We start from the raw sequence: 55,903 nt of genomic DNA on the forward strand, positions 1-55,903 counted from the left end.
GCCATATATCCTTGAGATGGACGTCATTTCCATTCTTATCTTTGCATATTGAATCTTTTGTCAGATCAATTTGCACAGTACCAGCAAGTGCATATGCAACAACAAGTGGCGGAGATGCCAAGTAATTAGCTTTGACTAACGGATGAATTCTTCCTTCAAAGTTACGATTGCCAGATAAAACTGCAGCAACGGTTAAGTTTTTGTTTTTAATGCCATCTTCTATATCTTTATTAAGTGGACCAGAATTCCCAATGCAAGTTGTGCAACCATATCCAACTAGATTAAAACCCAAAGCATTTAGATCTACCTGCAATCCAGACTTTTCTAAATATTCTGTTACAACTTGTGACCCTGGAGCAAGAGAAGTTTTAACCCAAGGCTTTGATTTTAATCCAAGTTTAATTGCATTACGAGCTACAAGACCTGCAGCAATCATCACACTTGGATTAGAAGTATTAGTGCAGCTTGTTATTGCTGCAATAACTACACTTCCATCTTGGAGTTTATCGCTTTCCTTTGACTCATTAACTAAAAATGATTTAGAAAAAGACTCTGCCACTTGTGAAAGAAAAACCTTATCTTGTGGTCTTTTGGGACCAGCCATTACTGGCTCCACGCTTGATAAATCAAGCTCTAGTGTGTCAAAAAATGCTAACTCGTCACTACTACGCCACAGTCCTTGCTCTTTCGCATAAGCCTCAACTAGCTTAATCAGCTTTTCTGGCCTTCCGGTTAAGCTTAAATAATCTAGCGTTTTTTGATCAATTGGAAAAAATCCACAAGTTGCGCCATACTCCGGGGCCATGTTTGCTATAGTGGCTCTATCTGCCAAAGATAAATAATCTAAACCATCACCATAAAATTCTACAAACTTACCAACAACGCCTTTTGTTCTTAGGATATTGGTAACCATCAGCACTAAATCGGTCGCAGTTACTCCTTCCGACAATCTGCCAATTAATTTAAATCCAACTACTTCTGGAATCACCATACTAATTGGTTGACCAAGCATCACAGACTCAGCTTCTATGCCTCCAACACCCCAACCAAGAACTGATAATCCGTTAACCATTGTAGTATGGCTGTCAGTACCAACTAAAGTATCAGGATATATGACTCCATCATTATTACACACAACTTGCGCTAAATATTCAAGATTCACTTGGTGGCAAATCCCTGTGCCAGGCGGAACTACTCTAAAATTTGTGAAGGACGATTCTCCCCACTTTAAAAATTGATATCTCTCCAAATTTCTTTTTACTTCTAACTCAACATTCTTACTGAATGCGGAAACACTTCCATAACTATCTACTTGAACAGAATGGTCAATCACAAGATCAACCGGTACAGACGGATTTATATTGCTTGGGTTTCCTCCATTTTTCTTAACATAGTCCCGCATTGAAGCTAGATCAACAACAGCAGGAACCCCTGTAAAATCTTGCATCAACACCCTTGCTGGTTTATAGCTAATTTCGTGATTAGTGTGTTTATTAACGCAGTCTGCTAGTACTCTTATGTCATCTAGCTTTACGTTTACTCCATCTTCATTGCGCAATAAACTTTCAAGCAGAACCTTAAGTGAGCAAGGCAATTTAGTCACATCTATTCCTAAAAATTCACTAGCACTACTTAGGCTAAAATAGTTGTATGACTTCCCGTCAATGTTTAAAGTCGTTTTTGCATTTAAAGAATTGTTCATCCTATCACACTATATTAGTTAAAATTGGAATTACTACCGTTACTTTTTTGTTGTTGACCTTGCTGCTCATACATAGTTTCAAAATCTATAGGATCTAGCATCAGTGGAGGAAATCCACCACTACTTGTAACTCTTGCAATTATTTCTCTTGCAAAAGGGAAAAGAAAAGTAGGTCCGCCAATAAACAAAGCTTGTCTTACCTCTTCCTCACTCAACTCTTTTAAATTTTCTATTGAAAAAATGCCACAATATTTCGTCTCACAAATGAAAGCTACACCATCTTTTATGCCTTCATCTTTTACCGTTGCTTTGACTTCTATATGCAAAGTAATTTCATGAAAAGATTTTTCTTCATTCACTTCTTCTTTGTTTTTCGTCCCTTCTAATTTTGCTGAATTGATATTAACCATTACATTAATATCTGGAGCTTTACTAGAAGAAAGGAATGGCGAATTCGGATTCTCAAATGATAGATCTTTAACATATTGACCGTGAATTCTCATTTTTTGTTGTGGCATTTCTTACGTCTCCTTTAATTAAGTTGAGATATTTAATACTTTCTTATATAATATATTCATTTACAAACGAATAGCAAACCTGATTATAAGTTGATATGAAAAACATATTTTCATTAATAATTAATAATGTTCGGATACTTTATATGCCAAGGAGTTGAGTTACTATGATAGAGCTTGTAATATACGCTTTATTAGCGGCGTTCATTTTTTCACGTTTGTATAATTCTTTAGGAAGGTCAGCCAACCTCAACCTAAAAAAGCTAACTAATGTATTGGATGTAAGCCGAAGTAGAGAAGATGTAGTAGAAAACATTGAGGGTTACATTGATAGCAATGATGAAAATTCAATAAAAGTTACTTATAAACAAATATTAAAAAAAAACAAAGATTTTTCTATTTCCCACTTTATAGAAGGTTCAAGCATAGCTTTTGAATTAATAATAAAATGTTTCAATCAAGGAAATTTGTCTCAGTTAAAACCACTTCTCGATAAAGACTTATATGATAATTTTGCAGAGAAGATTAAACATCGTAAAGAGGTGCACGAGTCTATAATTGTTTCTATCGTTTCACAAAAGATTTTAGAAATAAAGCTAGTAAAAAACGCAGTGTTTATTGCAGTATATTTCCTTTCAGAGCAAATTAACTTCGTTAAGAACAATGAAGGAGATATAATATCAGGTAGTACATCCACTATTAATAAAGTTGAGGATGTATGGCAATTCAAAAAAAATGTTAATTCATCAGACCCAAGCTGGTTGCTTGTTTCTATTCACTATAAAAAGACAAGTAACGATAAGACAAATGATAAGTAAGATGAGTTTTATTTGAAATGGAAAGCAAGCTACGCAAAATAGTACTTGACACTGAAACGACAGGTCTTGACACTGAATCTGGTCATCGAATTATTGAAATAGGGTGTGTGGAATTAATTAACCGCATTCCAACAGGTAAAGTATTCCATCGGTACCTTAACCCAGAAAGAGATATACCTTATCACTCGTTTAAGATTCACGGTATTAGTGAAGAATTTTTAGAAGATAAACCATTATTTTCAGATGTTGCACTTGAATTTCTTGACTTTATATCTAATGATATTTTGGTAATTCACAACGCTGAATTCGATGTTAAGTTCCTTAACATGGAGTTAAGCAAGCTGAATGCTAGGTTAATTTCCTCAGACAGAGTGCTAGATACATTACCTCTTGCGAGGAAAAAATTCGCAGGATCACCTGCTTCTTTGAATGCATTATGTAAGCGTTTTGATATATCGCTAGAGAATAGAGAATTGCACGGAGCACTAGTTGATGCTCAATTGCTTGCAAAGGTATATGTTGAACTTACAGGAGGGTTACAAACCTTTCTGTTTGATAATGAATGCAATCAGGACAGTAACTCCACATTCGTTCAGCATAAAGTACGTAATCTAACTCCCAGAGAACATTTACCAAATAGTGAAGAAATTGATGAACATAAGAAACTGTTAGACAAAATTAACAATACACTTTGGAATAAATATATTGAATAGGTTAACCAATAAAGATACAATTCAATTTTACTGAGAGCATTCTAATGGTAAGGTTTATAAGATTACTATCTAATGTGCTAGCAGCATTAGCAGTTGTTTTTTTAGGTTATTGTTATTTCACTAAAAAAGGCATATTTGCCCCAGCAGCGATTCACAACGCAGAAGTTAAGATAGGCGGAGATTTTTCTTTAATTAATCAGGACGGACAGATCTTGCGCAGTAGTGATTTTAAAGATAAATACATGATGATTTTCTTTGGGTTTTCCTCATGCAAAAGAATTTGCCCTATGAACCTTGGAATAATTTCAGAAACACTTGCAAAGTTAGATGAGAAAACTAACAACAAGCTACAAACATTCTTCATCACAGTCGATCCTGAGCGCGATAGCACGGAAAGACTTAAAGAATTTCAGCAGCAATTTGACCACAGAATACAAATGTTAACTGGTGAAAGAGAAAAAATAGACGAAGTAATTGCAAAGTATAAAGTATATGCTAGCAAAGTTGGTGGAGAAGAAGAAATCAACCATTCTTCAATAATGTACCTTATTGGCCCTGGAGGAAAATATGTTACACACTTTGCAGCTGATTTAAATTCAGACGAAAGTCAATCTGATAAGATTTTGGCTGAGATAAGAAAATACGTAAACTGAATTATAGATTTTTCTGTTAATTAGTCGAGCATGCAACTGCATGAGCATTATGATTTGAGAGCAATCTCCATGGGAAGACACACACAACTGTACGAACGTTGTAGTTTGGGAGCAATTCCCACCAGTGGGGTGTCATCCCAGTGCCCAGACACTGGGATCCAGCTTCTATGCAACTTAATTAAAAACGTTTGTTTTAGCGTAAGACAACTACCTTTAGCTCATCAGCTCAGTTATAAGCAAAATTTCTGGATTCCAGTGGGCTTTGTTGCATCGCTACTTATGAAAGGCTAACTATAGTTAGGATTATAAGTAACCTATTGAAAATCTTGTTTTTTTGCAATCAATCTGATCAAATTTAAGAATAGTAATTTATTATTTACATTAATAAATTTAATTCTATTGAAAATAGCTAAAGCATTGAAATTCTTGAATTTTAGCCGGATTAGTGAGTGGTAGTGAAATTTCTTTTACTCAAATTTAGGTATTCACTGACCGTTCTTGTTATAAATACCAGAATAATAAGCTACTGATATTCTCCATCTTTTTTATCTTTAATCCATCATAGCTAGCGATGCAACAAAGCCATTTCAGTGTCAAGCACTGGAATGACATCATCTGTTGTGCAATTTACCTTCAAAAATGAATGTTCGTACAGTTATGGAAGACACATTGGAATGACACTATTTGCTGTCTTCAAAAATAAACATTCGTAAAGTTGTGCTTTTAATATGGGTTATCAGTTTAAAAATGTTGCTAATCAGCATATATGAATGTAATATTAATTAACATTCATAAACGAAGCAATACCATGGAAAATAGTTATAATGCCGATGCAATAAAAATCTTAAGGGGTCTTGATGCTGTAAGGAAACGTCCAGGTATGTACATTGGTGACACTGACGATGGATCTGGCTTGCACCACATGGTATATGAGGTTGTTGATAACGCAATAGATGAATCTTTAGCTGGATATTGTGATAAAATTGAAGTTAGCATAAATAAAGATGGTTCAGTATCAGTAACCGACAATGGTCGTGGCATTCCAACTGACATTCATGAAGAAGAAGGAATATCAGCAGCAGAGGTAATAATGACTCAACTCCATGCTGGTGGTAAATTTGACAGCAATACCTATAAAGTTTCTGGGGGATTACATGGTGTTGGAATCTCAGTTGTGAATGCATTATCAAGCTGGTTGGAATTAATTATTTGGCGCAATAAGAAAGAACACTTTATGCGTTTTGAAGATGGTGAGTCTATTGAACCTTTAAAGGTAGTCAACGAAAATACAAACAAAAGAGGAACTAAAGTCACGTTCATGCCATCAACAGAGACTTTTAATGGCATTAATTTCAGTTACTCAACGCTTGAAAGTCGTATAAGAGAATTAGCATTTTTAAATTCAAATATCGACATTACTTTACGTGATCTGCGCAATGAACCATATACAGAATCTCATTTCAATCAGAGCAATCAATCTAAAGACAATTTTGGTACAGCAAATTTTGTGCAGTATTTAGATAAGAATAAGACACATGTAACTAAAATTGCCAGTATGAAAGGAGATGCAGAAGATCTTGGCATCAGCTTGGAAATATCGATGGAATGGAATGATTCCTACTATGAGAATATGTTGTGTTTCACTAATAATATACGGCAACGAGATGGTGGTACGCATTTGGCAGGATTTAGATCTGCACTAACTAGATGTATCAATACCTATGCAACTAATGAAGGGTTTTTAAAGAAAGCAAAAGTAAATTTAACTGGAGAGGACGTTAGAGAAGGTTTAACTTGTGTTTTCTCTCTTAAGATGCCTGATCCTAAGTTTTCTTCACAAACAAAAGATAAACTAGTTAGTTCTGAAGCACGTGCAGTTGTAGAAAGTATAGTTTCTGATAAATTGAGCACAATCCTTGAAACTGATCCCAAATTGGCAGCAAGCATAGTAGAAAGAGCAATCAGGTCAGCAAAAGGAAGAGAAGCTGCAAGAAAAGCGCGCGAGCTAGTTAAAAGCAAAAACAATATTGATATTGCAACTCTGCCAGGAAAGCTTGCTGATTGTCAGGAAAAAGCTCCTGAGTTATCGGAATTATTTATAGTAGAGGGTAATTCAGCAGGTGGTACTGCAAAGCAGGGGCGTAATCGTAAAACACAAGCAGTGCTTGCCTTAAGAGGAAAAATTCTAAACGTAGAACGTGTAAGTTTAGATCGTATTTTTTCATCTGCAGAAATAGGCTCTTTAATTACTGCAATTGGTGCTGGAATAGGGAGTGAACACTTCGATATTGAAAAAGCTAGATATCATAAAATTATCATCATGACAGATGCAGATGTTGATGGTTCACATATAAGAACTTTGATTCTAACTTTCTTTTTTAGACATATGCGTGAAGTTATTGAAAAAGGTTACTTATACATAGCACAGCCACCCCTCTATAAAGTTACAAAGAATGCCAAAGACACTTATATTAAAGATGACGAAACTTTTGAAGAGTATATAATAAACTCAGCAGTTAAAAGATTAACACTAAGTGGTACAGCTACAGAATTTAACAACTTGCGCCTTATTTTGAATAAATGCGTTAGCACTTCTAATATTAGCAAAAATTATGATAGAGAAATACCACAAAATCTCTTAGAGTCATTGCTAATTTTAAGTAAAAAGAATGCTCTATCATCGGCTGATGAGATATTAAAGTATTTGAAGTTAATGTACAGCGAATACACTTGGGAAGTGGAAATAAAAGATGAAGAAAAAGAAATTCATATCTCTAAATTGTTTCAAGGATTGGCAGACAAATATATATTTGCACTTAGTATGCTTGAAGGCAAAGATATGCAAAACATATTAAGTTTGCTTGATGGTATAAGTAATTTATTTAATGGTGATTCATTTTTAAAGTCACAAGAAACTGAAATAAGAATCACTTCTCCAAGTACGCTTGCAAAAATAATAATGGACTATGGTAAAAAAGGTTTAACTCTGCAGAGATTTAAAGGTCTTGGTGAAATGAATGCTGATCAGCTATGGGATACTACGTTAAATCCTGAGGCTAGAACTTTATTAAAGGTTGAAATAAAAGATTGTGAAGAAGCTGATTCCATATTTTCAATATTAATGGGTGATATAGTTGAACCACGCCGTGATTTTATTAATAGCAATGCACTTAATGTGCATGATGTTGATATTTGAACTTTTAGCAAAATGTACGAACGTTACGGGTTTAAGCAAAGACTGTGTCATTCAAGTAGCTGACACTGGTTCCTTTATAACGGTGTCATTCCAGTGCTTGACACTGGAATCCAGGTTGCTCACAAGCAAACTAGCATAGAAAGTTGTAAGTTAAAAATGTGATATAAAAGAGATAAGAGGGAAAGATAACCCTACTCACTATAGGAATAGGGCTATCACGGGCGTGTGCGACCGAATGAAAGTTGGTATTACAACCGTAGCCATCAAGGTAAACTAGCCCCATCTCTCGATACGTTTGAATAGTTGCATGGGACATATGTATGCACCCGTTTACAATCTTAAATTAATTAAACTATCGAGGTTATTTATTATGATTACATCTTATCAAAATTTCATTGGCATTGATATCGGAAAATTTAAAAATGTTGCTGCAGCTTATAACCAAAGGAGCGCTATCAAGTTTGACAATGATGCTACTGGTTGGCAACAGTTGTTTCAAAAATTTTCAGATATCCTACCTAATTCTCTAGTAACTTTAGAAAACACTGGAAAATATGAGCTTGGCTTAGCACATTTTCTTGTTGATAAGAATGTTGCTGTACATCGAGCTAATACTCGTAAAGTAAAAAGTTTTATCATATCACATGGAACTTTAGCAAAGACAGATCAATCAGATGCAAGAGCCCTTGCTCAATATGGTTTTGAACGCTATAGTGCTCTATCTCTATTTGTGCCTATGTCAAAAGAACAAACCGCCTTAGTTGCACTCTGTCAACGTCGTGATGACATTACGCAAATGAGAACTCAAGAGAAATGTAGGCTTGCAGCACCTGAAAACGACTATATAAAGGAAAGTTGCCAAAAAACAATAGACTTTTTTACCAGTCAGATAAATGAGTTCAACGATGCCATACAAAGAATTATTGATAAAAATCCAGAGTTACAAAAGCGTCAAAAAATCTTGAGAACAGTGCCAGGAATAGGTCTCAAGTTATCACAAGTTTTTGTGTGTCTAATGCCAGAACTTGGCCACCTAAACAAAAAAGAAGTTGCAAGTCTTGCTGGAGTTGCTCCACATCCAAAAGAAAGCGGTAAAACTATTGGTTACCGAAGGATAACAGGTGGTAGAAGCAATGTTCGTGCAAAGCTTTTCACAGCTGCTATGGCTGCTGCAAGATCTAAATCTGCACTTGGTGCTTTTTATTCTGATCTTATTGGTAGAGGTAAAAAGAAGATGGTAGCTATAACAGCTCTAATGCGAAAAATCATAGTAATTGCCAATGCAAGACTTAAAGAAGCAATTAATATGAAATAAAAAAAAATCTGCATAGAAAATAGGTTAACGGATATGTGCGTCTACACACATTTAAAGCACATATTCGTTAACCATAAAATCTAAGCAGTGGTTGCTGTTTGATATAAATTTCTTTCTGTATAAACTAGGATCTTTGTTACCAAAATACATTTTTCAATTGAATAAAAATACAAAATTATCAACAAATGAGACTAAATTCAAAAAATTTTAAAAAACATAGTTGATGGTTACAACGTTTTCGATGAGATTGCAGAAAGGCTGGATTCCAGTGTCAAGCACTGGAATGAAAGCAGTCCTACGTCATGCCGCGATTCATTCGCGGTATCTCTAGATCCCGCTAACAAGCAGCGGGATGACGGTTGTCAGGGTGTCATCCCACTACCTTCTCCTGTCATCCCAGTGCCTCCCTCCCCTGTCATCCAAGTAGCTTGACACTTGTATCTTTATGATGTGAGGCATTAGAGCTAAAATACCTCACAGGGAGGGTGAAGCTGATGCAACGCTAATGCCATTAAGGCCGAATCCCAGATTTTGCTTCCCTCCCATAGAGTTATAGCTCTTCTCATAATAATCCCAATAAGGTAAGAATGGATTTATGGTAGAGGGGTTTGTATGCCAGCAGCGTATAGTTACGACTTAAGGAAAAAAGCAATGGAAGCATTGGATGAAGGAGAAAGTAGAGCAACTGTTGCCAAGTGACCTTACCCAGAAAAAGTGGAGAGAAAGAAAGGAGTTTTTTCGGGTAAAATAAAATTTTGGAGGATTAGAAATGGCAAGAGAATATACGGCAGAATTCAAATTGGAAGCTGTTAAACTGGCAAATGAACAAAGAAAGGCAGGTCAAACAATTACAAAAATAGCAAAGGATTTAGGAATAAAGGGTGGTTTATTAGGAAAATGGATAAAGAAACACAACGAAAAAAAGTCGGCAGCAGATGCATTTCCAGGTAGAGGTAACATGGCTCCTTACGACAAAGAGAGGTTTGATTTACAAAGAGAGTTAGCAAGAGTAACAAGGGAAAGAGACATTTAAAAAAAAGCCCTGGCCAGTCAAAAAGAGTAAAATATTTTTTTATAAAAGAGCATAGTATAGCCTTTCTTATAATAGTCCGAATGCGATAAGATATGTGTTTATGGCTATAGCAGGCCAGTAGCATATTACGGTCTGTTCGGATTATTGTAAAAAGAGCTATAACTGCTATAAAGTACAGGAATTATGTAGGATTTTCTGCTAGTGGCTACTATAGCCTTTCTTATAATAGTCCGAATGCGATAAGATATGTGTTTATGGCTATAGCAGGCCAGTAGCATATTACGGTCTGTTCGGATTATTGTAAAAAGAGCTATATAAGTGGACCACAAGAAAAATAAGCAGTAGAGAATCAGCAAATAAAGAGCTACTCGCAGCTATTCAAAAAATATATCAAGTTTCTAAATGTAGATATGGAGCTCCTAAAATTCATGCTGAATTGAAGGCTTTGGGTAAAAGTTGCAACTTAAAAACAGTGCAAAGTATAGCTCTTTCCACAGAAGTCCGGATATGATAAGATTAAGGATAGATGGCGATAAGGAGGTTGGATGCCGGCAGCATATAGTTATGATTTAAGAAAAAAAGCAATGGAAGCACTAGACGAAGGGGAAAGCAGAGAAGCAGTGGCAGCAAGATTTAAAATTGGACGAACTACTTTGTGGGAGTGGAAGCAAAGAAAAAAAGAAACAGGCGACTTTCAGTCAAAAAACTCGGTAATGGAGGTTACAATCAGAAAATTATCGACTGGAATAAGTTTATCGAATTTGCTAAAAAACACGGTAGAAAAACTCTGTCGGAAATGGCTAAACTTTGGGGCAACGTTAGTATCGAAACGATCCACCGAGCTCTCAGAAAAATTGGATTTACGCGCAAAAAAAGACATATGGATACAAGGAAAGGAACGAAGAAAAACGTGCTGAATTCTTAAAAATTATAGCAACAAAAGAACCAGAAAACTTAGTGTATATAGATGAGTCTGGGATTGATAACACGGAGGACTATCCATATGGGTATTGCCAGAAAGGACAGCGATTTTATGCCCTAAAATCTGGAAAAAAAACTCAACGAATCAGCATGGTTGCAGCCTTAAGTAGAAGAAAGATAGTTGCTCCATTAACATTTGAAGGCCACTGTAATATGGATATTTTTAATGGATGGTTTGAGCAATTTTTGGCACCGATCTTAGAACCTGGACAAACTGTCATTCTTGATAATGCTACTTTTCATAAGTCTGATAAGCTTATCAAGCTCGCTAAAGGAGTCGGTGCAGAAATTTTGTATCTGCCGCCTTATTCTCCAGATTTTAACAAAATTGAGCATCATTGGTTTGCTATAAAAAACAGAGCCAGGAAAAACATTCCTCTATTCGAATCCTTTCGTCGTGCTGTTGATTCTGCCTTCCTATGACCTATTCGGACTATTATGAGAAATGCTATAACATGGCTCCTTACGACAAAGAGAGGTTTGATTTACAAAGAGAGTTAGCAAGAGTAACAAGGGAAAGAGACATTTTAAAAAAAGCCCTGGCCAGTCAAAAAGAGTAAAATATTTTTTTATAAAAGAGCATAGTATAGCTCTTTTTACAATAATCCGAACAGACCGTAATATGCTACTGGCCTGCTATAGCCATAAACACATATCTTATCGCATTCGGACTATTATAAGAAAGGCTATAACTGCTATAAAGTACAGGAATTATGTAGGATTTTCTGCTAGTGGCTACTATAAGTGGACTACAAGGAAAATAAGCAGTAGAGAATCAGCAAATAAAGAGTTATTAGCAGATATTCAAAAAATATATCAAGCTTCTAAATGTAGATATGGAGCTCCTAAAATTCATGCTGAATTAAAGGCTTTGGGTAAAAGTTGCAACTTAAAAACAGTGCAAAGTATTATGCAGAAAAATGGTATTCAGGCTATATTGAGAAGAAAATTTAAAATTAAGAAACAACAAACGGACAGTAGCTCCCAATATATTAGACCAAAACTTTATTGTCGATCAACCAAATAAAGTATGGGATTACTTATATAAAAACCAAAGAAGGATGGCTATATTTGGCAACAATAATCGATCTATATTCACGCATGGTAGTTAATGAGCAGTTCAATAAATAAACAATTGGTTATGGACTCTTTATTAATGGCCGTTAACAAGCGTAAAACTGCCAAAAATCTACTATTACATAGTGATCAAGGTTCACAATATACTTCGCAAGGTTATCAATATCTCTTATCCATAAAAAACATAGATGAGTCATAAAGGTTGTTGTTACGACAATTCTGTTGTGGAAAGCTTCTTCAGTTCTCTAAAAAGGGAGTTACCAATAGACACCTCTCGGCACTCTAAACAGCATATCAAAACTGCTATATTTGAATATATAGAAATTTTTTATAACAAACAACGTCACTATTATAGCTCTTTTTACAATAATCCGAACAGACCGTAATATGCTACTGGCCTGCTATAGCCATAAACACATATCTTATCGCATTCGGACTATTATAAGAAAGGCTATAACTATTGCATTCCTGAGCATTTTGATTCATCATTCTCTTTATGAAAAACATTCCAAACTTTCTCTCCACTTTTTCTGGGTAAGGTCAGTCAGCTACTTGGATGACAGGGGAGGGAGGTGCTACCCTGACAATCGTCATCCCGCTACGTGTTAGCGGGATCTAGAGATACCGCGAATGAATCGCGGTATGACGGTCTGCGGCGGTATGACGTAGGGCTGCACTAGCTATATCATGCATTTTATTAACCGACACTATAAACAACATCCTTACAATTATGAGATTGAACCACAACTTGCTCAAGCGTTAAGCTGCTGCGTTTAGCGTCTTTACCGTGGTTTTCCCCAAGAACATTTGTTCTTTCGTGTTTTATTTCTTCAATGAATTTCTTGTTAACGCTTTCAGGGTCAATCTTTTCCTGCGAATATATAAGATTAGTGCAATTTGTTTTTCTATCATAATGTATGCCAAAACCCACAATGAGTAATGCAAGTATACCAGAACCTATAAGTAATGATAATCCTATGTTATTAGTCAAAGGGTTTTGGTAAAATTTTTGTACACCATTAACACCATGTGTTGCAAGTAGCCCTAGAGGAAACGCTATATTTGCAGCAACTACACCAGTAAATAATGCAGTAAATATTGGTCTGTCGTTAATTACTGATTTTATTTTATTAGTTCTAGTAATTACTTTTTCGTCAATGTTAGTGAAGCCTTGTTTAGCTTCCCAAGCATTAAGTACAAAATTTGAATGAGTGCCATTGCTATATTCCAGTCTTACAGATTTTATAGCTTTATCTTTTGGCTGGTGCTCCAACACCTCAGCTAAAATTTTATCCGCATCTTTTTTTTGAATGGAATGTTCTTCAGTATCTATAAATTGCCTTGTTGCAAAAAATATTGGACCAATTGTAAGCAATGCAGCAAGTGCGATAACTGGTATAGTGATATATTTTGGGCTGTTTGTAAAAAATGCAATAAATTTTGCTTTATCTTGTAAATATAATAAAGCTGCAGATATACTGAGTATAATAGCACTTGCACCAAAAATTATAAAACCCTTCTGCTGCATGGCATACTTTGCTCTTGGCAAGAATCTGTTTGTTTTTTTATTTTTTAAAATTGCATCGTCATTTATGTTAAATTTACTATTTGTAAGCAAAGACTTTTTAGAGCCATCTGCTGCGCTTGTGTATGATGGTAGTGAGCCAGTTGGAGGTATACTTGAGCTGTTAGTTCTTTGTAAATCTTCTAATATTTCACTATTCCAAGGTGGACTAAATACTGTCTCTTGAGAAGGTGATCTGCTTAGAGTTGAATTTTGTGGCACGTCAACATGAGTTTCTTCACCTTTTGTTTCTTCTAGGGAAGGAGGTGATACTTGAGTCTCAAGAGTTAACGGATCTCTTGAATTAGCATTGCTGTTTTTTTTCTCTAACAAAGCTTCTAAAGCTGTATTTTCATCATTTTTTTTCGGAGTACTTGTCCTAAGTGCTGGTATTGGTAAAATTCCTGGTGTTATCTCGCCATCTTCACTTATTGATGTGGAAGAAATTAATGTTACTGTTTGTTCTTCATTTACTGGTCCAGGCATATTCACTCCAAAATTAATTACTATGCTGCATTGATTACGCTATAGTTATTAAGATATAGTAAATACCAATTTACGGATAATTACTAGTATAGAAATTGTCTATCAAAGATTCTTTCATTCAGAGGGTAATCTTTGTCAAAAAGCAAAGTGATTGTGTTCTCATGGTCTTTTTGTATTTTTATCTGTGATATATCATGAAATTCTTTGTAATCTGATACTACAAGTGCTGGACGGTTTTTTGTGTCGTTAATGTCAATTTGTACGATTGTATCGTTTGATATTAACGCTCCATTCCAATGCCTTGGGTAATAGCTATTGATAGAAGTGAGTGCAAGTAAATTTGAATTTAGCGGCAAGATTGGGCCACCGGCAGAGAAGTTGTATGCAGTGCTGCCTGTGGGGGTAGATAATATTACTCCGTCCCCTCTAAATTTTTCTACTTTTAGCTTATCATTAATAGTAATATTCATCTCTACTATTTGGTTCGCTTTTCTAAAAACGTATACTTCGTTTACTGCTATGTAATGATATCTCTTGCCACTTGTGTCTGTTGCTTCCATTTTTAGCAAAGTTAACTGAGTTGAAGTTGCATGCTCTATATGATCAATTAAATCTTCACTGCAGCTAAAGCATTTATTCATCAAAAACCCAACATTGCCAGTGTTTATCCCATACACATGCATGTTTTTATTTTCTATGACGTAATTGTGCAAAGTGCGTAGCATAAAGCCATCACCGCCAACAACTATCAATAGATCGATTTCGGACTTATTTTCTTCTGCTATATTGATAAAATTAAGTTTCTTTAATAGTTTAGATACTTCCTGCGATTTTGGTGATGGAGAAGCAACATAGCCTATATTTTTGTATTTATGCATGCTTCAGTAAACTCTCTAAAACTTAAAGAGGAGGAGAATTAGAAAATGCTTCCATATTTATCGTTAAACTTAGCTAATTTGCTAGTTTTACTTGCTAACCCGCTTGTCAAACTTCCAGTCCATGCAGGGTGAGTAAGAGGATCTCTATCAAGTTTTACCCTATCTCCCTCCTTTCCATAAGTGGAACGAGTTTCAAACTCTTGACCGTCTGTCATAACTATAATAATTTTATGATAATTCATTGTTGTTTATAAACTTTTAGTCAGCTAATATTCTAGTGAACTTAATTCACTAAGTCAATCATTATTCTAAAATATTGACAAAAAATAAATAAAGTAGTATATTTAATAAGGAATAAATAATAACTATCATGATTTTTGCTTTCCCCGGTCAGGGCTCTCAGTTTGTAGGAATGGGAAAGAGCTTATATAGTGAGTTTTCTGTTGCAAGACAAGTATTCAATGAAGTAGATAGCATATTGGATGGAAAGCTGTCTCATTTAATCTTCAACGGTCCTATTGAAGAATTAACCATTACAGAAAACGCTCAGCCAGCTATAATGGCAGTATCAATTGCAATGCTACGTGTTATGGAGCATGTGTTTGGCAAATCTCTTTTCACTGATCACAATGTTAAATATGTTTGTGGGCATTCAGTTGGCGAATATACAGCGCTGTGTGCTGCAGGAGCGTTAACGCTTGAGTCTGCAATCGAGCTGCTGAAAGTTCGCAGCGAAGCAATGCATGAAGCTTCACTGAAATGTAAAGGCGGAATGGTTGCGTTGCTTGGAGCAGAGATAAATGAAGTGGAAGATATATTGAAATCAGTTCAAATTGACGGAATTTGTGAAATTGCAAACGATAACGGTGGCGGACAAGTGGTTATAAGTGGCACTAGAGAAGCTCTTGAAATGTTACCCGATTTATTCAAAAACTCGAGTGTGAGGAAACTAATTAAATTACAGGTTAGTGGGCCTTTTCATTCATCTCTTATGAAACCTGCTGATGAAAAAGTTTTGGAGTTTTTGAAGGGTATTAAAATAACCCGTCCTATAGTTCCTTTGATATCAAATGTTACAGCTAAAGAGGAGAGTGATCCCAAAGTTATAAAAACTTTACTCGCCAAGCAAGTTGTAAGCAGAGTGAAATGGAGAGAAATGGTTTTGTATATGTCAAGCCGTGGCATTAACAAATTTGTTGAAATTGGCCCTAATAAAGTTTTATCTAATTTGGTCAAAAGAATTGACCAATCTATCAGTACAAAAAATATAGATAGTATTGGTGATATTGACAGCTTCTTTAATGAATCATTAGTACTAACAGCGAAAAATTTAAAAGTTGGATTAAGTTAAAACACATCTATTTGATGTCATTCCGGTGCATAACGCTGCCTAGCTGGAATGACAGAGGGTAATGCAAGAAATCAACGAACTGCCTGTCATTTCGTTTGGTTTTTTAATTCCAAGTAGCTGTAAAATAGTAGGGGCAATGTCAGATAACCTTCCGTCTCTTAGTTTTAGATTATCGCAAGACACAATAAATGGCACTTTATTTAGAGTGTGTGCTGTATGAGGTGTATTATTTTCTTCATCGAACATACATTCCACATTACCATGGTCTGCAGTGACAATTAACGCGGTGTTGCTTGACTTTTTAACAGCACTCAGCACTTTTGCAAGACAATCATCTACAGCTAGCACAGCTTTCTCGGCTGCTTTTATATTACCTGTATGCCCTACCATATCAGGATTAGCGTAATTTACAACTATCAGTGCGAATTCTTGGGAGTGAATTTTTTCTACAAGCTTTTCTGTGAGCTCGAAGGCTGACATTTCGGGCTGCAAATCGTAAGTTTGAACTTTTGGTGAGGGAATGAGTATTCTTTCTTCACCAGAGAAAGGTTCTTCTTTTCCACAATTGAAAAAGAAAGTCACATGAGCGTATTTCTCGGTTTCGGCGATACGTAATTGTCGTAATTTATTGTCTTCTATTGTTTGTCCTAGAGTATCAGCGAAAGAAGTAGGAGGAAAAATATAAGAAATTTTGAGATCTTCTTTGTACTTCATCATACTTAAAATTGAAGAGAATTTTGCTACCTTAGCGTAATCTGTTTTGCCAAGCAAAATACTTGCTAATTGTATCATTCGATCAGCACGAAAGTTAGCCAACAGCACTCCATCTTCTGGTTTTATACCTTGATAGTCACCTATTACTGCGGGCCTAATAAACTCATCAGTTATGTTATTTTGATAATTTTCATCAATCAACGATACTGCATTATCATGACAAGGTGCCTTTGCAAATGCGATAGCCTCATAAGCTTCGATTGTTCTCTTCCACCTGTTGTCACGGTCCATAGCATAGTAACGCCCAGAAACAGTAGCAATTCTTGTGTCATTTCCCTTTATACTCTTTGTAAATTCTTGAATGCATTTTTTTCCTGAATTTGGCAATGTGTCTCTGCCATCTAAAAATGCATGTATCACCACTTTTATTCCATGCTGTGATATTTTATTTGCTAAAGTTGAAATATGCTTTTGATGCGAATGAACACCACCATCGGACACCAATCCCATTATATGGCATACTCCGTTCTTACTTTTTAGATCATTAATAAAACTTTGTAGATTTACATTGTTTTCTATTGTTCCAATCTCTTGATTAATGCGCTGAAGGCTTTGCATTACTACTCTACCACTGCCAATATTCATATGGCCAACTTCTGAATTACCTATTTGACCACCAGGTAACCCCACATCAGCTCCACAGGCGGATAAACTGCATTTTGGATAATTAGAGCTAATATATTGCCAACAGGGTGGATTTGCGTTGCTGATAGCGTTGTATTTATTATTCTCTATTCCATTTCCCCAGCCATCTAGTATACATAAAACCACTGATTTAATGTTCATACAAAATCAACACCAGAATTTCACAGAGAAACGCTCCCCGGGCCGGATTCGAACCAGCGACCAATTGGTTAACAGCCAACTGCTCTACCACTGAGCTACCGAGGAATAAACCGTTTGTAATTTACCATGTTGAACGTTGGTTGTAAACGTTTTTTGTGTAGACTTTAAGTCCAACTGGTCACAGAAACGAAAAAACTTACTTGACAAACTCCGCCAACCCCCTTATCATGAAACTGAAGCTATTTATTTATCTTCGCAATCTGTGCAGGTTAATGAAAAAAAACTTAGGGTATTTGGCGTCTCATGTTTAATTTTTCGCACTACGTGCATCGCATGTCTTTAAAAATTTCTGGGTTTTTACCTATATAAGCCGAAACGCGCTTACAAAGCGTTTAAGACAGCAAAAAACGTCAAATTGACAAGGGAGAATTTGAATGCTAGCTACTACGGGGTTTCTTTGCCTTTTTTCCTGCTTAGTAAATTTCTTAAACACTTGCGGTGTAGGTTAGTTGCAAGTTAAAAGCAGCTAAATCGCTCTTAATCAAGCGTTTTAGAATAAAAAAACGCCGATATTTTAGTACATAGTATAGCATTTCTCATAATAGTCCGAATAGGTCATAGGAAGGCAGAATCAACAGCACGACGAAAGGATTCGAATAGAGGAATGTTTTTCCTGGCTCTGTTTTTTATAGCAAACCAATGATGCTCAATTTTGTTAAAATCTGGAGAATAAGGCGGCAGATACAAAATTTCTGCACCGACTCCTTTAGCGAGCTTGATAAGCTTATCAGACTTATGAAAAGTAGCATTATCAAGAATGACAGTTTGTCCAGGTTCTAAGATCGGTGCCAAAAATTGCTCAAACCATCCATTAAAAATATCCATATTACAGTGGCCTTCAAATGTTAATGGAGCAACTATCTTTCTTCTACTTAAGGCTGCAACCATGCTGATTCGTTGAGTTTTTTTTCCAGATTTTAGGGCATAAAATCGCTGTCCTTTCTGGCAATACCCATATGGATAGTCCTCCGTGTTATCAATCCCAGACTCATCTATATACACTAAGTTTTCTGGTTCTTTTGTTGCTATAATTTTTAAGAATTCAGCACGTTTTTCTTCGTTCCTTTCCTTGTATCCATATGTCTTTTTTTGCGCGTAAATCCAATTTTTCTGAGAGCTCGGTGGATCGTTTCGATACTAACGTTGCCCCAAAGTTTAGCCATTTCCGACAGAGTTTTTCTACCGTGTTTTTTAGCAAATTCGATAAACTTATTCCAGTCGATAATTTTCTGATTGTAACCTCCATTACCGAGTTTTTTGACTGAAAGTCGCCTGTTTCTTTTTTTCTTTGCTTCCACTCCCACAAAGTAGTTCGTCCAATTTTAAATCTTGCTGCCACTGCTTCTCTGCTTTCCCCTTCGTCTAGTGCTTCCATTGCTTTTTTTCTTAAATCATAACTATATGCTGCCGGCATCCAACCTCCTTATCGCCATCTATCCTTAATCTTATCATATCCGGACTTCTGTGGAAAGAGCTATACTTTCATGACACCATTCTTTTTCCTGGATCCAAGTAGTCGAGCTACTTGGATGACAGCTAGCCTGACAACCGTCATCCCGCTACCTGTTAGCGGGATCTATGCTAAGAGATACCGCGAATGAATCGCGGTATGACGGTTTGCAACGGTATGACGGTTCGCGGCGGCATAGTAATTCGTCATCCCGCTGCTTGTTAGCGGGATCTCTCGTTAGCGGCTAAGAGATACCGCGAATGAATCGCGGTATGACGGTGTAGACGATGGTTAAGTATCCCGCTGCTTGTTAGCGCCGCGGCGGTATGACGGTTCGTGGTGGTATGACGTAGAGTGCTTAGAAGCTGTTATTTTGCTATAAATGGCTGTAATGGCATCATCTATTTTATTGCTATCACAGCCTGTTTGTGCAAGTTCAGCATTCCCACCACAGTTCTTTTTAACTGCTATGGATATTAGTTCTTTTGCGCTAATCTTATTGATTAAGTCTTTACTTACTTTAATAATCAAGACTGTTTTATCTTTTTCTGTTGCCGTAAAAGCTATTACCGTTTTTGGTTTTTGTTGCTGCAAAACAAACTCTCTTATTACATTTGCTGGAATATCAGTGAAAGTGTGGCTTATAAAATTTATTCCATTTATTTCGGTGCTTTTTATATTCTCTGCACTCACAAGCTTTTTATATAGGTTTTTTATTTTGGTTTCGGATTTTTTGTGTTCTTGACTTAAAATACTTAATCTGCTTGTTATTTCACTCACTGGCGCTTTTACGAATTCTGCAACTTTTTTTAAGTTAATTTCATTATCACGTACATAATTGATTGCTTCCTGACCAGTTAAAGCTTCAATTCTCCTCACTCCAAAAGCAACAGAACTCTCTGTTACTATCTTAAATAAACCGATTTCTCCAGTATGTTCAACGTGCGTGCCACCACACAGTTCCCTTGAATCTCCAATCTTCACTACTCTTACTTGATCGCTATATTTTTCGCCGAATAACGCCATAGCTCCTTCGTCTATTGCCTGATTCATGCTTTGAATTTTTGTAGATGCGGAAAGATTTTCTCTGATTAGAGAGTTTACCATATCCTCTACCCAAAACAACTGATCTTGAGTCATTTGAGTGTTATGGCTGAAGTCAAATCGTAACTTATCCGGTGCAACTAGGGAACCTTTTTGAGTGACATGATCACCCAAGATTTTTCTTAATACAAAGTGCAAAAGGTGTGTAGCTGAATGATTTCTCCTTAAGGTTTGCCTTCTTTCCTTGTCAATGCTTGCTGCAACTGTGTTACCTTTACAAATTGAACCGAACTTAACTATGCATCTGTGCAAATATAGGTCATTAACCTTATTGGTATTCTCGACTATAATAATACTTCTATCAGATTTGATCAGACTGCCAGCATCTCCCACCTGTCCACCTGACTCGCCATAAAAAGGTGTTTTATCAAGTATAATGGTTATCTTTTCTCCCTCCTTTGCAGAATCAATTACTTCATTTTTAGAGGAAACTATAGCTAGTATTTTCGCATCACTTACTTCATTGAACTCATAACCAACAAATTTTGTTTTGCCAAATTTATTGATCAAATCAAACCATACTTGCTCAACAGATTTTTCACCAGATCCAGCCCATTTAGCACGTGCTCTCTCTTTTTGTTCTCCCATTGCATCATCAAAACCCTTCTGGTCAAAATTTATTTTTTTCTCTTTTAAAATATCGAGTGTAATATCCAAAGGAAATCCGTAGGTGTCATATAGCTTAAACGCTGATTCTCCAGGCAAAGTATCGCCTGGTTTTAAATCTGCAGTGAATTTCTCCAGGAGATTGATACCTTTCATCAAAGTGTCTTTAAAGTTTTCTTCCTCTGATTTTAACGTCGTTTCTATTAAGCTTTTAGCTCTGACTAATTCAGCTCCCATATAAGCCGAACTCGTGCTATCTATCAACACTGGAAAAATACGATGGAGTAGGGAATCATTATATCCAAGCAGGTGAATATAACGCGCGGCTCTCCTAATTAATCTGCGTAATACGTAATTCCTGCCCTCATTTCCAGGAAGCACTCCTTCTGCGATGAGAAATGCAGCCGCGCGAAGATGATCTGCTACGATCTTATGCGCTATTTTATTTTCCGTTCTTCCACAGTACTCCTGTGATTTACTTATCAAAGCAGAAAATAGATCAATATCATAGTTATCATGGACGTTTTGCATAACAGCCGCTATTCTTTCAAGGCCCATTCCAGTATCGATGCATTTTTTTGGCAATTTGTGTAAATTACCTTCTTCATCTTTGTTAAACTCCATGAATACCAGATTCCAGATTTCAACAATTCTATCGCCCTCTTGTAAATTAGGACTCCCATGGTCATAAAAAATTTCAGAACATGGACCGCACGGACCAGTGCTTCCCATACTCCAAAAGTTATCATCCGTTGTAATTCTTATGATTTTATCACTTGAAAAGCCACTTATCTTACGCCAAATCTCGTACGCCTCATCATCAGTATGGTAGACGGTTATGGATAGTCTGTTTTTATCAAGAGATAACTCTTTAGTGATAAATTCCCACGCAAATTCTATCGCAGTTTCCTTAAAGTAATCACCGAAGCTAAAATTTCCGAGCATTTCAAAAAATGTGTGATGCCGAGTTGTATAGCCAACATTTTCCAGATCATTGTGTTTACCGCCTGCTCTTAGGCACTTTTGACTTGAGACAGCACGTTTCATTTCAGTTTTTTGAGCACCAGTAAAAATATTTTTAAACTGCACCATACCAGCATTTGTGAACATGAGCGTTGGGTCATGTTCTGGAATCAAAGGAGAAGAAGAAACCTGCTCGTGGTCATTATTTACAAAAAATTTTATAAATCTTTCTCTGATTTCGTTTAGCTTCATCGTTTTTATTGAGGTTATCTATAAATAATAAGTTGTAATGGAAATAAAATCAATACCACTCTCTAGATCTCAGAACTTCTAGTGACATGCACCTTGTGGTAAGAAAAAATCAATATATTCACGATAAATTTACCTCATATCTGTGTTTTATATGTGGAAATTGGAATGGAAATTTATGTAGGCAAAGAAAAAAGAATAGCAAATGTGGTGACTCAACACTGGAATGACATAAAAGGATCAGACAGAGATTGGCCAGAAAGGCATGAAATAGACACTGCAGAAATAATGGAATCATGGCAGCATTGTTTTGTCATTGAAGTCAAGGATCAAGGTTATATTTGTGAAAATGCAGGAGAAAAGGCTGTTGAATTCTATGGTTTTGAGAAAAAGACGCGCATTGATAATAAGTATGCAATTGATGCACCATTTTTGCGACTATATAAAATAGATGCAGTTATTGATAAACTTGATACTGTAATAGAGAGTAAATGCCCGATCAATGAAGAGGAAGAAAGTGAAAGTGTTAAAATGAGGCAAGTATTGTTGCCACTTGGGAATAAAGAAGGTATAACACACATATTGGGCGTAATTACTTTTAAACTCCTTTAATATACAATTTTAATTTGATTCTTTAATAAAATTATTTATACTAATGCTTAATTACTATTAAAGAACTCAATAGTAGTGCTTGTAAATTTATTTGGAATATGAAGAAAATAAAATTAAAAACCAAATCTTCTGTGAAAAAGCGCTTTCACCTTACAGCTAAGGGTAAAGTTATTTCTACTCAGTCAGGCAAAAGGCATGGCATGGTAAAGAGAAGTAAATCTAATATTCGTAATCAGCGCGGTACAACGATTCTTGGTAAATCTGACTCGCGTATAGTTAAGCTTCATATGCCTTACGGTATTTAACAAAATGGAGGTAAAATAAAATGGCTCGGGTAAAACGTGGAGTCACTACTCACGCTCGTCATAAAAAAATATTGAAACTGGCAAAGGGTTATAGAGGGCGCGCAAAAAGTTGTTATAGAATTGCATTACAAAGAGTTGAAAAAGCACTGCAATATGCTTATAGAGACAGAAGAACCCGTAAACGTGATTTCCGTAGCTTATGGATAATACGTATTAATGCAGCAGCAAGAGAGCATGGGCTTACTTATGGTAGGTTTATGCATGGTCTTACACTTGCCGGCATTGATTTAAATAGAAAAATTCTTGCTGAGATGGCAGTTAATTATAAGGATGATTTTGCCAAATTAGTAGAAACTGTAAGTGGTAAATTAGCGGAGAATTCTTAAAGCAAAAACACCATGAGAATTATTTTCATGGGATCACCAGGATTTGCTGTTAATTCTCTGAGCTTGTTACTGAAATCAAAGAGCGAAGTGGTGGCAGTATACACCAAGGCTCCAAAACCTTCGGGGCGTGGACAGAAGCCAACGAAATCTCCAGTACATGTTATCGCTGAAGAAAGTAACATAGAGGTATGTACTCCTATCTCTCTAAAGTTTTCGGCAGAGCAAGAAAAATTTAGAAATTTCAAACCAGACGTTGCAGTTGTAGCCGCGTATGGGTTGATACTTCCAAGAGAAATTTTGAATATTCCAAAATATGGTTGTATTAATATTCATCCTTCATTACTACCAAGGTGGCGTGGTGCAGCCCCGATACAGCACACAATTTTAGCAGGAGATCAAGAAACCGGGGTTAGCATTATGCAATTGGATGAAGGATTAGATTCCGGCCCTATTTTAAAACAGGAAAAATTTCTTATCGAAAAGAACGATAATTACAAGACATTGCATGATAAATTATCTAAGCTAGGCAGTGATTTACTGCTGAAAGTGCTAAACGAAATTGAAAAACAGCTTCCCTTAAAACAGAACGATAACAATGCATGTTACGCTGACAAAGTGGAAGACTATAAAATTTATGCAAGTGATGCCTGTGAAGTTGCTTATAGAAAGGTTAAAGCGTTTTACCCAAAAGCATTCATTAAGATAGAAAATAAACGTATCAGGATACTTGATGCTGACTTTGAAGCTCTCGCTTCAGAACAAGGTAAGATTGTTAACGATAATATGCACATAAGTTTAAAAGGTGGCACTTTAATTCCTAAAGTTGTACAAATGGAAGGGAGAAATCCTTGCAGTATTGAAGATTTTATTCGTGGCTTGAAATCAAGCATGGTAAAAAAATTTATAGAATAGACTGCTTTAAATTAGTGTAGAAATGTAATAGCTAAATTTCCTTTTCTTAGATATAATCTTAAAAAACTTTCCATATAAAAATGAAAATAAAAAGAGCTTTAATATCAGTATACGATAAAACGAATATAATTGATCTTGCATCGTTTTTAACGCAGCAACAAATAGAAATTCTTTCAACGGGCAATACTTATAAAGTGCTATCTAGTGCAGGAATAAAAACACAAGAGGTCTCAGATTACACACAATTTCCAGAGATACTGGGTGGTAGAGTGAAAACTTTACACCCTAAAATTCATGGAGGAATACTTTATGATCGAGAAAAGCATAAAAAGGAAGTGCAAGATCTAGGTATTGAGCCAATAGAACTGCTTATAACTAACCTATACCCATTTTGGGAGACAGTAAGTAGCGGCTCAAATGAAGAGCAAATTATAGAACAAATTGATATCGGCGGAGTGGCGTTAATTAGAGCTGCAGCAAAAAACTTTCGTTTTACTTCAGTTATTTCTAGCATTCAAGACTACGAAGCACTAAAAGCTGAGATGATAAAAAATAACAATGAAACAACATTGAAATATAGAAAATATTTAGCAACCAAAGCATTTGCTCTCACTGCGCACTACGATTCTAATATTCACAGTTGGTTTTTATCCCAGAGTAAAAATAATGAGTTGCCAGAGTTTTTCGCACTATATGGGCATAAAGCACAAGAATTAAGGTATGGTGAAAACCCTCATCAAAAAGCTGCATTTTATAGCAATCAATTCACCAAATATCCGCTGGAAAAAATACATGGAAAAGAGTTGAGTTATAATAATATAGTAGATATAGAGTCCGCACTTAACATAACTTCTGAATTCGAAGAGCCTGCAGCAGTGATAATAAAGCACAATAACCCATGTGGCGCTGCTGTTAGTAATAATGCTTTGGAGGCATATGAAAAGGCTCTATCATGTGATGAAGTAAGCAGTTTTGGTGGCATAGTTGCCTTAAATCGGGAGATAGATTTAAAGCTAGCAGAAAAATTAAACGAGATATTTTTGGAAGTAGTGATAGCACCATCGGTAAACAATGAGGCACTAAAAATTTTACAAAGAAAGAAAAATTTAAGAGTGATTATTCATAAATCTTTTCAACAAAATGTGAAATACCAAACTAAAAATGTTGTTGGTGGGTTTTTGGTGCAAGAAAATAATGACCACACAATAAAAGCAGAACAAGTAACAGAATGCACTGCAACAGACAAAGAAAAAAAAGATCTTATTTTTGCCTGGAAAATATGTAAGCATGTGAAATCCAACGCAATAGTTATAGCAAAAGATGGTTGTGCTATTGGCATCGGTGCAGGGCAAACAAGCAGAATAGATAGTGTGAACATTGCAGTGAAAAAAGCAGGTGAAAAATGTAAAGGTGCAGTGCTTGCTTCAGATGCATTTTTTCCATTCCCAGATAGCATAGTAGAAAGCGCAAAACATGGAATTACAGCTATAATTCAGCCCGGTGGCTCGCTAAAAGATCAAGATGTGATAAAAGCTGCAAATGAAAATAAAATTGCTATGTTTTTCACTGGCGTTCGCAGTTTTTTCCATTAGGCTTTGTGTCTTATCGTCATACCGCCACAAACCGTCATACCGCGATTCATTCGCGGTATCTCTCAACATAGATCCCGCTAACACGTAGCGGGATGACGGTTGTCAGCCAAGTAGCCCCCTATGATGTCATTCCAGCGCCCCTATGATGTCATCCCAGTGCCCCCTGTAATGTCATCCGAGTAGCTGACACTGGGATGACACCCTCCTAGTAGAAACGCTTTTGTAATTGCAACATTCGTGCAATCTTTAGCCATAAACATTAAGAAATTTACCAAATAAAAAAAGGCAAAAGAAGCCCCGTGGTGGTTGGCTATTTATAGCATTTCTCATAATAGTCCGAATAGGTCATAGGAAGGCAGAATCAACAGCACGACGAAAGGATTCGAATAGAGGAATGTTTTTCCTGGCTCTGTTTTTTATAGCAAACCAATGATGCTCAATTTTGTTAAAATCTGGAGAATAAGGCGGCAGATACAAAATTTCTGCACCGACTCCTTTAGCGAGCTTGATAAGCTTATCAGACTTATGAAAAGTAGCATTATCAAGAATGACAGTTTGTCCAGGTTCTAAGATCGGTGCCAAAAATTGCTCAAACCATCCATTAAAAATATCCATATTACAGTGGCCTTCAAATGTTAATGGAGCAACTATCTTTCTTCTACTTAAGGCTGCAACCATGCTGATTCGTTGAGTTTTTTTTCCAGATTTTAGGGCATAAAATCGCTGTCCTTTCTGGCAATACCCATATGGATAGTCCTCCGTGTTATCAATCCCAGACTCATCTATATACACTAAGTTTTCTGGTTCTTTTGTTGCTATAATTTTTAAGAATTCAGCACGTTTTTCTTCGTTCCTTTCCTTGTATCCATATGTCTTTTTTTGCGCGTAAATCCAATTTTTCTGAGAGCTCGGTGGATCGTTTGGATACTAACGTTGCCCCAAAGTTTAGCCATTTCCGACAGAGTTTTTCTACCGTGTTTTTTAGCAAATTCGATAAACTTATTCCAGTCGATAATTTTCTGATTGTAACCTCCATTACCGAGTTTTTTGACTGAAAGTCGCCTGTTTCTTTTTTTCTTTGCTGCCACTCCCACAAAGTAGTTCGTCCAATTTTAAATCTTGCTGCCACTGCTTCTCTGCTTTCCCCTTCGTCTAGTGCTTCCATTGCTTTTTTTCTTAAATCATAACTATATGCTGCCGGCATCCAACCTCCTTATCGCCATCTATCCTTAATCTTATCATATCCGGACTTCTGTGGAAAGAGCTATAGTATCCTCCAATAAACTAACAGAGTCATATATTCTATTTTTAATGAGATTGTCTTTCAAATATTGCCATAAACGCTCTACTGGATTTAACTCTGGTGAATATGGAGGTAAGTAGATTAAGGTAATATTTTGTGGTATTTTTAAACCTTTGGATCTATGCCATCCTGCACAATCCACAATAAGAAATGCCTCCCTTGTTCCTAAATATTGTGACATCTGCTCAAGGAATATATTCATACAATCAGTATTGACGTTTGGTGCGAATAAACTAGAAGTCTCTCCATTTCTAGGATTAACTGCACTATAGAGATAAAAGTTTTGCCTACCTAATTTCACCTTAACCTGTGTCCTAATGCCTTTTTTAAACCACCCGTGTCCAATCTTTGAATGTGTGCCAAACCGCGATTCATCGAAGAAAAATAGCTCTTTTTCGGGATACGTGACAATAGTTTCATTAAGATTTTTTTTTAAACTTTTCTTGTTTATTTTTGTCCTGTTTATTGTGCACAGGCCTTGGAGTAATATACGAAAAACCTAACTTTTGCATCAGTCCATGTGCTGTAGACTTACTTACCTCAATAGAAAACATTTTCTCAATTATGATTTTTAATTTCTTAGCCGTTAGGTTGGCTCCTTCTTCTGCTATGACATTTTTAATTTCTTCTTGCTGCTTGTAGCTCAACTTCGGCTTTACTCCACGTCCTGGTTGTATTTTAAACGCATCGACTCCTCCTTCCTTAAATCTTGTAATCCACTTCATCAATGTAGTTCTAGTAATTCGGTATATTTGAGCAACTTTTGTTATTCCATATTCTTTTCCAGATATTATTGCCTGTAATCTTCTTCCTATCTCTCCTCTTATTCCGTGCTTCTTTAATTCCAGGTTACACTTATTATATCATTCTTCTCCTATTGCTTTACTTTTTCCTGCCATAACTCCTCACTAATTCTTAAATTGTTCTGTTTTAGAAATTTTTCTTTATTTGTCTATTTATTTTTAGGAATTGGTATTAGTTTATTGGAGGATACTATATGTGCATTCATTCGTAATATTACGGAAAGTTCGATCAAAACTATTTGTTCTGTGAGTTATTTGCCTACTTATTTATGATATTTGGTATAAGGTATTGAAACTAACAAGTGGAATGATTACATAATGCACATATTAGTGAAAGGAGGTACAACATGAGTAATATAGTTCATTCAAATAAAAACAATAACCGTGATAACTTTAGTGTAAGAGGGTTACAAAGGGCCGTTGATGACATATTTGATAGCTTCTTTACAGGATGGAATCCAGAGCTTTCCAGAAGAAGCAACAGTCTATTACCAGCTTGTGACTTTTATGAAACAAAGGAAAGCTATTGCCTCTCATTAGAGTTACCAGGTATTTCCAAAGAAAGCATAGATATTAGTATATCTGGCGATAGCTTAATAGTGAAGGGTGAAAAGACATGTGATAACGAGTCAAAAGATAAGCAGTTTTATCATCGAGAAAGGTACTATGGCTCTTTCTATAGGTCTATTCAGCTTCCAGTAAATGTGGAGCGAGATAAAGTATCTGCTAGTTTTTCAGATGGAGTATTACATGTAACCATATCTAAGTCAGAGAAACACATCAAGAAGATTGATGTAAAGTAACCAGTAAGTGGTAGCAGGCTTCTAGTTTGAGGCTTGCTATTTTGAATCATTATAGATAGAATATAATAAAGTTCTATTGTCTTTGCGTATTTGTTGTACAGATGGTGTAAGGCCTTTGTTGCGTTTAGGTGTTGTTAATAATCTATTAATGGTTCTTATGTTATAATCAAGCTTAGGGGCTTTAATAAGTACGGACTATGACAGAAGCAAATCCAATAGTTACGTTGAAGGTTAAAATTAAAGAATTTAGCTTTAGTAAATTAAAGGCTGGCGAGAGCAATAAATCAGCACACTCTGGTGAAACAATGTATTTCGATCTTCCAAGAATGAACTTTGTTATTAATGGAAAGATTATAGATACAGTTTTAACCTCTGTGTTAATGGAAGGAGCGAAATATCGCAAAAGCAACCTTTTTAATAGTTATGATATATATAGCGCTGAAGCCGCAAGCAAAAAACAAAGAGAAATAGATAAAGATCATGGCAGGGCTTTTGTTAATTCAGTCCTTAAGGATCTTGAAAAAGAACTTGCATATAACGCGTTAAGTGAATTGTGGGAAAGTCATTGTGAAAATCCTGAAATTCCTGATTATCAGAAAACCAATTCGTACGGTAGAGATTTTGAGAGATTTTACAATGCTGGAAGAGAGCATATGCATCTATTACTCAAAGTAGGAGATGAGAATAAGAACTACCGACCATTTGTAAAGGAAGTTTTTAAGGAAATGTTTAAATATGCTGAAGCAGAAGTTCCGAGTGCCCCTATCTTAGAAGAACTAGTTACTAATTGTAATCAAGCAGGATACTTAGCAGGTATATTTATTGAATATCACTCTGCACTTAGCAATTATCGATTAACAACGCAAGACCCTGACAAAGTAATGAATATTGATTACACTGACCATAATAACATAAGAGTAAAGTCTGATATGGAAATACCTGTAATCAAATTTGATAATCCAGGGGAAAAAATATGTGGTCTATCCACCTCACTGGAATTTACACTTGAGTCTCAAGATGGAAAAGATGGTGTAACCTATAAAGACGGTAAATTATCACTCACTGTTCCCAAGGAATTAAAAAATTATAAAGAAGGAGATAGAAACTTGCTCTCTATTATTAGAGAATACTTTCAAAAATTCTGTGAAAAATTGGGATTTAAATTTGAGATGGAAACACAAAAAATAGAGCATGATTTAGACGATTTGCCGAAAGTAAACAGTCATCTTCAAGGCCTAAGAACGCCTATTTCCAGCAACGACCATATCATCGGTCATTAAAAGTAAGTATGTGTTGTCAGAACGAATGAAAGTTCAGTTAAGCTTTTTCTAAAGTATAGCATTTCTCCTAATAGTCCGAATAGGGTAAGATATGTGGGTAAGGTTATGTTTGACTTGTGTTGTTTTTTTGCTATTGGTTAATTTAATGTAAGTTAAAGATAAATTAAGTGGATAAGAAAAAGAAAGTATACTTATTTAAAGTTTCTCTAGACAAAAAAATCTACCGTGAGATGGAATTGAAAGCTGTCTTTATAAATTTGCAGAAACTATCATAAAGGTCTTTAGTTTTGAGTTAGATCATTAATTTGGTTTTTATAGTAACATAAACGATATTTATGAAAGTAATGAAGTATACACTTTATTTTATAATACTGATTATAGTTTATGCCTAATGAAAAAAGCGTCAAAAATTCTTATATCTACAAGGTTTTTGAGCCAGATAAAAAAATGATTTTTCTTTTTGATTATGGCGATAATTGGGAATTTTTAGTAGAATGTTGTGGCATTATTGAAGCAGAAGCTGGAACAAGATATCCAAAAGTTACTAAAAAGCAAGGAGAGGCTCCTCCACAATATCCTGACTACGAAGATGAGTAGTGTAAACAATATACCTATTAAGTTGATGGATTGCCTTGAGGAAAATAGCAGCAGGTTTAGTACTTGGTTAGTAAATTAGAAGTATTTCTTAGGAAATTATTTTAATATCTGTGTTTTTTAGGAATGTTCTCTTGCGTTGGATCGGAAGAGCTCTTCTACCTTCTCTAGCTTTGTACTCGGTTCTAGGGTACTGTACAACGCAAAGCTTATGCATGCCAATCCAGCAATCACTCCAACTGTTCCTATAGTAGGCATTTTCATAATATGTGATACAATACCACTTACCAGTAGCACCACCCCAACGGCACCAGTCAGAATCGCTCTCCGTTGCATTGCTTTTGTTGATGATTCTTCATCTGCAATTTTGAAAGATTTATCGTTAACACAAGGGTTAGAAGAAAAGATTCTTAAAGCATTCAGCTCTTTTACCACCGTTCTTCCTGAGTTAGCGAAATTCCCTTGATTTTCTTCATTCCTTTCATAATCTTCACCATTATTAATCTTCTTGCACGGCTGAGTGCCAGTTTCTGCGGTTTCTTCTTGTTGTTCTCCATAAAAATTTTCTTTATTCTTATCCGAAACTTCTTCAATATCTTCTGAAATATTATAAGCCACTGATCCTTCCATAATAGTTTCTATTAACGAGTTTTTTTCTTCTTTGTCACTTGTCATATTTGGATTCATCACTTCCTTATCATCCCAAGGCTCAAAACCTTCTACCCTTACTACACCATCTTTAACAGTATAGCTCTTTCCACAGAAGTCCGGATATGATAAGATTAAGGATAGATGGCGATAAGGAGGTTGGATGCCGGCAGCATATAGTTATGATTTAAGAAAAAAAGCAATGGAAGCACTAGACGAAGGGGAAAGCAGAGAAGCAGTGGCAGCAAGATTTAAAATTGGACGAACTACTTTGTGGGAGTGGAAGCAAAGAAAAAAAGAAACAGGCGACTTTCAGTCAAAAAACTCGGTAATGGAGGTTACAATCAGAAAATTATCGACTGGAATAAGTTTATCGAATTTGCTAAAAAACACGGTAGAAAAACTCTGTCGGAAATGGCTAAACTTTGGGGCAACGTTAGTATCGAAACGATCCACCGAGCTCTCAGAAAAATTGGATTTACGCGCAAAAAAAGACATATGGATACAAGGAAAGGAACGAAGAAAAACGTGCTGAATTCTTAAAAATTATAGCAACAAAAGAACCAGAAAACTTAGTGTATATAGATGAGTCTGGGATTGATAACACGGAGGACTATCCATATGGGTATTGCCAGAAAGGACAGCGATTTTATGCCCTAAAATCTGGAAAAAAAACTCAACGAATCAGCATGGTTGCAGCCTTAAGTAGAAGAAAGATAGTTGCTCCATTAACATTTGAAGGCCACTGTAATATGGATATTTTTAATGGATGGTTTGAGCAATTTTTGGCACCGATCTTAGAACCTGGACAAACTGTCATTCTTGATAATGCTACTTTTCATAAGTCTGATAAGCTTATCAAGCTCGCTAAAGGAGTCGGTGCAGAAATTTTGTATCTGCCGCCTTATTCTCCAGATTTTAACAAAATTGAGCATCATTGGTTTGCTATAAAAAACAGAGCCAGGAAAAACATTCCTCTATTCGAATCCTTTCGTCGTGCTGTTGATTCTGCCTTCCTATGACCTATTCGGACTATTATGAGAAATGCTATACTATATGTACGTATTAATTCTCCATGACTTCCTAAGTAGTCCGAGACTATTTTCGTACGATTAAACTCCTTAAAAAGCCCATGTTTTTTAGCTTCTTCTAAAAGATCATTCTCAGCTTGCTTATTCTTGCAAAATCTAGCATAATGTAATAGTGTGAATACGTCTCTTCTACGTTCATATATATCAACTATTAGTATCCACGGAATCTTTCGTGTATCATGAAAGGATTTACTAATTTTTTCACTGATACTTTTACCCTCTTGTATCCTTTTTAATAGCTTAAAAAGCTCCTTTTTATCTTTGCTTGTTAACTGATCTTGATCAAATGGCAACTCATAGGTTATATCTGCTTCATTAGTTTTTCCGGTAATTAGTTTTCTCATATTATTTTTTTCTTTGTATCTCTTATGTAGCTAATTTGTATTAGTAAAGTATTAATCGTGTGATTTTTAAATCGCTAATTTGCAAAATTTCTTCATCTGCTCACTCCACAGCATTGGTATTTCCCTCAATTCAACTAACTTCAAACCCTTTGGCTGCCTCCCATTTACTATGTCTTCTTTGATCTTTGGTGCTAAATAATTTAACCTTAAAATTTGTTGTATACGTCTTGTACCTATATTAATTTTGGCACTCAGTTCCTTCACACTTGCATATTTTCCTTCCTCTAGCTGACGTTTCCATAGGTGAGCTCTCACTAATGCTTTCAGTAGCGCATTATTTGTTTTACCTTCTGGCTCTATTACCACACATTTGTTTCCTTTCTTTTTTAAGTTCATTGGCACAAATTCTATATTATCCTCCGAACTCACTTCTATTTCATCTTCTTTTACCATTACTCCTTTTATTAACTTTTTCACTACTTCTTTCTGCTTTCCAAAACTTAAATTTTTCCATTCTTCCGCTTTTTCTTCCCATTTTTCATATATCTGCTCCGCTTTCCTCATCACTTCTTTTTCCACTTCTCCTGCTACTACTGTTCGATTTACTGATTCACAATTCTTCCCCCTTAAGTGGTTATTACATATGTAGTATCGATATCTTTTATTCTCCTTTTTTGAGTATGTCAGAGTCATATTTACATCACAGCTCTTGCACTTAATTATTCCCCTAAGCAGCGCTTCCTCATATTTTGCTTTCCTATATGGTTGATTCCTTATCAATTCTTGTGCTTTTTGCCATTTTTCCTCTTTTATTATTGCTTCATGCTTTCCCTCATACTCTTTCTCATAATGCCGTATTTTTCCCATATATATTGGATTTGTTATTATTCTTCTCACCGTGGCCTTTTTAAAGATATCTGATTTTGTTCTGTAACCTTCTCTATTTAGCTCCCTTGCCAGTTCTGCCATTGACTTCAGCTCCAAATATCTTTCAAATATATGCTTTACTGTTTTTGCTTCTTTCTCATTTATTATTAATTCTTTATCTTTTACATCATACCCTAGCGGTAAAGTTCCACCCATCCATAATCCTTGTTCTTTTGATGTTGCTATTTTATTTTTTACTCTCTCTACTATCATTTCTCTTTCTAGTTGTGCTGCTCCTGACAATACCGTTTGCACGAACTTTCCCATTGGCGTATTATTGTCAAATATCTGTGTTACTGCTACAAAATTTACTCGGTGCCTTCTAAAAAATGATGTTACTTCGATGCTGTCTTTTGTTTCCCTTGATAACCTGTCCAGTGTATATACTACTACACAATCTACTTCTCCTACTTTTACATCTTCAAATAATTCCTTTATTGCTGGTCTTTCTAAATTTTTTCCTGAAAAGCCACCATCATCATACTTTTTTGCCAATGCTACCCAACCTTCTCTGCTTTTTATATATTTTTCACATGCTACTCGTTGTGCATCTAAACTGTTAAACTTCTGCTCTAACCCGTCTTCATTTGATTTTCTTGTATATATCGCACATCTTACTTCTTTTAGCATCTTCTTCCTTTTTAATTTTCTCTCTTTTCTCTCATACCGAACAAAAATGGTCCATTATAACTCATTCCCATTATTTTCCCTGCTACTGCCGACAATGACGTATAAAACTCTTCTCTGTAGATTAAACCCTTATCTGTTACCATCACTGCATGCGTCTCTTCACCTCTCTCTAATATTAGCTCTGTCCCTTCTACTGGTAATTTATCGCTACTTATTCTTTTTCCCTTCTCTAGCCGATCTGCTAGATACTCCAGTCTTTTTGCTCCTTTTCTTGACATCTCTCCATATTCTTCCTCCTGCATTCTATAAGCTAATCTTGGTATCAGATATTTCCTCGAATGTTGTGGTGCTTCTTCCCCATATACCTTCTTCCATATTTTTCTCAGCTCATCCAAAGGTTTTCTCTCTAAATTCATTACTTTCTTTTCTGTTTCTTCCTCCATATTTTTAGCCTTTCATAAATAACTTTTCAATTCTGTCTGTTTCTTTCTTCAATATTTCAGTGATCTCTTTGCTGTTTTTCGCATAATCCATCGCTGTCATCCCAAATTTATCTGCTTGTTCTATTTCAGCCCCTGCTTTTACTAGCTCCTCCACTATTTCCACTTTCCCCACCATACATGCAAGGTGCAATGGAGTGCATTTATTTCTATATTCTTCCGCATTTACATTCCCTCCTGATTTTATCAATTCTCTAACGGTTTCTAGACGTTTCTCCGTTATCGCTAGGTGCAGTGCTGTGTATCCTTCTACATCTGCTGCATTCACATTCGCTCCTTTTTCGACTAATAACCTCACTGTTTTTGCGTCTACTGCATAATGCAGAGCTGTTCTTCCTTTTTCGTCTCTTTCATAAATATTTTTATATGAGTTCTCTAATAATTCTTTTGCTGACTTCTCTTTCTTATCAAGCTTTACCATAATCTACCTCACCTTTTCTTTAAATTTAAACCCCTCTTTTAAGCCTTCTTTCTCACCACCTCATCTATCATTTCGTTCACTTGGCTCATTATCTTGCTTGCTAAATTTTTACACTCTTCCTTTATTAGCTCCTTATCTCTCTTTCTTATTTCTTCTATTTCTATTATTTTTAACTCCGGTAAATAGCTTCTATCTAACATACATGCTATTTCTTCCACTAAACTCTCTATTCCATAGCACGTCAGCTTTCTACTTTTTGTTATTCCACCTTGCTTTCCCAGAAATTTACTCGCCTTTTCACTCTCTTTGCTATCACATAGACGATACTTTTCACTTTCCCATATGTAGTATAGCCTTTCTTATAATAGTCCGAATGCGATAAGATATGTGTTTATGGCTATAGCAGGCCAGTAGCATATTACGGTCTGTTCGGATTATTGTAAAAAGAGCTATACATTGGTGTTGCACCGTACTTATTCAGTTGATTAACTTCAGCTCCTGCCTTTACTAGCTCTTTTATTATTTCAACTCCTGCTCCTCCTATTTTGCATGCAGAGTGCAATGGCGTACATCCACTGACATATTGAGTAGCATTTACTTCTGCTCCTTCCCTTAGCAGTACTTTTACATTTTCTAAACTTCTCGCAAATACTGCGCAGTGCAGTGGTGTATAACCCTTTTTATCTCTTGCATTTACCTCTGCTCCTTTTTTTATTAATAACCTTACTGTTTTGTAATCAGAGATTTCCACTGCTTGGTGTAATATCGTCTCTCCTTCTTCATTTCTTTTATTAATATTTTTAAATCCGTTACTTGATACTTCTTTAAAAAACTTACTAAAAGATTCTCTCTTTTCTTCGTTGAACCCCATTGCATACCTCACAAAATTAGCTTTTCTAGTGCCAGACAAATTTCTTATATTTAGAGGTTGTCCGGAAACTAGTAAATTCAAGCATATTCCCTCTTTAACATAACCCTACTCATAGCTAGGTATATGAAATTCTCAGTGGATGTTGTGAGTAAATCATACTCCTTCGATAGCCTTCTATTCCTATTAACCCAAGCAAAAGTCCTTTCTACAACCCATCTTCTTGGCTGTACTTTAAACCCTTGTTCTCTTGTTGGTAGTAGCTCAGGTGGCGTATCTTTGTGCACCCAAAATCTACATGGAGGCCTTTTAACAATTTCAATATCTATGTCATATTCTTCCTTTATGTGATTCTTTAAATTTCTTCCTTGGTATCCCATTTCAGCCCACATTTTTTTAACTTTAGAGGTTGTCCGGAAACAAGTAAAAGGCTATAATATCTGAAATTTTAGTACGGGGTAAAGATGAGAAAAAAGTATCCAACAGATCTAAGCGAAAGGGAATGGGCAAGAATAGAAAAACACTTCAGAGTATCATACAAGAAAGGAGGAAGGCCGCCAAAGTATAGCAAAAAAGAAATATTAGAAGCAATTTTCTATGTATTGCGTACAGGGTGTCAATGGCGGTATTTACCAAATGATTTTCCGCTATGGAAGACTGTGTATGAGCAGTTCAGGCAATGGAAGAAGCAGGGAATTTTTGAGAAAATGAATTATGAAATTACAAAATATAGTAGAAGAAAAATAGGAATGAATGAGCAGCCGAGTGCCTGTATAGTAGATAGTCAATCTGTAAAGACTACAGAAAAGGGGGGATCAAAGGCTATGATGGAAGTAAAAAAGTAAAGGGTAGAAAAAGGCATATAATTACAGACACTCAGGGTTTTATACTAGGTTGTTACGTAGGCGCTGCTAACGAAAATGATAGAGATGGTATTAAAATAGCATTAAACAATATGAGAACAAAATATACTAAAGTTAAAAAAATGTGGGCTGAAATGGGATACCAAGGAAGAAATTTAAAGAATCACATAAAGGAAGAATATGACATAGATATTGAAATTGTTAAAAGGCCTCCATGTAGATTTTGGGTGCACAAAGATACTCCACCTGAGCTACTACCAACAAGAGAACAAGGGTTTAAAGTACAGCCAAGAAGATGGGTTGTAGAAAGGACTTTTGCTTGGGTTAATAGGAATAGAAGGCTATCGAAGGAGTATGATTTACTCACAACATCCACTGAGAATTTCATATACCTAGCTATGAGTAGGGTTATGTTAAAGAGGGAATATGCTTGAATTTACTAGTTTCCGGACAACCTCTTATAGCCTTTCTTATAATAGTCCGAATGCGATAAGATATGTGTTTATGGCTATAGCAGGCCAGTAGCATATTACGGTCTGTTCGGATTATTGTAAAAAGAGCTATAACTATTGCATTCCAGAACAATTTGATGCATCATTCTTTTTGTAAAAAACATTCCACACTTTCTCTCCACTTTTTCTGGGTAAGGTCAATTTTCATTGCACCCTATATTGTCCATTCCATTAGCTTTACTACGCTCGTTACCTCACGCAGCATAATGGTCTGTTCTAGGCTGTTGGCTAGACTTTGCCTAAGTTGGATTTTCACCAACTGTATTCTAAACGCTTACTTGGCGCACCCATAACAAAAATGCCTGAAAAACGTTAATAATTATATACTATTATTAATAATTATTCAACCATATTTTAAGCTTACAATTTTGAGCTTAACTGACGCTTATGGATAGGGGCAACTCTATCACCCTGTGTTATGTTTATTTTCTAACGGACGCTGATTTTTGTATCGTAATTTCTTGCTATAAATTGGTTATATAAGAGCTGGCTTCTAAAATTTTATAACCCTAATTTGAATTAACAGACAGTAGAATCGAAAGATTATTACAAGGAGAAATCTACACAGATCGACCCTTTTGTGAATCTGCGTTTCTGCTTTCTTCAACTTGTTTTGCAAAAGATGTTTCCGGTTTCTGAAGTGGCTTAGCAATTTCACGCACAACGGCAATAACTGCTGTTAAAAACGTTTTTAACAATGCACCTAAAGCTCCACCAACTGCTTCCCTGCCATATATATGAGCTTGCTTTTCGTTACCGTCAGCAGTTTCCCCTGCCCTCCTTCTTGGATCCATCCTATGAGCAATCACCGAAAACAACACTCCCCTGATTGAAGACTTCACTTTTTCCTTTGCTTCGTGGACATCCCCATCTTTTGCTGTTTCATGTCCATGACTTAAGTGTTTAGCGTTCATTAGCTCCTTTTGTTGCTGGGCAAACATGCTACTTAATACTTCTTCTATCACTTGCTTTCTTCTCTTCTCTCTAACTCTTTTCATAGATTCTGATTTATCGCGAGTGTGTTTGGTAGTTTCAAATTCTGCATCAATATCTTCGGACGCAGCCTGACTATATAAAGTCTCTATGAGCCTGTCTATGCTTCGCTTTATTTGCATAGTCCTTTCGTAACTATCCGAATTATCAATTCCTTCGTCGATCTGATTTAGAATATCCTCAAAAACTTTCAAATAGTCTTGAATATACTGTATTATGTATTGCTTATCTTCCTCTTTGTGTTGTTCTTCTTGATTTTGCTGATTTTCATTTTCTAAACTTCTCTCTCTTTTATCATCGTTATTTTCTTCAATATTATCACCGTCTTCCTCGAAAAGGTTTTCGTCATTCATGATTTTTTTTAATTTAGTTAAAATTCTCACCAGTTATTATTGTATATGAAAAAATTAAATTAACATTAATGAAAAGCGTTTACAACTTCAGCACTAGTTAAAACTACAGTAAAGCTGTCAAAAGTAACAGGATCATAATACCTCTCATACAATTCAACTGAACACCTAAGCCTTATCTTTTCCTTAGCATTAAAACTAATTTCATAATCATTATTAGAGTTTAGCATAGCAGAATTACGTAATAATTCATCAGCTAATACAGAGTCTAAAATTCCATTAATTTTTATCGTAATGTGTCTGCTTCCAGCACAATCGAGCACTTTCCTCCAGCCAAAAGAAGAAATATCTTTCACCTCTTCTCTGTTATTACGCAAAGTAAACCTTAGGTTTCTTATATTATTTAACACAATAAAATTATTGTCATGATCTTTAATTTTTAGCTGTAATTTGCTCATTATCACCTCCTTTTATTAAAATATCAAAATTAATTGTTGAATGTAAAATTTCATCGTGCTGATCCATAGCACAATTACTTTCTAAAATGGCCTCATTATTAAAACCTTCAATGCTCTTAAGTATCAAGTTAATATGCCTTATAATGGCAAACATACTGTCTATATGATAAGTATATATGTCGCATGAAAATCTTGCCTTTGTAGCAAAATTGGACAGCATATGCAGGTTATTATAATTCACTACACGCAATCTCAGGTAAGGAATGGTGACCTGTTTAGGTAAGTAGTCATAAATGTTAGTAACATATTTCCTTAAATCAGAGTTTGCTTTTAGTGCTTCATAAATGCTACTGTACAACTCGTTTATAGCTTGAATTTTTTTCATAATTAACCCTCGAAAGATATATAGAAACTCGTCATCCCGCTGCTTGTTAGCGGGATCTATGTTAAGAGATACCGCGAATGAATCGCGGTATGACGATAAGGTTTATACCTCGTCATCCCGCTGCTTGTTAGCGGGATCTATCCGTGACGGTATGACGTAGGACTGCTGTCATTCCGCTACGTGTTAGCGGCTGAGATACCGCGGCGGTATGACGATAAGGTTTATACCTCGTCATCCCGCTGCTTGTTAGCGGGATCTATCCGTAACGGTATGACGTAGTAGCCCAGTTTGAATGACCAGAAAGAGCTACAAAACAACCTTTGGTTCGCGAAATGGAGAATATACCTTCTTCACTTCAGATAAATGGCTACTTACCTCCGATTCACGATTTTTGTAAAGAGCAGAAACATGCCGCATAATACCTAGTTTTATCTGCTCAGGAACATTGTCATAACCAGCTTCGTATACAACATCAACTCTTATTGCATTCAAACAATTGAAAAACTCAACGTAGCCCCCTACATCACTAAAATAATACTTAAGTGTACTCTTCTCTTGATTTTTAGACATCATTGCAGTAGCCAATACTATCTTACTCACAGGGCCATAGCTTAAATAGATCCTACGAGGTACATAATCTTCATATGAAACTTGCCATGTTTGTTTCACCAGTGACTTTTCCATATGCCATTCAGCGTAATCAGTTGCCATAAAAATTAGATCTGAAATCAACTTATCATCCTGGTCGTTCTCAATGCGTAAAAAAGATTTAACCTCTTCTAAAGTAACTGGAAAAGATTCAGGCTTAGATTTACGTTGCACAGATATTCTTGGTGAAGTAGATCTTATTGACATAATAACCCTCCTTTTTGATATAGCTAGAATAAGTAAGGTTTACCTCGTGACAGCGTGGGGCAAATCTTACTTACTTTAGCTATGCAGCTTGCATGCAACATTAAGTTAAATTGGCGCAGCAACAACTCTGAGTGCTTTATCGTATGAATATATTAAGAAGAGAACGTATTAAAGCTGTTTCTCCTTTTTTGTTGATAAAATTTGAACTTATAGCATATTCAACTAGGCTGGATTTTAGTAGATTGACATTTTGAGAATGAATATTATTGAAGGTGGAGTTTAACTCTTTAGCAAGCAGACTGCGAAATTTTTGCACACTGTCATATGCGATATTTTCAAGTTCATGTGCAAATTTATCTTGAGCTATAGTTGTTATATCTTCAATTTCCTTATTAAACTCCTCTAGCTTTTTTTCGTTATTTTTAAAATTTTTCGTAAAAGTTTTCATATCAATTAAACTCAACTATTATAGCCTTTCTTATAATAGTCCGAATGCGATAAGATATGTGTTTATGGCTATAGCAGGCCAGTAGCATATTACGGTCTGTTCGGATTATTGTAAAAAGAGCTATATTATGATTATAATGACAATGAAAAACTACCGAAGTAAAAAATTCACACTACTGTGTAACTTACAAATACTTTTTACTACATTCCAGCGTCACGCACTGGAATCTATAGCAAGTGTACAAATTAAATTTTACAAACACCGTTGTGCTGAATCTTGAATATTCACTTCTTTCAATTCAGTGGTAGGTTTTGGTTCAGCGATGGGTTTTGATATTGTGTATGTAATGCCACCAGCTATCAGTGCAGATACCACAGAAGCTGCAACTATTAATAGAGCAGACAATCCGGAAGCAATACTAAGAGCAGCACCTACTGCTAACATAGCTGCAAGGCTCGCATAGGCAACTTTTGGGGAAAATTGTCTTTTTCCTACTTTTTCTAGTGACACTTCATTTGTTTTAGTTTTGCCCAGTTCACCATCAAGTGGTGTGTTTTCATTCTCCAGACTTCTTATTTTTTGTGTTAGTGATTCATTCTCTTTATCGAATTCTTTCAACTTAGTCTCATGTCCAACTATGCAACTTTTTGATTCTGCTAGTTCCTTTTGCGCTTTTTCTAACAACACTTTTGTTTTAGAATGCTTATTTTCGTTTTCTTCTAATTCGCTATTAAGTGTTGTATTTTTACTTTCTAGATCTTGTATTTTTTGTTCTAGTGATTCATTCTCTTCATTGAGTTTCTCCAGTGCTTCCAATTTAGTCTCGTGTCCAGTGATATAACTTCTCAATTCTGTTAGTTCCTTTTGCGCTTTTTCTAATGGTACTTCGTTTTTTTTAGTTTTTTCTAATTCACCCTTAAGTGTTGTGTTTTCATTTTTTAGATTTTTTATTTCTTGTCTTAGTGATTCATTCTCTTCATTGAGTTTCTCCAGTGTGTCCAGCCTAGCTCCATGTCCAGTGATATAACTTTTCAATTCTGTTAGTTCCTTTTGCGCTTTTTCTAATGGTACTTCGTCTGTTTTAGTTTTTGTTTTTTCTAATTCACTATTAAGCGTTGTGTTTTTACTTTCTAGATCTTGTATTTTTTGTTTTAGCAATTCATTCTTTTTCTGCTCATCCTTTAGCTGAGTACGTAATTCTTTTAACTTAGCTTTACGTTTTTCAACCTTTTCTGCTTTTTCTGGAGTTTCCGTTGCGTTGTGTGTTTTGGAATGAGAAAAGGTACTAGGTACAACCTCAGATGGCTGATCACACATACTGTTTAGTCTATCTATTAGGTCTTCATCCTTTATCAATGAGCGATCTGCTCCATGCTTTATCAAAAGCTTTGCTAATTTTTTATTGTCATTTGCAAGAGCATAATATAAGGGAGTATGCTCAACTTTATCTTGTGCATTAACATTTGCTCCACCTTCTACTAGATATTCTGCAATCTCTACACAACCATATGCAGCAGCATAATGTAAAGGGGTCAGTCCATCTTTATCCTGTACATCAACTTTTGCTCCACATTTTACCAAAAGTTCCACTGATTCTTTATTGTTATCTGCAACAGCCCAATATAAATGGGTCACGCCATCTTTATCTTGTGCATTAATATCTTCTCCATTTTCTAATATAGATTGGCCTAAAGCTTCAGATTCATCTGCATCAAAATATATTCCACTATCGCCACTATTACTTTTATTTAAAAAGGTCTGTTCCCCATTATATGTAGTATACTGCTCTGGATGTTGACTGTGCAAGTCATTATGTTCTATGCGCTTCTGATTATTGGCAAGTCTTTGTTCTGCCTCTTGCAACTTTTGCGCCATAGCATCTCTTTCTCTTATAGCCTGTTCTTTTTCTAATGTATCATCTACTTTGTCTGTATTGTTTTCATTAACGATTGAGTTTGAAGAAGTCTGTTCATCCTCATCTTGTACATAGACTTTTTTGTTGTTTGGTGTAATTCTACTATTCTCTTCCTGATGTTTTGCACCCAATGCTTGTACTGCAGCAGTTACGTTATTTCCGTTCAAAGCTAAATTTCCTGGAGTTTTATTATTAGGCTGCAGTAAAGTGCCTTGTCTATAAGGTTGTCTTCTCGTAGCTCTTGTCTCAGCATAACGTTGTTCTCCTTCCTCTAACATTTTTATTATAGCCTTTTTACCTTCTACATCGCCGACAATATCCCTTGGAGTTCGGCCTTGACTATCTTTTAGTAAAGGATTTGCGTCATTATTCAATAAAAGCTGAACTATCTCTTGATGACCATGCAAAGCAGCAATGTGCAAAGCAGTTAGCTTAGACTTAGCTTCATCAAGTTCATATATTGGTTCATTAACTTTTGCTTCCTTTGCTAGTAGGAGTTTTACTATTGGTACACTGTTACATTCCACAGCAAGATGTACCAACATATAATTTACAATTTTGTCTGAATCTAATATACTGAACATCTTACCTATCTTCAAATTGTTATAAGTGCTATATACTATTGAGTCTGCATCTTTTAGCTTATTCCCTATTCTTTCAAGTAAATTATTCTCATTTAAACCTTCACTCTTGCTTACCTCATTTATTATTTCAAAAAACTTTTTCTTTTCCATTGCCGTAACCTTTCCTCTCAATTTATTTATTATTGCTGAACCATCTCACAAAAAAGTTAAGTTTGTCGAAATTCCATGTTTGATCTAAAAATTAGTCATAAACATTTTCTATGCAAGTAGCTGACACTGGTTCATTCTATAATGGTGTCACAGCAGTCCTACATCATGCCACCGCGAACCGTCATACCACGATTCATTCGCGGTATCTCATCCGCTAACTGTTCTCCCTCATCATACCGTCACGGTATCTCCAGATCCCGCTAACAAGTAGCGGGATGACGATTGTCAGGGTGTCATCCCAGCGCCCCTATGATGTCATCCGAGTAGCCGACACTGGTTCCTTTATGATGGCAGTGCCCCTATGGTGTCATTCCAGTGCTTGACACTGGAATCCAGCCTTTCCATAATCATCAAAACATTGTATTTTAACGTAAAACAGCTATTTTTATGCTCACCAACTTAATAAAATTCCTGGATCCCAGTGTCAAGCACTGGGATGACAAGATATAAACCTTATCGTCATGCCGTCGCGAACCGTCATACCGCCGCGGTATCTCCAGATCCCGCTGGGATGACGATTGTCGTTTAGCTATAAATATTTAAGAAATTTACCAAATAAAAAAAAAGGCAAAAGAAGCCCTGGGGTTATTATCTGCTTTAAAATATTGGCGTTTTTTATGTTTTAAACGCTTGACAAGCAAGATTTAGCTGCTTTTAATTGCAACTAACCTACGCTGCAAATGTTTAAGAAATTTACTAAGCAGAAAAAAAGACAAAGAATCCCCGAGTTAGCTAGTCTTTTACTATCTCTGTCGAGTATTGGCATTTTTTGATGTCTTGTAACGCTTTATAAGCGCGTTCAGCTTATTTAGATAAAAATCTAGATGTAGATGAAGTTTTGTAAAGACATACAGTATCTATATACTGCAAAAAATTGAACATAAGACGCCGATACATTAAGTAATCCTTACCTTTTAATCTGCAGATTGGCGAAAGCAAATACAATAGCTTCAGTTTCATGATAAGGGGGCTGGCGAGGTTTGTCAAGCAAGTTTTTTGTTTCTGCGGACTACCTAGATTAATATTATATAGAAGGTTTGCTGCCAATAAAGCCTAAACTTACCAAATACATTTCTGTAGATTCAGATCTACTTGACTTTGGTTTAAAGTATTTTACTGTTTTAAACATTTTTTTTAGCTCGTTACAAAAATCTTTGTCAGATTCTCCTTGGAAAATTTTTACTACAAACGTGCCACCATGACTCAAGAAATGCTTTGCAAAATTGAGCGCTGCTTCGCATAAAAGCATAATTCTGATATGATCCAACGATTTTAAACCACAAGATTCGGGCGCCATGTCAGATAAAATTACATCAAATTTTTGATCCTTTAATTTTTCTCTTAAAATTTCAAACTCATTGATAATATCACATTGTATAAACTCTACTCCATTAATTGCGTTCATTGGTTTTATGTCAAGAGCAACCACATTTGCACCTTTCTGAGATGCAACTTGTGACCATCCACCAGGAGAAGCACCAAGATCAATAATTTTTTGCCCTTCTTGGAATAATTTAAATTTGTTATCTATTTCTACCAGCTTATATGCTGAGCGTGACCTATAACCATCCTTGCTAGTTTTTTGCACATACTGATCATTCAAATGACGATGTAGCCACCTTGTTGAAGATAGTTTTCTGCCTCTAGCTGTCTTTACTCTAGTTTTTATTGCTAATACCCTACTTATTATTGATTATATCTTTAAGCTCTTTTTCAACTACTTCTTTTACCAGTGCATGTAGATATTTATTCAGCCATTCTGAGAGCTGAGGTTTTAAAAGAGATGTAACTAATTCTTCAACAGTAAGGTTCGCTTTTTTTTGTTGTTTATGCTGTAATTCGTTTTGCATTTTTCCAAGCAACGCTTTGATCTCTTCCATATTCTCTTTTAAAATTAGATGATCGTTATTTTGCGCTTGTAAGCCGCTATTACTCGCTTTGTTATTACTCATTTGGATATTATCGTACAAATAAATATCTTTTTTTTCTTCTGAATTGTAGCTATGGCCATTAAATTGGTTATTGTTGCAAGCCATTTCCTCACTTTGGTCATCATTATCAATGTCCTCTTTTTCATTATTTTCTTTTTTGCCATCTTCTTCTATTTCTTCTGGATACTCTTCCTCAAGGTATAGCACATCATCATTTTCATCCTTTATTTCTGCTTTATCGTTACTCGCGTTTTTACCCGATATAGCTTTTTTTATATCTTCTAGGATATCTTTTACAGATTGATTACCTTGTTCATCATGCATAGTGCTAATACCATTAAATTTAGAGGTTTATACTATTTATCATAAAAAGCAAGTTGTAAACACTAATCACATAATTGCTTTTTGCTTCAACTAAGTCTGAACGTGCTTTAAATAATGCATCTTCAGTGTCCAAAAGGTCAGATGTACTCTTTAAATTTAAGTTTACTTCTTGCTCAACTCCTTCCAATGCTAGAGCTGCTGCTTTTTCCGCTTCTTGACTTGCTTTGATAATGGCCTTTGCTGTCAACACATTATTCCAAGCATTTACAACTGCTTGTTCTATATTTTTTACCGTTTCATAATAATCGTAGGTAGATTTTTTTGCATCCATTTTAGCTTTACTGACACCAAAAGCATTAACTCCTCTCTTAAAGATTGGAACATCAAGAGTAAAAACTACATGAACATTTTCTAATAGTTTGTCTACCTTCATACCATCCTCCCCAAAATTTTTGCTTGCACTTAGATTTAAAGAAGGAAGCCACTTAGAGCTTTCAGCAATCACTTCCATTCCGGCTGCTCTTTTTTGATAAACTGCTGCTTTTAGAGATAAATTATTGGTTTTTGCTAACTGTAAACATTCATTTAGCTCTGGAACAGAAGGTAGTTTATCATTAGCTTCAGAAAGGTCATCAGCATCTTCGCCAATCAAATGATAATAAGCAATATTTACCAACTTTAATTTACCTTCAGCATCAACTCTTTCGGATATAGAAGACAAAAATTTTGCTTTTGCTAACAAAACTTCAGCATTGGTTACCTCTCCAAGGGAAAAGCGTTTTTTCATAGCTGACAAATGTTCCAAAGAAACGCGTTCTTTATGTTCTCTGAGCTTTAATATTTCTGTCTTTTGTAAAACATTAACATATGCTTTCACAGCATTAAGTGCAAGCTCTTGTTTTAATTGCTGAAATCGCATCTTTTCTGCTTTGAGAAGATGGCTTGATCGACTGAATGTGGCAAAGGTACCACCGCCATCGATTAATTTCTGGCGCAATGTAAGTTTTTTTTCAGATGTATCAAGATTAAAGTTACTATCGAAATTGTATTGCAAATTAATGTCAGGTAAAAATCCAGCTAACCCAGAAGATTTATAGTGTTTTTCTGCACTTTTATATTGGTAAAATTGAGACTTTATTTTTGAGCTATTTTTGATGGCTTTGCTTATCACTTCTCCCACATCGGTTGCATAGCAACTTATAGTATTAAAAATGATCGCAAGTGTGATAATCAATCGAAACATTCTAATTCCTATGCATATTGGTTGCGCAGCTCAATTACTAACATAAATTACTTTAATAATCAATAACTAATATTGTTGACACTATTGAGAAATTAAGTATATCATAGCTTACTATTGTTGGATCAAATAATGAAGACTTTTTTCTTAAAGGAGAAACAAATCAATAAAAAGTGGTTTGTCATAGATGCAGAAGGATTAGTGGTAGGGAGGCTTGCAGCATTTGTAGCGACACTATTACGTGGAAAGCATAAACCTGAGTATACACCTCATATGGATTGTGGCGATAATGTAATTATTATCAACGCAGAAAAGGTGCATTTCACCGGAAAGAAGCTTAAAGATAAAATTTACTATAAGCATACAGGTTATTCTGGTGGTTTGAAGAAAACTACTCCAGATAATATTTTAAATGGCAAATTTCCTGAGCGTGTAATAGAAATGGCAGTGAAAAGGATGCTTGATGATGGGCCTATGGCACGTAGACGCTTTGAAAATTTGTATGTTTATTCTGGTTCAGAGCATAAGCATCAAGGACAGCAACCTGAAAAGATAGATTTTGCCTCTTTGAATCGTAAAAATAAAAAGTAATGGAGTAAAAATGAAGAGTTCTACAATAAATAACAATGATTGGTCAGAAAAGACAATTAAATCAGCAGTTGATTCGCTTGGTCGTTTATATGCTACAGGCCGAAGAAAAGAATCTGTAGCAAGAGTATGGATAAAGCCGGGGAGTGGAAAATTTAGTGTTAACAAAAAAGGCGATCTAATTTCTTATTTTAAAAGAGAGTCAGTGTGCCAAATAGTAAAAATGCCATTTGTTGCAACTTCCACATTGGATAAATACGATGTATTTGTAACTGTAAAAGGTGGAGGGCTATCTGGTCAAGCAGGTGCTCTAGCTCATGGAATAAGCAGAGCTTTAAGTAGTGTAAGCCAAGATTTGCATTCTATACTACGTAATGGTGAGTTCTTAACTAGAGATTCACGTGTTGTTGAACGTAAGAAATATGGTCAACATAAAGCTCGGAAAAAGTGTCAATTTTCTAAGAGATAGTTATTTTATAGGGGTGTTTTTTTGTAAGTATTATACAAATATTTGCAAAAATGTATGATATCCTCTATTTTTGTGATGAATTTAGTTGACTATCGGTGTCAACATAATATGCTATTTATGTGATTTTTTCAATATTAAGGTAATTTATGAGTAAAGAAGATATAATAAAACAATTAAAGGAAGATTGTTCTAGTCAGAATATAGATATAACAAAATCTGATTTGAGCAAGATTCATGATGCGTTTATTAAAATAATAAAGAATGAGCTGCATGGGAAAGGTGAAATACGTTTGCATGGAATAGGAACATTTTCTACTACTATCAGTCAGGAAAAACAATGTCGTAACCCCCAAAGTGGTCAGATCATGACTGTTCCTAAAAAGACAAGGGTAAAATTTAAAGCAAGCCAAACTCTTTTAAGTATTTTAAATGAGAAGGAAAAAGCAGCAGTTAGTTAGACATTGTCATTTTCATTGTTTTTACTACGCTGTGTAAGCCGTAAAATACAGCTTCGCTAATTAAATAGTGGCCTATGTTAAGAGCTGAGATGTGAGGTATTCTTGTCATCTTCTTAGCGTGTTTATAAGTTATGCCATGTCCTGCGTGGCATTCTATTCCTAATTTATTGACGTACTCTGCAGCATTAGTAATTAACTGTAACTTTTTTTCTGATGGATTATCACAGTAATCCCCTGTGTGAATTTCTATTATGTCAGGTTTTGTCCCTAGCTTTTCAAGATATTTTAGTTGATCAATATTTGGATCGATAAACAGTGAGACTTTTATGCTAGAGCTATGCATTTCCTCTATTATACTAGAAAGTTTACTGTGCATATTCACGATATCCAGGCCACCTTCGGTTGTTAATTCTTCTCTTTTTTCTGGTACTATACTAATCGAATAGGGTTTTACCTTTTTTGCTATTTCAAGCATTTCTTCCGTGGCTGCAATTTCAAGATTTAGCTCAGTGCTAATGCTTTTTTTTAGGTTAAATACGTCTTCATCTCTAATATGCCTTCTATCTTCTCGTAAGTGTACAGTAATAAAGTCTGCTCCAGCGTCAATGGCTATTTCTGCTGCTTTCAATGGATCTGGATAAGAAGTTCCGCGTGCGTTGCGGAGGGTTGCAACGTGATCGATATTAACACCTAGTTTCACAATCTACCTCAGAAATTATTTATAGATTATACATGTTATTAGGTTTTTTGCATAGTCATTGTTTGACCTTACCCAGAAAAAGTGGAGAGAAAGAAAAGAGTTTTTTTGGGTAAAATAAAATTTTGGAGGATTAGAAATGGTAAGAGAATATACGGCAGAATTCAAATTGGAAGCTGTTAAACTGGCAAATGAACAAAGAAAGGCAGGTCAAACAATTACAAAAATAGCAAGAGATTTAGGAATAAAGGGTGGTTTATTAGGAAAATGGATAAAGAAACACAACGAAAAAAAGTCAGCGGCAAATGCATTTCCAGGTAGAGGTAACATGGCTCCTTACGACAAAGAGAGGTTTGATTTACAAAGCAAGAGTAACAAGGGAAAGAGACATTTAAAAAAAAGCCCTGGCCAGTCAAAAAGAGTAAAATATTTTTTTATATAGTAACTGCTATAAAGTACAGGAATTATGTAGGATTTTCTGCTAGTGGCTACTATAAGTGGACCACAAGAAAAATAAGCAGTAGAGAATCAGCAAATAAAGAGCTACTCGAAGCTATTCAAAAAATATATCAAGTTTCTAAATGTAGATATGGAGCTCCTAAAATTCATGCTGAATTGAAGGCTTTGGGTAAAAGTTGCAATTTGAAAACGGTGCAAAGTATTATGCAGAAAAATGACATCAGGGCTATACTGAAAAGAAAGTTTAAAATTAAAAAACAACAAACAGATAATAGAGCTGTAGCTCCCAATATACTAGATCAAAACTTTATTGTTGATCAACCAAATAAAGTATGGGATTACTTACATCAAAACCAAGGAGGGATGGCTATATTTGGCAGCAATAATTCTCACGTATGGTAGTTAATGAGTAGTGCAATAAATAAACAATTGGTTATGAATTCTTTATTAATGGCCATTAATAGGCGTAAACCTGTTAAAAATCTACTGCTGCACAGTGACCAAGGTTCACAATATACTGCGCAAGGGTATCAATATCTCTTAGCTGTAAAGAATATAGATGAGTAATAAAGGCTGTTGTTACGACAATTCTGTTGTAGAAAGCTTCTTCAGTTCTCTAAAAAGGGAGTTACCAATAGACACCTCTCGGCACTCTAAACAGCATATCAAAACTGCTATATTTGAATATATAGAAATTTTTTATAACAAACAACGTCACTATTATAGCATTTCTCATAATAGTCCGAATAGGTCATAGGAAGGCAGAATCAACAGCACGACGAAAGGATTCGAATAGAGGAATGTTTTTCCTGGCTCTGTTTTTTATAGCAAACCAATGATGCTCAATTTTGTTAAAATCTGGAGAATAAGGCGGCAGATACAAAATTTCTGCACCGACTCCTTTAGCGAGCTTGATAAGCTTATCAGACTTATGAAAAGTAGCATTATCAAGAATGACAGTTTGTCCAGGTTCTAAGATCGGTGCCAAAAATTGCTCAAACCATCCATTAAAAATATCCATATTACAGTGGCCTTCAAATGTTAATGGAGCAACTATCTTTCTTCTACTTAAGGCTGCAACCATGCTGATTCGTTGAGTTTTTTTTCCAGATTTTAGGGCATAAAATCGCTGTCCTTTCTGGCAATACCCATATGGATAGTCCTCCGTGTTATCAATCCCAGACTCATCTATATACACTAAGTTTTCTGGTTCTTTTGTTGCTATAATTTTTAAGAATTCAGCACGTTTTTCTTCGTTCCTTTCCTTGTATCCATATGTCTTTTTTTGCGCGTAAATCCAATTTTTCTGAGAGCTCGGTGGATCGTTTCGATACTAACGTTGCCCCAAAGTTTAGCCATTTCCGACAGAGTTTTTCTACCGTGTTTTTTAGCAAATTCGATAAACTTATTCCAGTCGATAATTTTCTGATTGTAACCTCCATTACCGAGTTTTTTGACTGAAAGTCGCCTGTTTCTTTTTTTCTTTGCTTCCACTCCCACAAAGTAGTTCGTCCAATTTTAAATCTTGCTGCCACTGCTTCTCTGCTTTCCCCTTCGTCTAGTGCTTCCATTGCTTTTTTTCTTAAATCATAACTATATGCTGCCGGCATCCAACCTCCTTATCGCCATCTATCCTTAATCTTATCATATCCGGACTTCTGTGGAAAGAGCTATGATGTATGGTCCCAGAGTGTGATGGTGTGGATTTAGTATAAATAATTCTGGAGACTGTGTCCACTGATAACATATAAATTCATAAGGAGTAAGACCCTTAAGAGTTTTGAGTCTCTTTGCATAATTATAAGCCATAACAAAGTTATAAAGGTGTTCTTTAAGTTGCTGGTGCGATTGATAGTAATACTTCTTAACTGTAGCATCCTTTAAAGTTTTATTCATACGCTCGACTTGCCCATTCGTCCAAGGATGGCTAACTTTTGTCAAACGATGTTCAATAACATTCTCTTCGCAAACTCTATCAAATATATGTTGGAAAGCATACTTATGACGCTTCTGGTTTGTAAATTGTATACCGTTATCTGTCAAAATAGTATGGATTTTATACGGTAAAATTCTAATCAAATTACGTAAGAACTCAGCAGCTATGGGTTTTGTAGCACTGTTACACAACTCAACATAGGTAAATTTGGATGTCCTATCAATAGCAACAAACAAATGTAATTTGCCCTCCTCAGTTCTAACTTCAGCAATATCAATATGAAAGTAACCGATAGGATATTGTTTGAATTTCTTTTTTGACTTAACTTCTCCATCAACAGTTGGTAATCTGCTAATGTTGTGTCTTTGTAAACAACGATGCAAGCTAGAGCGAGTCAAATGCGGAATTGTAGACTGCAGAGCGTAAAGGCAATCATCTAGTGGCAGTAGTGTATACTTGCGAAATGTAACTATTATAGCTTCCTCTTCTAGCGTTAAAACAGTTGATCTTGGATGCTTTCGACCCATATCAGCATCTTTCGTAAATGAACGTTTTCTCCACTTAATAATAGTTTTTGGATTAAGGTTATAATGCTTGGAGAGTTTTGCTATGCTCTCTTTTCTATTTTGTATTGCTCTACGAATCGTCTGTGTTGTTTTGGCGCACCCATGTAATATCTGTCCCATAATGACTCCTTAAATGATGATGATAGTATACCATCACTCTCTGGGACCATACAGTAAAAAACTTGCGGGTTGTTATAACGTAAGAAAATGCCAAATGATGAAACGAGGCGCGGATATCCTTTGCCACACCCAGAGAATATTGCAGTGGAAGATGTAGTACGTATTCGCAGAGCTATAGAAAAAGTAGATGAGGATATGAGTAATAGAGAAAATAAACATAATCAACTTAAAAGTAATTTTGAACGATTTAGATTTGAAACTTTTTTGAATTTTTGGGAATGAAAGAAGCAATAGAAGCGTTACATCAAAGGATAAAGGATTTAGCAGTAAGTAGCACACCTGATCAACTGGCATATCTTGCAAAATCGCTGGAATTGATAGCAGATAAAAAAGCTATTTCTGATATTGCGCAAATGACTAAAGTAAAAGAAATAATTGATGCACTACAAAAGAGGCTTAAGGATTTAGCAGAAAACAGTACACCAGATCAATTAGCATATCTTGCTAAAGCATTGGAATCAATAATCGACAAAAGTGCAGTTTCTGAAATTGTACAGATGACAGATGGTAAGCTAAAAGAACTTCTTGATAGTGCAAAAAAACACTTAACTGATCTGGATAATAAAAAAGCTAGTTCTTTAGCAGTGATCTCTGAATCAGAGAAGCAGTTATTAAAGAGAATTGATGAAAAAGGAACAACAAATTTATCGCTACTTGATACGAGAAAGAATGCCAATATTGCAGCAATAAATAGCATTAGTAACAGTCATAAAGATGGTCTTAAAGGTTTAGTGAATAACTTCCGTACTGTTAATGATGTGCCAAGTGGCTCATCAATTATTAGGGAAATAGAAACTCGAATTGAAAACATCCTGAATGAGGTAAAAACTCGGGATGAACAGTTAAAAGCGTCTCTTATAAATGAAATAAGAAAGCGCAACATGGTTGAACCAGGGTCATTACCTTTCTTATTTGGTGTACTTGGCAGAAAAAATAATTATTTTGGCCACGGAACTTTTACGACAGAGCTTGGAAAGTGGAGTAGTGATATAACAAAAACTGACTATATGTTACAACTACTAGCAGGTAGCCATACGTACAATACAGATTACGTTAGTTTTTATCGGCCAAGACAACTAAGTTTTATAGAGGGAAGTAAAGGAACATTTATTTACGGAGAGTTATGCACAAAAAGTTTTTCGGGTAGTTATGATGAGATATACTATTACCCGTATGCTGCACTTGGAGTAGTATTTGTAAAAAATACAACCAATGTGAACATAAATAAGACAATGGAATTTGTTGGATCATCGTATTCGAGTACGGAGTATGGGGGAGCAGGATTATTTGTGGGAACTCCTGATAACACTAATTCTAATAAATCAAGTATTTCAAAAATAGTATGGAAAAATGTTTACCAATACACGAGTTCTGATAGCAAGTTAGCCGGATCTGGTAATGTGGAGATTCCAGCAGGAAAAACAGTTGCAATATTACTTTACACATCATCTTATCTGTATTCCAGAACACAAGTTAGTCAAGGTATGCTTGCATCAAATTATGTACACAACTATGGTCAATTTATTCAGTGGGGGATTTATAACATACGTAGCAATTTTCTCACCACAGGGCTTGAGGTAGATGTGGAAAGGACGCTCAGGGGTTGGCAATGTCCAGGATTATCTAACACGTATGAGATTTGGAGGTAACAAACAATGTCTATCTACATTAGATTTGAAAATGATAAACAAGTAGAAACAACAACACTTGAAAGCAAGCCAACTGAAAATGATTGGTATGAAGCACCAGAAGATTTTGATTGGCAAAAAAGCTATTGTTTAACAGAAGGAGGAAAAATTGCTCAGCGTACTAAAGAAGATATACAAAAGGAGTTACTGGATAATGCGAAGCTTTGTGCATTTGATAGTATGCGTTTCTATTATGATAATCATACTCACCAATATGCAGGTCATTCTCACCAAAAAGCTAAATCTTATGAGATTCAAGCGGAAGCCGCAAAAAGCATTCTAGCAGCACCAGAATCTATAGATGAAAAGGATAAAGAAATTATAGAACCTTTAGCAAAAGTCCGTGGTATTACGGTTATTGAAATGGCAAGAATAATTGAGGAAAAAGTGAAAAAAGCAGTAAAAGCAATAATTAAATGTGAAGAGCTTGAAGATTTAGCCAAAAGAAAGATTGAAGAAGCCAAAAGTGAAAATGAGCTACAGACTTTGCTAGATGATTTCAGGAAAAAAATACAAAGAAATGGCTGAAGAATTTTTACATGGCGTAAATGTTATTGAGGTAACCTCAGGAGCAAAGACAGTACGTACAGCTAAATCATCAGTGATAGGTGTAATTGGTACTGCACCTGAAGCAGATGAGCAAAAATTTCCGCTAAATAAACCAGTGTTAGTTGCAGGAAGCTTAAAGGAAGCAGCAAAGCTCGGAAAGAGTGGCAGTTTACCTTCTGCAATAAATGGAATATTTTCCCAGATTGGTGCAACAGTAGTAGTTATTCGAGTTAAAGAAAGTGAAAACAGCGATCCAAAGCTCAAAGAAAGTGAAACTATTCAAAGTATAATCGGTGGAGTTGATAAAGAGACTGGAGAATATCAAGGGATAGAGGCATTCCTCAGTAGTGAAAGTATAGTTCATGTTGCTCCAAGAATATTAATTGCACCTCAGTTTACTCATCAGTTACCTGAAATAGATGGAGTAAATCCAGTAGTGAGTGCTTTAATTTCCATAGCAGAAAAATTAAGAGCAATTATTGTTGCAGACGGACCAAATACTAATGATGAAGAAGCAATAAAATGGAGAAAAAGTGTAGGCAGCTCAAGAGTTTACGTAGTTGACCCATGGATTAAGTTATTTATTGAAGGAAAAGAAAAAATCTTGCCATCGAGTCCATTTGTAGCTGGTTTAATAGCTAAAATAGACAGCGAACAAGGCTTCTGGCATTCACCTTCAAATAAAGAGATAAATGGTATTGTTGGCACAAGCAGGCCTATTGATTTTAGCTTAGGTTATGCAAATTGTAGAGCAAACCACTTAAATGAAAATGAAGTAACAACGATAATTCATCAAAACGGCTATAGGCTTTGGGGAAATAGAACATGTTCAAATGACTCAAAATGGGCTTTTCTGTCAGTGAGAAGGACTGCAGATTTAATCAATGATAGTCTACTTCGAGCTCATTTATGTGCAGTTGATCGCAATATCACCAAAACTTATATAGATGAT

At 35.5% G+C, this 55,903-nt stretch carries 59 protein-coding genes, 1 tRNA gene and 9 pseudogenes (2 of these 69 only partly in view); 36 read left to right on the plus strand and 33 right to left on the minus strand.

What is annotated here, in order from left to right:
• Positions 1-1,702: the 5' portion of an aconitate hydratase AcnA gene (gene acnA / locus ABWU67_RS01305; RefSeq protein ID WP_341822080.1), read on the minus strand. Its footprint begins 884 nt before the window's first position; 1,702 of the gene's 2,586 nt are visible here — the first part of the coding sequence; it begins with the start codon at positions 1,700-1,702; its stop codon lies off the left edge, out of view.
• A gap of 14 nt (positions 1,703-1,716) precedes the next feature.
• Entirely contained in the window at positions 1,717-2,220 is a 504-nt protein-coding gene (secB, locus tag ABWU67_RS01310; protein WP_006279761.1) for a protein-export chaperone SecB, read from the minus strand.
• Positions 2,221-2,384: 164 nt separating this feature from the next.
• Here secB and ABWU67_RS01315 point away from each other — a divergent pair, with 164 nt between their 5' ends.
• From ABWU67_RS01315 to ABWU67_RS01345, 7 genes are all read left to right on the plus strand, one after another.
• On the plus strand, positions 2,385-3,035 hold the full coding sequence (locus ABWU67_RS01315; protein ID WP_010962367.1) for a Tim44/TimA family putative adaptor protein: 651 nt from the start codon (positions 2,385-2,387) through the stop codon (positions 3,033-3,035).
• Positions 3,036-3,052: 17 nt separating this feature from the next.
• Positions 3,053-3,748, plus strand: a complete 696-nt coding sequence (dnaQ, locus tag ABWU67_RS01320; protein WP_353282075.1) for a DNA polymerase III subunit epsilon — start codon at positions 3,053-3,055, stop codon at positions 3,746-3,748.
• A 44-nt stretch (positions 3,749-3,792) separates the two neighbouring features.
• The gene (locus tag ABWU67_RS01325; protein WP_010962368.1) at positions 3,793-4,401 is read left to right on the plus strand and encodes an SCO family protein; all 609 of its coding nucleotides are present in this window, start codon (positions 3,793-3,795) and stop codon (positions 4,399-4,401) included.
• 30 nt (positions 4,402-4,431) lie between these two features.
• Positions 4,432-4,692, plus strand: a complete 261-nt coding sequence (locus ABWU67_RS01330) for a hypothetical protein (RefSeq protein WP_010962369.1) — start codon at positions 4,432-4,434, stop codon at positions 4,690-4,692.
• 517 nt (positions 4,693-5,209) lie between these two features.
• A complete protein-coding gene (gene gyrB / locus ABWU67_RS01335) occupies positions 5,210-7,597 on the plus strand; it encodes a DNA topoisomerase (ATP-hydrolyzing) subunit B (RefSeq protein ID WP_353282076.1) in 2,388 nt (795 codons plus the stop codon).
• 370 nt (positions 7,598-7,967) lie between these two features.
• On the plus strand, positions 7,968-8,912 hold the full coding sequence (locus ABWU67_RS01340; protein ID WP_265022222.1) for an IS110 family transposase: 945 nt from the start codon (positions 7,968-7,970) through the stop codon (positions 8,910-8,912).
• A gap of 769 nt (positions 8,913-9,681) precedes the next feature.
• On the plus strand, positions 9,682-9,945 hold the full coding sequence (locus tag ABWU67_RS01345) for a transposase (protein WP_010082386.1): 264 nt from the start codon (positions 9,682-9,684) through the stop codon (positions 9,943-9,945).
• A gap of 125 nt (positions 9,946-10,070) precedes the next feature.
• On the opposite strand, the gene ABWU67_RS01350 is transcribed toward ABWU67_RS01345, so the two are convergent.
• Complete coding sequence (locus tag ABWU67_RS01350; RefSeq protein WP_353282077.1) at positions 10,071-10,223, minus strand: hypothetical protein; 153 nt, start codon at positions 10,221-10,223, stop codon at positions 10,071-10,073.
• Between the two features lie 107 nt (positions 10,224-10,330).
• On the opposite strand from ABWU67_RS01350, the gene ABWU67_RS01355 reads away from it, so the two are divergent.
• The 7 genes and pseudogenes from ABWU67_RS01355 (at position 10,331) to ABWU67_RS01385 (ending at position 12,612) form a co-directional block, all read left to right on the plus strand.
• Entirely contained in the window at positions 10,331-10,456 is a 126-nt protein-coding gene (locus ABWU67_RS01355; protein ID WP_353282219.1) for an IS3 family transposase, read from the plus strand.
• A 34-nt stretch (positions 10,457-10,490) separates the two neighbouring features.
• Positions 10,491-11,349, plus strand: a pseudogene (locus ABWU67_RS01360) (IS630 family transposase).
• Entirely contained in the window at positions 11,346-11,486 is a 141-nt protein-coding gene (locus tag ABWU67_RS01365) for a hypothetical protein (RefSeq protein WP_353282078.1), read from the plus strand. Before ABWU67_RS01360 ends, ABWU67_RS01365 begins: the two are co-directional and overlap by 4 nt.
• Before the next feature lie 62 nt (positions 11,487-11,548).
• Positions 11,549-11,953 (plus strand): IS3 family transposase, encoded by a 405-nt coding sequence (locus tag ABWU67_RS01370; RefSeq protein WP_264374046.1) that lies wholly within the window; start codon positions 11,549-11,551, stop codon positions 11,951-11,953.
• Between the two features lie 129 nt (positions 11,954-12,082).
• On the plus strand, positions 12,083-12,202 hold the full coding sequence (locus ABWU67_RS01375) for a hypothetical protein (protein ID WP_353282220.1): 120 nt from the start codon (positions 12,083-12,085) through the stop codon (positions 12,200-12,202).
• Positions 12,192-12,389 carry an IS3 family transposase gene (locus ABWU67_RS01380; protein ID WP_353282079.1) on the plus strand — a complete coding sequence of 66 codons (198 nt, stop codon included), beginning with the start codon at positions 12,192-12,194 and terminating at the stop codon, positions 12,387-12,389. The genes ABWU67_RS01375 and ABWU67_RS01380 overlap by 11 nt, the downstream gene beginning before the upstream one ends.
• A gap of 1 nt (position 12,390) precedes the next feature.
• Positions 12,391-12,612 carry a hypothetical protein gene (locus ABWU67_RS01385; RefSeq protein ID WP_353282080.1) on the plus strand — a complete coding sequence of 74 codons (222 nt, stop codon included), beginning with the start codon at positions 12,391-12,393 and terminating at the stop codon, positions 12,610-12,612.
• An 88-nt stretch (positions 12,613-12,700) separates the two neighbouring features.
• Here ABWU67_RS01385 and ABWU67_RS01390 read toward each other — a convergent pair whose 3' ends face one another.
• From ABWU67_RS01390 to rpmE, 3 genes are all read right to left on the minus strand, one after another.
• Positions 12,701-14,053: a hypothetical protein gene (locus tag ABWU67_RS01390; RefSeq protein WP_353282081.1), complete on the minus strand. Its 1,353-nt coding sequence runs from the start codon at positions 14,051-14,053 to the stop codon at positions 12,701-12,703.
• 83 nt (positions 14,054-14,136) lie between these two features.
• Positions 14,137-14,931, minus strand: coding sequence for an NAD kinase (locus ABWU67_RS01395; RefSeq protein ID WP_353282082.1), 795 nt, complete (start codon positions 14,929-14,931; stop codon positions 14,137-14,139).
• A gap of 38 nt (positions 14,932-14,969) precedes the next feature.
• The gene (gene rpmE, locus ABWU67_RS01400) at positions 14,970-15,173 is read right to left on the minus strand and encodes a 50S ribosomal protein L31 (RefSeq protein ID WP_007548602.1); all 204 of its coding nucleotides are present in this window, start codon (positions 15,171-15,173) and stop codon (positions 14,970-14,972) included.
• Positions 15,174-15,301: 128 nt separating this feature from the next.
• Here rpmE and fabD point away from each other — a divergent pair, with 128 nt between their 5' ends.
• The gene (gene fabD / locus ABWU67_RS01405; protein ID WP_264373760.1) at positions 15,302-16,282 is read left to right on the plus strand and encodes an ACP S-malonyltransferase; all 981 of its coding nucleotides are present in this window, start codon (positions 15,302-15,304) and stop codon (positions 16,280-16,282) included.
• A 39-nt stretch (positions 16,283-16,321) separates the two neighbouring features.
• Here fabD and gpmI read toward each other — a convergent pair whose 3' ends face one another.
• The 4 genes and pseudogenes from gpmI to alaS form a co-directional block, all read right to left on the minus strand.
• Positions 16,322-17,842, minus strand: a complete 1,521-nt coding sequence (gene gpmI, locus ABWU67_RS01410; protein WP_341821831.1) for a 2,3-bisphosphoglycerate-independent phosphoglycerate mutase — start codon at positions 17,840-17,842, stop codon at positions 16,322-16,324.
• Between the two features lie 33 nt (positions 17,843-17,875).
• A tRNA-Asn gene (locus tag ABWU67_RS01415) sits at positions 17,876-17,947 on the minus strand.
• 510 nt (positions 17,948-18,457) lie between these two features.
• Positions 18,458-19,316 (minus strand): annotated as a pseudogene (locus ABWU67_RS01420) (IS630 family transposase).
• Positions 19,317-19,643: 327 nt separating this feature from the next.
• Complete coding sequence (alaS, locus tag ABWU67_RS01425; protein ID WP_353282083.1) at positions 19,644-22,277, minus strand: alanine--tRNA ligase; 2,634 nt, start codon at positions 22,275-22,277, stop codon at positions 19,644-19,646.
• Between the two features lie 165 nt (positions 22,278-22,442).
• On the opposite strand from alaS, the gene ABWU67_RS01430 reads away from it, so the two are divergent.
• From ABWU67_RS01430 to purH, 5 genes are all read left to right on the plus strand, one after another.
• Positions 22,443-22,886 carry a PAS domain-containing protein gene (locus tag ABWU67_RS01430; RefSeq protein ID WP_010962890.1) on the plus strand — a complete coding sequence of 148 codons (444 nt, stop codon included), beginning with the start codon at positions 22,443-22,445 and terminating at the stop codon, positions 22,884-22,886.
• 98 nt (positions 22,887-22,984) lie between these two features.
• Positions 22,985-23,191 carry a 50S ribosomal protein L35 gene (gene rpmI, locus ABWU67_RS01435; RefSeq protein ID WP_007548610.1) on the plus strand — a complete coding sequence of 69 codons (207 nt, stop codon included), beginning with the start codon at positions 22,985-22,987 and terminating at the stop codon, positions 23,189-23,191.
• Positions 23,192-23,211: 20 nt separating this feature from the next.
• Positions 23,212-23,577, plus strand: coding sequence for a 50S ribosomal protein L20 (rplT, locus tag ABWU67_RS01440; protein WP_006279340.1), 366 nt, complete (start codon positions 23,212-23,214; stop codon positions 23,575-23,577).
• A gap of 12 nt (positions 23,578-23,589) precedes the next feature.
• Entirely contained in the window at positions 23,590-24,489 is a 900-nt protein-coding gene (gene fmt, locus ABWU67_RS01445; RefSeq protein ID WP_264722956.1) for a methionyl-tRNA formyltransferase, read from the plus strand.
• Positions 24,490-24,569: 80 nt separating this feature from the next.
• Positions 24,570-26,081 (plus strand): bifunctional phosphoribosylaminoimidazolecarboxamide formyltransferase/IMP cyclohydrolase, encoded by a 1,512-nt coding sequence (purH, locus tag ABWU67_RS01450; RefSeq protein WP_353282084.1) that lies wholly within the window; start codon positions 24,570-24,572, stop codon positions 26,079-26,081.
• A gap of 345 nt (positions 26,082-26,426) precedes the next feature.
• Here purH and ABWU67_RS01455 read toward each other — a convergent pair.
• A pseudogene (locus tag ABWU67_RS01455) lies at positions 26,427-27,285 on the minus strand (IS630 family transposase).
• Positions 27,286-27,346: 61 nt separating this feature from the next.
• Positions 27,347-28,232 (minus strand): annotated as a pseudogene (locus ABWU67_RS07225) (IS630 family transposase); the annotation flags it as partial.
• 302 nt (positions 28,233-28,534) lie between these two features.
• Between ABWU67_RS07225 and ABWU67_RS01470 the strand changes: the two are divergent.
• The 3 genes from ABWU67_RS01470 (at position 28,535) to ABWU67_RS01480 (ending at position 30,867) form a co-directional block, all read left to right on the plus strand.
• A complete protein-coding gene (locus ABWU67_RS01470; protein WP_353282085.1) occupies positions 28,535-28,990 on the plus strand; it encodes an Hsp20/alpha crystallin family protein in 456 nt (151 codons plus the stop codon).
• A gap of 197 nt (positions 28,991-29,187) precedes the next feature.
• Positions 29,188-30,270, plus strand: coding sequence for a hypothetical protein (locus ABWU67_RS01475; protein WP_264339566.1), 1,083 nt, complete (start codon positions 29,188-29,190; stop codon positions 30,268-30,270).
• A 384-nt stretch (positions 30,271-30,654) separates the two neighbouring features.
• Positions 30,655-30,867 carry a plasmid pRiA4b ORF-3 family protein gene (locus ABWU67_RS01480; protein WP_141456728.1) on the plus strand — a complete coding sequence of 71 codons (213 nt, stop codon included), beginning with the start codon at positions 30,655-30,657 and terminating at the stop codon, positions 30,865-30,867.
• 117 nt (positions 30,868-30,984) lie between these two features.
• On the opposite strand, the gene ABWU67_RS01485 is transcribed toward ABWU67_RS01480, so the two are convergent.
• Complete coding sequence (locus ABWU67_RS01485; RefSeq protein WP_353282086.1) at positions 30,985-31,539, minus strand: hypothetical protein; 555 nt, start codon at positions 31,537-31,539, stop codon at positions 30,985-30,987.
• 136 nt (positions 31,540-31,675) lie between these two features.
• Here ABWU67_RS01485 and ABWU67_RS01490 point away from each other — a divergent pair.
• A pseudogene (locus ABWU67_RS01490) lies at positions 31,676-32,534 on the plus strand (IS630 family transposase).
• Here ABWU67_RS01490 and ABWU67_RS01495 read toward each other — a convergent pair.
• From ABWU67_RS01495 to ABWU67_RS01530, 8 genes and pseudogenes are all read right to left on the minus strand, one after another.
• Positions 32,447-32,947, minus strand: a complete 501-nt coding sequence (locus tag ABWU67_RS01495; RefSeq protein ID WP_353282087.1) for a hypothetical protein — start codon at positions 32,945-32,947, stop codon at positions 32,447-32,449. The pseudogene ABWU67_RS01490 and the gene ABWU67_RS01495 sit on opposite strands and share 88 nt — an antisense overlap.
• 66 nt (positions 32,948-33,013) lie before the next feature.
• Positions 33,014-34,504: a recombinase family protein gene (locus ABWU67_RS01500; protein WP_353282088.1), complete on the minus strand. Its 1,491-nt coding sequence runs from the start codon at positions 34,502-34,504 to the stop codon at positions 33,014-33,016.
• An 11-nt stretch (positions 34,505-34,515) separates the two neighbouring features.
• Entirely contained in the window at positions 34,516-34,947 is a 432-nt protein-coding gene (locus tag ABWU67_RS01505; protein WP_316658865.1) for a DUF2924 domain-containing protein, read from the minus strand.
• A gap of 4 nt (positions 34,948-34,951) precedes the next feature.
• Positions 34,952-35,425, minus strand: a complete 474-nt coding sequence (locus tag ABWU67_RS01510) for an ankyrin repeat domain-containing protein (protein WP_182282598.1) — start codon at positions 35,423-35,425, stop codon at positions 34,952-34,954.
• Between the two features lie 38 nt (positions 35,426-35,463).
• Positions 35,464-35,775 (minus strand): annotated as a pseudogene (locus tag ABWU67_RS01515) (ankyrin repeat domain-containing protein); the annotation flags it as partial.
• Complete coding sequence (locus ABWU67_RS01520; RefSeq protein WP_353282089.1) at positions 35,756-35,893, minus strand: hypothetical protein; 138 nt, start codon at positions 35,891-35,893, stop codon at positions 35,756-35,758. The gene ABWU67_RS01520 and the pseudogene ABWU67_RS01515, both read right to left, overlap by 20 nt.
• Positions 35,880-36,296 (minus strand): annotated as a pseudogene (locus tag ABWU67_RS01525) (ankyrin repeat domain-containing protein); the annotation flags it as partial. The pseudogene ABWU67_RS01525 and the gene ABWU67_RS01520, both read right to left, overlap by 14 nt.
• A gap of 77 nt (positions 36,297-36,373) precedes the next feature.
• Positions 36,374-36,700, minus strand: a pseudogene (locus tag ABWU67_RS01530) (transposase); the annotation flags it as partial.
• A 57-nt stretch (positions 36,701-36,757) separates the two neighbouring features.
• Here ABWU67_RS01530 and ABWU67_RS01535 point away from each other — a divergent pair.
• Positions 36,758-37,590, plus strand: a protein-coding gene (locus ABWU67_RS01535) for an IS5-like element ISWpi1 family transposase (protein WP_353281801.1) whose coding sequence is annotated in 2 segments (ribosomal slippage) — positions 36,758-37,127 and positions 37,127-37,590 — 834 coding nt in all. Because the reading frame shifts where the segments join, the coding sequence is not laid out codon by codon here.
• A 638-nt stretch (positions 37,591-38,228) separates the two neighbouring features.
• Here the strand turns inward: ABWU67_RS01535 and ABWU67_RS01540 are convergent.
• The 9 genes from ABWU67_RS01540 to ABWU67_RS01580 all read right to left on the minus strand — a co-directional run bounded on the left by ABWU67_RS01540 (position 38,229) and on the right by ABWU67_RS01580 (position 47,364).
• Positions 38,229-39,014, minus strand: coding sequence for a hypothetical protein (locus ABWU67_RS01540; RefSeq protein ID WP_070356729.1), 786 nt, complete (start codon positions 39,012-39,014; stop codon positions 38,229-38,231).
• 65 nt (positions 39,015-39,079) lie between these two features.
• The gene (locus ABWU67_RS01545; RefSeq protein ID WP_209473189.1) at positions 39,080-39,469 is read right to left on the minus strand and encodes a phage tail tube protein; all 390 of its coding nucleotides are present in this window, start codon (positions 39,467-39,469) and stop codon (positions 39,080-39,082) included.
• Positions 39,444-39,854, minus strand: coding sequence for a DUF3168 domain-containing protein (locus ABWU67_RS01550; protein WP_155968841.1), 411 nt, complete (start codon positions 39,852-39,854; stop codon positions 39,444-39,446). Before ABWU67_RS01550 ends, ABWU67_RS01545 begins: the two co-directional genes overlap by 26 nt.
• A 306-nt stretch (positions 39,855-40,160) precedes the next feature.
• Positions 40,161-40,709, minus strand: a complete 549-nt coding sequence (locus ABWU67_RS01555; RefSeq protein ID WP_095742630.1) for a head-tail connector protein — start codon at positions 40,707-40,709, stop codon at positions 40,161-40,163.
• Positions 40,710-40,845: 136 nt separating this feature from the next.
• Positions 40,846-41,157: a hypothetical protein gene (locus tag ABWU67_RS01560; RefSeq protein ID WP_015588824.1), complete on the minus strand. Its 312-nt coding sequence runs from the start codon at positions 41,155-41,157 to the stop codon at positions 40,846-40,848.
• 252 nt (positions 41,158-41,409) lie between these two features.
• Positions 41,410-43,806, minus strand: coding sequence for an ankyrin repeat domain-containing protein (locus ABWU67_RS01565; protein WP_353282090.1), 2,397 nt, complete (start codon positions 43,804-43,806; stop codon positions 41,410-41,412).
• Between the two features lie 1,084 nt (positions 43,807-44,890).
• On the minus strand, positions 44,891-45,469 hold the full coding sequence (locus ABWU67_RS01570) for an RlmE family RNA methyltransferase (protein WP_353282091.1): 579 nt from the start codon (positions 45,467-45,469) through the stop codon (positions 44,891-44,893).
• Positions 45,470-45,545: 76 nt separating this feature from the next.
• Positions 45,546-46,121 (minus strand): PopZ family protein, encoded by a 576-nt coding sequence (locus tag ABWU67_RS01575; protein WP_010082598.1) that lies wholly within the window; start codon positions 46,119-46,121, stop codon positions 45,546-45,548.
• Between the two features lie 19 nt (positions 46,122-46,140).
• Entirely contained in the window at positions 46,141-47,364 is a 1,224-nt protein-coding gene (locus ABWU67_RS01580; RefSeq protein ID WP_353282092.1) for a TolC family protein, read from the minus strand.
• Between the two features lie 129 nt (positions 47,365-47,493).
• Between ABWU67_RS01580 and rplM the strand changes: the two genes are divergently transcribed.
• The 3 genes from rplM to ABWU67_RS01595 all read left to right on the plus strand — a co-directional run bounded on the left by rplM (position 47,494) and on the right by ABWU67_RS01595 (position 48,876).
• On the plus strand, positions 47,494-47,952 hold the full coding sequence (gene rplM / locus ABWU67_RS01585; protein WP_010082596.1) for a 50S ribosomal protein L13: 459 nt from the start codon (positions 47,494-47,496) through the stop codon (positions 47,950-47,952).
• Positions 47,953-47,962: 10 nt separating this feature from the next.
• Complete coding sequence (rpsI, locus tag ABWU67_RS01590) at positions 47,963-48,418, plus strand: 30S ribosomal protein S9 (RefSeq protein WP_353282093.1); 456 nt, start codon at positions 47,963-47,965, stop codon at positions 48,416-48,418.
• Between the two features lie 146 nt (positions 48,419-48,564).
• Positions 48,565-48,876, plus strand: a complete 312-nt coding sequence (locus ABWU67_RS01595) for an HU family DNA-binding protein (protein ID WP_341822037.1) — start codon at positions 48,565-48,567, stop codon at positions 48,874-48,876.
• Here the strand turns inward: ABWU67_RS01595 and ABWU67_RS01600 are convergent.
• Positions 48,869-49,576 (minus strand): pyridoxine 5'-phosphate synthase, encoded by a 708-nt coding sequence (locus ABWU67_RS01600; RefSeq protein ID WP_006279877.1) that lies wholly within the window; start codon positions 49,574-49,576, stop codon positions 48,869-48,871. The two genes, ABWU67_RS01595 and ABWU67_RS01600, sit on opposite strands and share 8 nt — an antisense overlap.
• Before the next feature lie 136 nt (positions 49,577-49,712).
• Here ABWU67_RS01600 and ABWU67_RS01605 point away from each other — a divergent pair, with 136 nt between their 5' ends.
• From ABWU67_RS01605 to ABWU67_RS01620, 4 genes are all read left to right on the plus strand, one after another.
• A complete protein-coding gene (locus tag ABWU67_RS01605) occupies positions 49,713-50,015 on the plus strand; it encodes a transposase (RefSeq protein ID WP_264373917.1) in 303 nt (100 codons plus the stop codon).
• A gap of 122 nt (positions 50,016-50,137) precedes the next feature.
• On the plus strand, positions 50,138-50,434 hold the full coding sequence (locus ABWU67_RS01610; RefSeq protein WP_231115910.1) for an IS3 family transposase: 297 nt from the start codon (positions 50,138-50,140) through the stop codon (positions 50,432-50,434).
• Positions 50,435-50,437: 3 nt separating this feature from the next.
• Entirely contained in the window at positions 50,438-50,599 is a 162-nt protein-coding gene (locus ABWU67_RS01615) for a DDE-type integrase/transposase/recombinase (RefSeq protein ID WP_010082071.1), read from the plus strand.
• Complete coding sequence (locus ABWU67_RS01620; RefSeq protein WP_353282094.1) at positions 50,592-50,789, plus strand: IS3 family transposase; 198 nt, start codon at positions 50,592-50,594, stop codon at positions 50,787-50,789. The genes ABWU67_RS01615 and ABWU67_RS01620 overlap by 8 nt, the downstream gene beginning before the upstream one ends.
• Here ABWU67_RS01620 and ABWU67_RS01625 read toward each other — a convergent pair.
• Together ABWU67_RS01625 and ABWU67_RS01630 are read right to left on the minus strand one after the other, a co-directional pair.
• Positions 50,784-51,642: pseudogene (locus ABWU67_RS01625) on the minus strand (IS630 family transposase). The gene ABWU67_RS01620 and the pseudogene ABWU67_RS01625 overlap by 6 nt on opposite strands.
• A gap of 34 nt (positions 51,643-51,676) precedes the next feature.
• A complete protein-coding gene (locus ABWU67_RS01630) occupies positions 51,677-52,654 on the minus strand; it encodes an IS481 family transposase (protein ID WP_353282095.1) in 978 nt (325 codons plus the stop codon).
• 87 nt (positions 52,655-52,741) lie between these two features.
• Between ABWU67_RS01630 and ABWU67_RS01635 the strand changes: the two genes are divergently transcribed.
• The 4 genes in view from ABWU67_RS01635 to ABWU67_RS01650 are tightly spaced (at most 6 nt apart) and all read left to right on the plus strand, a layout consistent with a single transcriptional unit that may run on beyond the window.
• The gene (locus ABWU67_RS01635) at positions 52,742-52,936 is read left to right on the plus strand and encodes a hypothetical protein (protein WP_010962688.1); all 195 of its coding nucleotides are present in this window, start codon (positions 52,742-52,744) and stop codon (positions 52,934-52,936) included.
• Positions 52,933-54,363: a hypothetical protein gene (locus ABWU67_RS01640; protein WP_022626305.1), complete on the plus strand. Its 1,431-nt coding sequence runs from the start codon at positions 52,933-52,935 to the stop codon at positions 54,361-54,363. Before ABWU67_RS01635 ends, ABWU67_RS01640 begins: the two co-directional genes overlap by 4 nt.
• Before the next feature lie 6 nt (positions 54,364-54,369).
• Positions 54,370-54,930, plus strand: coding sequence for a hypothetical protein (locus ABWU67_RS01645; RefSeq protein WP_155968663.1), 561 nt, complete (start codon positions 54,370-54,372; stop codon positions 54,928-54,930).
• On the plus strand, positions 54,923-55,903 hold the 5' portion of the coding sequence (locus ABWU67_RS01650; RefSeq protein ID WP_353282222.1) for a phage tail sheath subtilisin-like domain-containing protein. The gene runs 207 nt beyond the window's last position; only the first 981 of its 1,188 coding nucleotides appear in the window; the start codon lies at positions 54,923-54,925; its stop codon lies off the right edge, out of view. The genes ABWU67_RS01645 and ABWU67_RS01650 overlap by 8 nt, the downstream gene beginning before the upstream one ends.

Source organism: Wolbachia endosymbiont (group A) of Aleiodes leptofemur (assembly GCF_964028465.1).
Taxonomy (GTDB): domain Bacteria; phylum Pseudomonadota; class Alphaproteobacteria; order Rickettsiales; family Anaplasmataceae; genus Wolbachia; species Wolbachia pipientis.

Excerpts from the sequence above, each read along its gene's own strand:
- ABWU67_RS01330 (WP_010962369.1), top strand. The coding sequence starts at position 4,432 with ATGCAACTGCATGAGCATTATGATTTGAGAGCAATCTCCATGGGAAGA.
- purH (WP_353282084.1), top strand. The coding sequence starts at position 24,570 with ATGAAAATAAAAAGAGCTTTAATATCAGTATACGATAAAACGAATATA.
- gyrB (WP_353282076.1), top strand. The coding sequence starts at position 5,210 with ATGGAAAATAGTTATAATGCCGATGCAATAAAAATCTTAAGGGGTCTT.
- ABWU67_RS01550 (WP_155968841.1), bottom strand. The coding sequence starts at position 39,854 with ATGAAAAAAATTCAAGCTATAAACGAGTTGTACAGTAGCATTTATGAA.
- ABWU67_RS01430 (WP_010962890.1), top strand. The coding sequence starts at position 22,443 with ATGGAAATTTATGTAGGCAAAGAAAAAAGAATAGCAAATGTGGTGACT.
- rpsI (WP_353282093.1), top strand. The coding sequence starts at position 47,963 with ATGAAGAGTTCTACAATAAATAACAATGATTGGTCAGAAAAGACAATT.
- ABWU67_RS01395 (WP_353282082.1), bottom strand. The coding sequence starts at position 14,931 with ATGCATAAATACAAAAATATAGGCTATGTTGCTTCTCCATCACCAAAA.
- ABWU67_RS01500 (WP_353282088.1), bottom strand. The coding sequence starts at position 34,504 with ATGCTAAAAGAAGTAAGATGTGCGATATATACAAGAAAATCAAATGAA.
- fmt (WP_264722956.1), top strand. The coding sequence starts at position 23,590 with ATGAGAATTATTTTCATGGGATCACCAGGATTTGCTGTTAATTCTCTG.
- ABWU67_RS01575 (WP_010082598.1), bottom strand. The coding sequence starts at position 46,121 with ATGCATGATGAACAAGGTAATCAATCTGTAAAAGATATCCTAGAAGAT.
- ABWU67_RS01390 (WP_353282081.1), bottom strand. The coding sequence starts at position 14,053 with ATGCCTGGACCAGTAAATGAAGAACAAACAGTAACATTAATTTCTTCC.
- ABWU67_RS01350 (WP_353282077.1), bottom strand. The coding sequence starts at position 10,223 with ATGCTACTGGCCTGCTATAGCCATAAACACATATCTTATCGCATTCGG.
- ABWU67_RS01555 (WP_095742630.1), bottom strand. The coding sequence starts at position 40,709 with ATGTCAATAAGATCTACTTCACCAAGAATATCTGTGCAACGTAAATCT.
- ABWU67_RS01640 (WP_022626305.1), top strand. The coding sequence starts at position 52,933 with ATGAAAGAAGCAATAGAAGCGTTACATCAAAGGATAAAGGATTTAGCA.
- rpmI (WP_007548610.1), top strand. The coding sequence starts at position 22,985 with ATGAAGAAAATAAAATTAAAAACCAAATCTTCTGTGAAAAAGCGCTTT.
- ABWU67_RS01480 (WP_141456728.1), top strand. The coding sequence starts at position 30,655 with ATGCCTAATGAAAAAAGCGTCAAAAATTCTTATATCTACAAGGTTTTT.
- ABWU67_RS01595 (WP_341822037.1), top strand. The coding sequence starts at position 48,565 with ATGAGTAAAGAAGATATAATAAAACAATTAAAGGAAGATTGTTCTAGT.
- ABWU67_RS01560 (WP_015588824.1), bottom strand. The coding sequence starts at position 41,157 with ATGAAAACTTTTACGAAAAATTTTAAAAATAACGAAAAAAAGCTAGAG.
- ABWU67_RS01470 (WP_353282085.1), top strand. The coding sequence starts at position 28,535 with ATGAGTAATATAGTTCATTCAAATAAAAACAATAACCGTGATAACTTT.
- ABWU67_RS01370 (WP_264374046.1), top strand. The coding sequence starts at position 11,549 with ATGCTACTGGCCTGCTATAGCCATAAACACATATCTTATCGCATTCGG.
- ABWU67_RS01540 (WP_070356729.1), bottom strand. The coding sequence starts at position 39,014 with ATGAATGACGAAAACCTTTTCGAGGAAGACGGTGATAATATTGAAGAA.
- ABWU67_RS01495 (WP_353282087.1), bottom strand. The coding sequence starts at position 32,947 with ATGAGAAAACTAATTACCGGAAAAACTAATGAAGCAGATATAACCTAT.
- ABWU67_RS01505 (WP_316658865.1), bottom strand. The coding sequence starts at position 34,947 with ATGGAGGAAGAAACAGAAAAGAAAGTAATGAATTTAGAGAGAAAACCT.
- ABWU67_RS01385 (WP_353282080.1), top strand. The coding sequence starts at position 12,391 with ATGCTACTGGCCTGCTATAGCCATAAACACATATCTTATCGCATTCGG.
- ABWU67_RS01645 (WP_155968663.1), top strand. The coding sequence starts at position 54,370 with ATGTCTATCTACATTAGATTTGAAAATGATAAACAAGTAGAAACAACA.
- gpmI (WP_341821831.1), bottom strand. The coding sequence starts at position 17,842 with ATGAACATTAAATCAGTGGTTTTATGTATACTAGATGGCTGGGGAAAT.
- ABWU67_RS01340 (WP_265022222.1), top strand. The coding sequence starts at position 7,968 with ATGATTACATCTTATCAAAATTTCATTGGCATTGATATCGGAAAATTT.
- ABWU67_RS01620 (WP_353282094.1), top strand. The coding sequence starts at position 50,592 with ATGAGTAATAAAGGCTGTTGTTACGACAATTCTGTTGTAGAAAGCTTC.
- ABWU67_RS01635 (WP_010962688.1), top strand. The coding sequence starts at position 52,742 with ATGCCAAATGATGAAACGAGGCGCGGATATCCTTTGCCACACCCAGAG.
- fabD (WP_264373760.1), top strand. The coding sequence starts at position 15,302 with ATGATTTTTGCTTTCCCCGGTCAGGGCTCTCAGTTTGTAGGAATGGGA.
- ABWU67_RS01580 (WP_353282092.1), bottom strand. The coding sequence starts at position 47,364 with ATGTTTCGATTGATTATCACACTTGCGATCATTTTTAATACTATAAGT.
- dnaQ (WP_353282075.1), top strand. The coding sequence starts at position 3,053 with ATGGAAAGCAAGCTACGCAAAATAGTACTTGACACTGAAACGACAGGT.
- rplT (WP_006279340.1), top strand. The coding sequence starts at position 23,212 with ATGGCTCGGGTAAAACGTGGAGTCACTACTCACGCTCGTCATAAAAAA.
- ABWU67_RS01315 (WP_010962367.1), top strand. The coding sequence starts at position 2,385 with ATGATAGAGCTTGTAATATACGCTTTATTAGCGGCGTTCATTTTTTCA.
- ABWU67_RS01510 (WP_182282598.1), bottom strand. The coding sequence starts at position 35,425 with ATGGTAAAGCTTGATAAGAAAGAGAAGTCAGCAAAAGAATTATTAGAG.
- secB (WP_006279761.1), bottom strand. The coding sequence starts at position 2,220 with ATGCCACAACAAAAAATGAGAATTCACGGTCAATATGTTAAAGATCTA.
- ABWU67_RS01325 (WP_010962368.1), top strand. The coding sequence starts at position 3,793 with ATGGTAAGGTTTATAAGATTACTATCTAATGTGCTAGCAGCATTAGCA.
- ABWU67_RS01485 (WP_353282086.1), bottom strand. The coding sequence starts at position 31,539 with ATGACAAGTGACAAAGAAGAAAAAAACTCGTTAATAGAAACTATTATG.
- rplM (WP_010082596.1), top strand. The coding sequence starts at position 47,494 with ATGAAGACTTTTTTCTTAAAGGAGAAACAAATCAATAAAAAGTGGTTT.
- rpmE (WP_007548602.1), bottom strand. The coding sequence starts at position 15,173 with ATGAATTATCATAAAATTATTATAGTTATGACAGACGGTCAAGAGTTT.
- ABWU67_RS01380 (WP_353282079.1), top strand. The coding sequence starts at position 12,192 with ATGAGTCATAAAGGTTGTTGTTACGACAATTCTGTTGTGGAAAGCTTC.
- ABWU67_RS01545 (WP_209473189.1), bottom strand. The coding sequence starts at position 39,469 with ATGAGCAAATTACAGCTAAAAATTAAAGATCATGACAATAATTTTATT.
- ABWU67_RS01565 (WP_353282090.1), bottom strand. The coding sequence starts at position 43,806 with ATGGAAAAGAAAAAGTTTTTTGAAATAATAAATGAGGTAAGCAAGAGT.
- alaS (WP_353282083.1), bottom strand. The coding sequence starts at position 22,277 with ATGAAGCTAAACGAAATCAGAGAAAGATTTATAAAATTTTTTGTAAAT.
- ABWU67_RS01615 (WP_010082071.1), top strand. The coding sequence starts at position 50,438 with ATGAGTAGTGCAATAAATAAACAATTGGTTATGAATTCTTTATTAATG.
- ABWU67_RS01630 (WP_353282095.1), bottom strand. The coding sequence starts at position 52,654 with ATGGGACAGATATTACATGGGTGCGCCAAAACAACACAGACGATTCGT.
- ABWU67_RS01345 (WP_010082386.1), top strand. The coding sequence starts at position 9,682 with ATGGCAAGAGAATATACGGCAGAATTCAAATTGGAAGCTGTTAAACTG.
- ABWU67_RS01605 (WP_264373917.1), top strand. The coding sequence starts at position 49,713 with ATGGTAAGAGAATATACGGCAGAATTCAAATTGGAAGCTGTTAAACTG.
- ABWU67_RS01475 (WP_264339566.1), top strand. The coding sequence starts at position 29,188 with ATGACAGAAGCAAATCCAATAGTTACGTTGAAGGTTAAAATTAAAGAA.
- ABWU67_RS01365 (WP_353282078.1), top strand. The coding sequence starts at position 11,346 with ATGACCTATTCGGACTATTATGAGAAATGCTATAACATGGCTCCTTAC.
- ABWU67_RS01375 (WP_353282220.1), top strand. The coding sequence starts at position 12,083 with ATGGCCGTTAACAAGCGTAAAACTGCCAAAAATCTACTATTACATAGT.